We start from the raw sequence: 57,150 nt of genomic DNA on the forward strand, positions 1-57,150 counted from the left end.
AAATTGGTAGACACGCTGGACTTAAAATCCAGTGAACAGCAATGTTCGTGCGGGTTCAAGTCCCGCTCTGAGTACAAGAAGCTTCAAACAATTTGTTTGGAGCTTTTTTGTTTTACATCGGGTTGATTGTTTGTTTGTTAACAAATTTGAATATAGGAGGTCTAGTATAAATAGTTAAAGATTGGATCAACACGAAAACTTGTGGGGAGTAAAAATTAGGCATAAATATTAGTTAGTCTAAAAAGGGAATATTCCACATTCCTAACACCTCTAAATTTTGATCTAAATGCTTTTATTTTTGCATTGAATGATTCCGCTGAAGCATTAGTACTCCTGTTATCAAAATAGTTTAATATAGTTTGATAATGATTAATAATTGTTCGAGATATAGTGCCAAAAGATTTAAAATCGGATTGATTTACTTTTTCATGCCATTTGGTTAGTTTGGCAAAAGCAATAACTTTATCGGTTGTATTCTCAAAGATACTGCGAAGTTCCTGAGTCAGATTGTATGCTTTTTGAAGATTAGGATACAGTTCAAATAGTAAAGCAGCACGTTCTGTTTGACTTTCAGTCCACTTTGATTTGTTTTTATATAAAAAGTAGCGACTTCTTAGCAGTAATTGCTTTAGTGTATCCCCATTAGAAAGTGTTTTAGGTTCGAAAGTTGTTTTTGATTTCTTAGCTTTTTCTATAGCGTCATTTTCCTGATCTATGGCTTGCCAACGATACTTGATTCTGATTTCTTGTAGCGCTTCTATAGCAAGCTTTTGAACATGGAATCGGTCCGTAACGCGAGTTGCATTAGGAAAACACTTCTTAGCGATCAATCCCATATTTCTGGCCATATCCAAAGTAATTTCCTTGACTAGGTATCGTTGTTTAAGAGGAATTTTTTCAATAACTGAAATAACTGTTTCTGCTTTAGTTCCAGCAATCATAGCCACTATAGTACCTTTTCTTCCTTTACTAGATTTATTAGTCAGGATAGTGTAGAGTTCGCCATTGGAGAGGGACGTTTCGTCTATCGATAAGTGTTTTCCAATATTCTTAGCAAAGAGAAGCCATTTTTTAGCATGTGATATCTGATCCCAGGCTTTAAAATCACTAAGAAAATCCTTGTACTGAGATTGTAAATTTCGGCCAGTAACTCCATAAAAGGAAGCTATGGTATTACAATCATTTGGACTGGAATCTATTGATCTCTTTTAAAAAAGACGCAAACTCCTGTGTTACACGAGTTCCGTCTGCTACTAAATTCCAATCTCTAAAGACTACTTTACCGGTATCTTCGTTAAGCCATCTTCTGCGAGTGATATGAAGATATACTTGGTGTCCTCGAATAGGGAAATCCTGAACAGTGATCTCATCAAAGAATCCTTTTGATGTCAATTTGTTCCCTCGGTATTCTTTTGGAATAGAATAAATCTCTTTTAGGTACAAATGAAGTACCTCTTCTTCTTTTTTGTATGAAGTAAGTTCAAAGTAGTCTACGATGATCTCAGGCAATAATAACTTAAGGATGTCGATAAAAGAATCTTGCATTCGAGTGTATTTTGAAAATACAAATATCTAGTTTTAATATTTCCCCACAACAATATGTCTTGATCCTAAAGATTTTTATAATACTCGCAAGCCTCATTAATCGGGCATATCTCGCATTTAGGTTTTGGCCTGCAAGTTTCTCTGCCTAAAAAAGAGATGGCCATGCCAATTTCTCCCCAAATGGTTTTAGGAAGAATTTGCATCAGTTGTTTTTCAATTTTGTTGCCGTCTGTGATTTCTGTTACTAATCCTATTCTTGGAGCAACACGAATTACGTGTAAATCAGCTATAATTCCTTCGGAAGGAACTCCTGCTTCCTGCATAATGACGTTGGCTGATTTTCGTCCGATCCCTTTTAGGGCTGTTAAGCCTTTAATAGTAAGCGGAATGTTTTTGTCTTCTTGAATAGTTTGAGCGATTTCGATTAGCCAACGGGATTTATTATTAAAATTTCGAACTTTAGAAATATAAGGAATTAAATTTTCTGTATTTGATGCTGCCAAGCTCTGAAAATTTGGAAATGCTTTGAATAGAGTTGGTGAAATTGAATTAATGTTTGCATCCGAATCTTGAGCTGAAAGAACTACCATTATCATTAATTGATACAGATTATGATATTCTAAAGGATGTTTTCGATTTTTGTATTTGTCTAGAATTGGATTTAATTTGTTTTCCCAATTATTTATAACTTCAAATAAATCCATTTGTATGTGTTGATTTCGACTGTTATTTTTCTACATCTTTTATAAATTCATCATATTCCAAATAGAACATTTCTAATGCATTCATTTTTTCATAGAAAAAATCAAATATTTCATCCCAAAATTTTCTATTGCTTACACTTACTCCTAGTTTTTCAACCCAAACACGACTTATGGTTTTTCCATTTTCGAGAGTGTAATTTTTTTCAAAAACTAAATCTTTAATAAATTCTTCTTCAAGTATATTTTTTAACGCAATTAATTTTTCAAAATATTGCATACGTAATTCAGTATTGCGCATTTCAATATCGATATGAACTTGAGCTTTTTTATTTTCGACATAAAATTTAAATGAAAAATCTTTGATTTTGGTGTCATAAAGAACCCATTTTCTTGGATATTTTTGAGCAAATTCAACCCAAAATTCGTGTTTTAGTTTTTGATTTTCTTCTTTACTATACATAATTATTGGGTTTTAATGTTTAAAATTTGTTAGACTCTTTTTTCTAAAGTATATTTAAATACTATTTTATTGCAAAAATAACTTTTGATTATGGATTTTCAATATTTTTTACAAATAGTTCTTCATTTGGATTCTGTAAAGGTTTCTGGTGAAGAAGCACATAAGATTATGGCACCTGAGGAGCGTATAAAAATTATGGAGAATCTTGCTAGTGAAGAATTAAATCCAAAAAATGCAGGAGTCCTAATGTTGTTATATCCTAAAGGAGGAATAATGCATTTGGTTTTGATCGTTAGGAATTCGTATGAAGGTGTTCATTCCTCTCAAATTGCTTTCCCAGGGGGTAAATATGAAGAAGGTGATAAGGATTTTGAACAAACTGCATTGAGAGAAACTTTTGAAGAAATTGGTATATTATCTGATAAAATTGAAATAATAAAATCTTTTACCCATTTGTATATTCCACCAAGTAATTTTATGGTTTATCCTTATTTGGGGATATGCAAAGAGGAAGTTGATTTTTATCCAGATGCTATTGAGGTAGCAGAAATTATTGAACTCCCCTTAGCTATTTTACTTAGCGACTCTATTGTTACTGATGTGAAAATTAATACTTCATATTCAAAATCGGTTTCAGTTCCAGTTTTTAAAATAGATGAACATATTGTTTGGGGAGCAACCGCTATGATGTTAAGTGAATTGAAAATGGTTTTGATTGCTGCAATGACAGAACTTGAGCTATAAGTTTGTTTTTTGTTAAATGGACTAATCATTTAATATTTAAAAACGAAAAAAAATAGTAATATTGCAGTCCCAAATCTAAAAACAAATAAAAAATCTTATGGGATTATTTAAACGAAATCCTTTTGGACATATACTATTTATAAAAAAATGGTTGATTCGAATCTTTGGATTTATTAGCCACAGGCGTTATCGTGGTTTTAATGAATTGCAAATTGAAGGTTCAGAAATTATACGAAACTTACCTGATAAAAATGTTCTTTTCATTTCCAATCACCAAACTTATTTTGCAGATGTTACTGCAATGTTTCATGTTTTTAATGCTAGTTTGAGTGGCCGTGATGATTCTATAAAAAATGTTTTTTATATGTGGAATCCAAAGTTGAATATTTATTATGTTGCTGCAAAAGAGACCATGAATGCTGGTTTGTTACCCAGAATAATGGCTTATGCAGGAGCTGTTTCGGTAGAGAGAACTTGGCGTTCGAAAGGGGAAGATGTTGCGGAAAAAAAGGATGTCAACCCAAATGATACTGAAAATATCAAAATTGCTTTGAATGATGGATGGGTGATTACTTTTCCTCAAGGAACTACCAAATCGTTTAAGCCTGTTCGAAAAGGAACTGCTCATATAATCAAGCAGCATAAACCGATTGTTGTGCCTATTGTAATTGATGGTTTTAGACGTTCCTTTTGTAAAAAAGGATTACGTATGAAAAAGAAAGGAATTCTTCAATCTATGATTATCAAAGAACCTTTGAAAATTGATTATGAAAATGATTCTATTGATGAAATTGTTGAACAAGTTGAATACGCTATAGAACAACACCCTTCTTTTCTTAAAGTAATTCCTGCAGAGGTATTAAAAGAGCAAGAAGAATTAAATAAAACCAGACAGTGGAATTATTAAAGGTTAAAAAAGAGGCTTTTGCCTCTTTTTTTATAAGTCTATTTTCTTTAATTCTTCGAAGTTATTTTGTAAACGTTTTAATAACATTCCATAGATTAATTTGTAAATTAACCAAAAAGCAAATGTAAATATCGCCGTTGCCAAAATCAAAACTACAAATGATATCAAAGCAATATTTAGTGGCATTTCGGGATTAGTAATGCCATTTCTTGATACTCCTTCTAGATAGCCTTCATAAAATAAATACCCTCCAAAAGCGATAAAAAATACAGCAAAAAATGACAAGTTAAATGCAATGTATTGTTTGACTACTTTTCGGGTTTTTAATATAGTCGAAATCAGTTTTTTAGTATTGTCATCAACTGCAATTTTGCGATACATCGTATAAAATTTAAAAATAAAGTATAATACAACTGCATAAAATAAAACCGTAGTTACTATATAATAGTCATAAACATCTAAATGTTTGATTAACTCAATGTTTTTTTCATCGTATTTTGTAAAAGACAATACAATACCGGATACTAATCCCAGTGTAAGCTCAATTATGCTCACCAAAAAAATCCACTTCACAATTGAAGACGACTTTTTATGGATCATTTTGTAGATCTCACTTTCTGAAATTTGTCTAAAAGAATCTGAACTCTTTTGCCAATCTTTTTTTAATAAATCCAACTCTTTCATGCACCTAATGGATTTAATATTTTTTTTAATTTTCCTTTTATTCTATTCATTTTTACCCTTGCATTCACTTCACTTATTCCTAAAGTTTCTGATATTTCGGTGTAATCTTTGTCTTCTAAGTACATAAAAACCAAGGCTTTTTCGATATCGTTTAGCTGATAAACAGCTTTATACATGAGTCTTAGTTGTTCTTCCTCTTCATAATTGTATTCAATATCTTGGGTAAAATGTTGCTTTCCTTCGTATTCAACTGTAGCTATATTTCGTTTGTTTTTTCGGTACAAAGTGATGGCGGTATTCAGGGCGACTCGGTACGCCCAAGTAGAAAATTTACTCTCTCCTCTAAATTTTGGAAAAGCTTTCCAAAGTTGAATCGTAATTTCCTGAAACAAATCCTTGTGTTCATCCTCGCCAGAAGTATATAATCTACAAATTTTGTGGACAATATTCTGGTTCTCTTGTAGTTGCTGAACAAATGATGATTCTAGGTTTTGACTCATAACCAATTAGTAGAACTGTTAAACATTTTGTTACACTAGACTTTTGATTTTTTGATTTAGTATCGAAAACTGAAAAAAACTAAAAAAATCATTTAACTCTTATTTTAAATCTGCGTATTAAAAATTTTTCTTGCAGATTCGGCAGATTTAGCAGATTTTGGGTTAAAAATGCTCAGTGCATCTCTGCGAAATAACTAAAAATTCCTTCCTTTATAATAATTCACCATCAAGTTTACAAATTTACTATAACTGTCCATTCCGTCTTTTTGTTGGTTGATTTTTAAAAAACGATCGTAAAAAGCATGGAATACTTCTTCAATTGGAGTTTCATATTGTTTCCAAAAGTCTTTACTTTCTTGATAGTTTTTTAAAACACCAGGGTTAACAGTACTTAGCAATTGTTTGAGTGTTTTTTCATTTCGTACTTGCCAATTTCCTAGGCAATAACGTAAAGCAATACTATATCCAGAATATTGAATGTATAAATCTTCATTTTTGGTACAAGATAAAAAACCAATGAAATTGCATTCGCTTTCGCTGGCATAACCCATTTGATGTGCCATTTCGTGATTGGTAGTCATCGGGAAACTGTACATTGGGCCTAAATAATTTACTTGAGCTTCATTGGTAAACGGATTCAGATACCCCCCAAATCCCATATAAGTCAAAGGTAAACTAAAAAGTGATTTTTTAATACTCTTGTGTGAATAGGTAAAGAAAGAGTATTCCTTAGAGAGATTTTGATATCCATTTTGATTCATATCAAAAACCTGATTTTGTGAATAAGGAAATACGACTTTTAAACTATCATTTTGGGTAATTTGTGTTTGAACAGCATTTGTTTTAGCAATTAATTTTTGGGTAAAGGTTAGTAAATCAGCATCTGTATAATCCCTTTTGATGTTCATTTTTTCGAATAATGGCACTCGATAATAATTTAATGCCCAAAGAAGATGGAAACAAAAATAAAACACAGATAGACAACTTAGAATTGATAAAATATTATTTTTCCATTCCAACTTCCAAGTGCCTCTTCTTTTCCAAAACCATCTAATAAGAAAGAGAATCAAAATAAAATAAATGCAATCACCTACTGAAAAAGGAATAATACCTAAAATGATTCGCAACGATTTTGAAATATATTGGTAGAGTGAGTTACAGTAAAAAGCCTCAATATATTCGGGAAAAAACCGAAGAATTTTTAAGATTATAATTTGAATCAGGAGGAATATTGGTAGTAAGTGTATTCGTTTCATTTTTTGCAATTGTATTGTAAAGAAACAAATTTCGATCAATTTTAAGAATTATTTCTATTAAAATAAATGAGAACTTTTATGAAACTAGCTTTAGGAGTTTGTAACTTTGAAACGAAAAAATGTTAAACATCAAACATAAAATAAATGAGTCAGGAGATTAGAAATCTGGAACCAAAAGCAGTTTGGAATAAATTTGCCGATTTAAATGCAGTGCCTAGAGCTTCAAAAAAAGAAGAGCGTGTAATAGAATTTATGAAAGATTTCGGAGCCAATTTGGGATTGGAAACGTTTGAAGATGAAATCCGAAACGTAATTATTCGTAAACCAGCTACTGCTGGAATGGAAAACAGAAAAACTGTAGTATTGCAAGGGCATTTGGATATGGTACATCAAAAAAATGCTGATACGGTTTTTGATTTTGACACCCAAGGAATCGATATGTATGTTGATGGAGATTGGGTTCGTGCCAAAGGAACTACATTGGGAGCAGATAATGGTCTTGGAGTAGCTACGATTATGGCTATTTTAGAAAGTAAAGACATTGAACATCCTGCTATCGAAGCTTTGTTTACTATAGATGAAGAAACTGGAATGACTGGTGCTTTGAATTTACAAGGCGGAATTCTAACTGGTGATATTTTACTGAATCTAGATACGGAAGAGGATGACGAAATTGGGATAGGCTGTGCAGGTGGAATCGATGTAACGGCTACTGCCGAATATGATGAAGAAGCTACTCCAGAAGGATCTGTTGCGTATTCTATAAAAGTAAAGGGATTAAACGGAGGCCATTCAGGAATGGATATTCATAAAGGTTTAGGAAATGCCAACAAAATTATGAACCGTTTGTTGTTTGATGGTTTTGATAATTTCGGATTGCAAATAGCCGAAATAAACGGAGGAAGTCTTCGTAATGCAATTCCGCGTGAAAGTACTGCAAAAGTAATTATTGCGGAAGTTTATGATGAAGCTTTTGTGTTTGATATGCAACAAATTGTTAATGAAATAAAAGCCGAATATCAAACAACTGAACCGAATTTGGAAGTTGTTTTTGAAAAATTAGACACACTACCAGAAAATGTAATGCCTCCAATGGCACAGTTTTATTTTGTTCGTGCCATGTACACAGCACATAATGGAGTTTACAGAATGAGTGCCGATTTTGAAAACTTGGTCGAAACTTCCAATAACATTGCAAAAGTTGAAGTAGGAGGAGGGAAGTTTTTGGTGCAATGTTTAACACGTTCTTCAGTGGAATCGTCCAAATTTGATTTAGCAAATGCCTTGCGTTCTGCATTTGAATTGATGGGATGTGAAGTCGAATTCTCAGGAGCCTATCCTGGCTGGACACCAAATCCTAATTCTGAAATATTAAAAGTTTTGGTTTCTATTTACGAAAAACAAAATGATGCTAAACCTAATGTAGCGGCTTGTCATGCTGGATTAGAATGTGGAATTCTAGGCACTAATTATCCAGATATGGATATGATTTCTTTTGGACCAACGATTCATGGAGCACATTCGCCAGACGAAAGAGCAAGTATTTCTTCGACTCAAAAATTTTGGAAATTTGTCTTGGAAATTTTAAAGAATATCCCACTGAAATAGTGGTCAGTAATCAGTTTTTAAAAGTGTTCAGTTTTTTTCTGAACACTTTTTTTATTTCTAGAATATAGCATTCTTAAGTCTTCTACGAATTGCCATTTTATAATCTTTGGGATATGTTCGCAATCCCATGAAAACATCCGTCATCGCATCGGATAAATGTTGGCCATATTTTTTGATAAAAATATTGCGTAAAACTTTTTTCTCATAAAATAATTTGGCCAAAACAATTCCAGTTTTGATTTCAGGTAAAATGGTTTGTTCTAGTTTTTCCTGATATAATTCAGCAGTTTTACTTGGGTCAAGATTACTTTCGATTATAGATTGAGCAGCCAAAATCCCGCTTAATATAGAGTTTGAGATTCCTTCGGCTACAATTGGATCAGCTAATCCCGCTGCATCGCCAATTAATAAAACATTTTTTTGAACAAACTTGTCTGTTCTCGGAGAAACAGGAATAACAAATCCATGGGCTTCTTCATGTGTGATTTCGGTAATTCCTAAAGTTTTCAAATATGAAGCATAGTATTTTTTTAAGTCGATGGTACTCTTTGCTTTTGTGAGGACAGCTACACCAACAGATAGATGGTTCTTCTTAGGGAAACACCAGCCATAACCGTGTGGAATAGCATCTACATCAAAACGAACATTTTGTGATAAACGATCAAAATCGGCTTGAGGTACTTTTATTTCATATTCTAATGCTGGAATTATAGTTCTGGTTTCTTTCCAGCCAGCGATTTTTGCAATCGGACTTAAGGCTCCATCGCCTGCGATGATAAATTTTGCACTTACATCTCCCTCGGATGTGTGAATAGTTTGTGTCGTTCCAAAAGTTATATCAATTACTTTATGGTTTTGCAAAAGTGTAACTCCATTTTCTTTGGCTTTTTCTACAATTAAATTGTCGAAGCTATCTCGCATCACCATGCTGATAATAGGCTGATTTTTGGCAGTAGTGAATTTTAAATTTGTATTTGAAAAGTAAGTGTCAATTGCATAAAATTCTTTTTCTATAATTGATGATATATCAAAAGGAATAAAATTTCTTCCTCGAAAAACCAAGCCCCCTCCACAAGTTTTGTATCGGGGTAAAATTTCTTTTTCTATAATAACTGTCGAAATTCCTTTCTTACTTAATTCTAATGCTGCTGAAGCTCCAGCTGGGCCACTTCCAATTATGGCTACATCAAATGATTTCATTATGGTTGTAAAATTTGAATTTATAGAAGCGCAAATAGTTGATTTGCTTTCTGTTTGAATAATTTTTGTAGTATTGTTATTGCTGTTTGTAAACTTCAACGCTGTCTTTTTCCATTCTTTGTTTTAGCCAATTGACTAATTTTTCTTTGGTTTCTGGTTTTACATTCGTTTTGCTTTTATACAATAATACTGGAATTACCTTGTCTTTGCTGCTGTATTGGGTGACTACTGTTGGGGTTATTTCGGGAAATAAAATTTTGACTTCTTTACCAATATTAACATTATTGGATTGAAAATCAATAATCTTTTTTTGTAGCCTTTGAATCAATTCATCTTTTTCAGCTTCCGTTTTTTTACCACTGTTGATGGTGTTTAGGATGTCATTTTTTAAATCAAAAGTATCTTGCTTGATTAATAATTGGGTGTTTAGTAAATCGTAATCTTTTAGTTTTTGATTGAAAGTTTTGATCTCTACTTGGTTGAATTTTTTGCCCAAAAAAGCCAATTCGATCACTTTTGGGGTGCTTCTATAATTTGTTTTTTTGTAGATAAGTGTGTAATCTTTATGAGGGAATTCTTTTGTAATGTATTCTTCTGTTCGTTGCATGTATCTTTTTTCATCAAATAATCGATAAGCAAAATATACACTTGGTATAATCATAATAAATATTAGGACTGTTATACTGCGTTTTACTTGTTTTTGATGCTTGGCATCGATGTGTTTTACTATAGGATATTTTAAATATTTGACTATAATAAATGTTGCGATGCAAATAAAAACACAATTGATGGTATATAAATACATGGCTCCTCCAAAATATAGAAAATTCCCTATTGCCAATGAATATCCGGCAGTACATAAAGGCGGCATCAAAGCGGTAGCAATGGCAACTCCTGGAATAGGGTTTCCTTTTTCGACTCTGGTAACTGCAATAACACCAACTAAACCACCAAAAAAGGCAATTAAAATATCATAAATATTAGGCGAAGTACGTGCCAAAAGTTCAGATTGTACTTCCTTGAAAGGACTGATATAAAAATAAATTGTAGAAACAATCAAGCTTACAACTGTTGCTATCACAAGGTTTTTTACTGATTTTTTCACTAATTCAAAATCGTACATCCCTAATCCAAAACCTGCTCCAACTATGGGACTCATCAAGGGAGAAATTAACATGGCACCAATAATTACGGCTGTAGAGTTAACATTGAGTCCAACAGATGCAATTACGATAGCACAAGCCAAAATCCATAAATTTGAACCTCGGAAAGAAATATTACTGACAATATTTTCTAACACTTTTTTTTTGTCTTCCTCTCCTTTATGAAGATCAATAAAGTTGATAAGTTTACTTAATGGTGTACTCATATTTTTGGTTTAAGAAAGAATCAGGATTTTTAATTTTTTCAATATGAAGTAAATTTAAGTAATTAAAAATTATTTTTTTTGGTTAAAATAAGAAGAATAAAAAATCCCTTTCTATAAAATTAAGAAAGGGATTTAAAAATATTTAGGTTAATTGTTTTTTTTGAGAAATAAAACCAATCCTAGAATGCTAACAATTAATACTGTTAATGCTGTCAAAACCATTGATAAATCCCGGATGTTTTTTCCAGCCCAATCCATAAACAAAAATTTATGGAAAATCGCAAAAGAATATCCTTCTCTAACATCTGAATTTTCGATAACTGCCGCCAATCTTGAAGTAGCGGTTTCTATAAAGTAAGTTGTTTTTAGAGAGAGAAAGAGTTCACGAAATTACTGATCTTACTATAGATTAGTTTTTTTACGGTTTAGTAAAATTGGTTTCAGTTAATGTTTTCATGAATGCAATAAGATTGTTTTTTTCTTCTTCGCTAAGCGGAATTTTATTGCTATTATTCTTAAAAATCGGATCAAGATTATCAGCTTCTAAAACACCATTGTCGAAATAATCTAAAACAGATCTCAGTGTTTCGAATTGTCCGAAGCTTCCATACGGAGCAGTCAATTCGATATTTCTCAAAGAAGGAACACGGAATTTCATATAATCTTCCATATTTCCAGTAACTCTTGCTCGTCCCGCTTCATTAGAATCAGTGTTTACTGGAAAACCAATATTTCTGAAACTCTGATCGGTAAACAATTCTGTGCTATGACAGCTGGCACATTTTTGCTGAAAAGTTTGATATCCCTTTGTTTCATTTTCTGCAAAAGTTATGCCTTCATTTCGTTTTACTTTATCGTATTTGCTGTTGGCAGAAATCAATGTGTATTCGAACTGGGCTATGCTTTTATAGATTCGTTCTGGTGTAATGCTTTCATCACCAAAGGTTTTCTGAAATAAAGCTTTATATTCGGTATCGTCTTGAATTTTTCCTATGACTTCCAAAATCGAAGAATCCATTTCTTCATGTGTGATAATGGGTACTAAAGGTTGGTTCTCCAGCTGCAGTTTGCTTCCATCCCAGTTGTAGAACTTCATAAAAGCCAGATTTTGAAGTGAAGGAGTGTTTCTTAGTCCAATCCTGCTTTCAATACCGACTGCCTGCTGCTTTTGATCGGTAAATGCATTTTCCTGAATATGACAACTAGAACACGAAATGGTATTATCTGTACTGAATCGTTTATCTGAAAACAGTTTTTCACCCAATACTACCCCATATTTAGTGGGTTTGTTGGCACTTACAAACGAATTTAATTCCGGAAAACCAAAAGGAATATTCATGTCAATTTCTGGATTTTCGATAGTAATCATATCAGCATCGTCGCTGTTACAAGATGTAAATAACAACGCAAATAATACGAAACCAAATATTCTTTTCATTTCAGATGAATTTAAAACAGAGCCGTTTTGTTTTTAATTCAAACGGCTCTGTAGCTATGATTTTAGTTTTCTACAGCAGTAACTGAAAACATTCCAGTAATATCACTAGAACCATTTCCGCCCAAATTATCTACAAACAGCACCATATTGGCAGCTGTATGAATGCTTGGAGTTGCATTAGCGTTCATACCAGTTGAACTTAATGTAATTGTATTCGCTTTCCCGCTTAATAATTTGTCAAAATCGGCTTTGATTTTGATTTTAGGAGCAGCATTTCCAACAACTGCATTTGTAGTAAGATTTAATGTAATATCTCTGTAAGCATCTACACCTTGTGTATAAGCGCCTTCAGTTCCTTCAATTGTGCTTCCGGTATGGATGGATAATTGTTTGTTATCGGTATCATAAAAACCTTCAATTTTTGTAAAACGATACCCTGTTCCCCATTCCCACATCATTTCAGTATCATTGGCTCCTGCAGCGGCATAAAAAATTGGGAATTTTGCCTGATCGAGCGTATTTAAATCAGTTCGGACTCCTAAACCAAATTTAATTTGTTTGTAAGTAGCCGATGGAATATTGCTTAAAACATAACTTAATGTTGCTGCTTTTGATTGATCGATAACGGTTGCTCCTTTGTCTAAATCATTGATGTTATATGGGATTTCGTCTCCATTATCTTTTACAAGGCGAATGTTACTGATTACATATTTCAATTCTGAAAAATGATGTACCTGACTAGAAGCCGATGTATTAGCAGTTGCTGCTGTCGAAGTAGCTTCACCAAGAACAATTGTTGTGTTTTTGAAAGTATTGTTAAATTCTAAAGTAACATTGTTTGCAACTGGGGTGTCATCATCATTAGAACATGATACTAATGCTACAACTGCAGCTGCTGATAAAAGATATTTTTTTAAATTTTTCATTTTTGTATTTTAATTTATTTGTATTTCTATTTTAATAAATAAGTCTGATTAAATAAGAATTACAATAATTAGGAGGCGGCACAAAAACTTTAAGAAATGGATCTAATCGTTCCTTTTCTTTGTAAAAAACGTTACTATTCGAATTGATTTTTTTATCTGTTTTGAGTTTAAAATCGATATTCGAAGTCAAAACAAGATCAATTTTTTTTTCTAAATTTTTAAGTGCTAAATTGGAGTTTTCTGAATTTTCCAGATCTTTTTTCAAATGACATTTTCCGTGACATTGTAGTTCAGGTTTGGATTTGTTGATACAGAACTCCTGCTCAATTCTTTGTTGATTAAGTTTAAAGTGTACAATAATCAATGCCTGCTGGAAAGAAACCAACAGGAACAAGATTATCATTGTGATACTAAAAACTTTTTTCATTTCAGTAAAGATTTAATTTTAAAGAAGCAAAAATATTACGTCCCATTCTAGGAATGTTTCCCCAGTCAGCATAAGTGCTGTAATATTTGTTTAAAATGTTCTCTGCTCCAATTTGTATCACGCTCTCTATTTTATTGATGTTGAATGTGTAATCCGCTGAAAGATTCCAAATAAAGTAAGCGTCAGTCTGGTCTTCACCATACTCTGGACTGTAATTAATTTGCTCTAAATCGCCATTTATAGAAGTTTGAATTCCGAAATTTTTGTGCATAAAATGAAGCGAAGTAAGATAACTTAACGGACGAATAAAAGGCAAATTTCCTTGTTTATTATCCATTCCTCTTGCATAAGTTAAAGTCCCATTCCAATGCAAATGTTCTAAAATATCGTAACTCACATTCATCGAACCATTAAAAAGTGTAGCATAATCTAACGAGGTATAGCCTTTTACACCAACAGACTGATAATTCATCGGACTTCCCATGCTTAGGATTCTACCAATAATATAGTTTTCTATATAGAAATAATTTATTTTCCCCTGAATACTGAATCTTTCATTGCTAAAACCTGCTGAGACATTCCCTTCATACGAAATTTCATTTTTCAAATCAGGATCACCAATATAATCGTAACGATCAAAACTATTATAAATGTAATACCCATATCCTTCTGAAACTGAAGGCGCTCTGTGACCATAACCAGTTCCTACCGAAAAATTAAAATGTTCTAAATCGAGATTATATCCTGCGTGTAAACTTGGTAAAAATCTTGTTTTTTCTTGTGGAGCTCCTGGATGAAAAATCCAGTTGAACTCTACGTATTTGGAGTAATTGTAATTTACTCCTAAAGAACCACCTAAATTCAGTTGACTTTTTTCCGAAATGTCCCAGTTGTTATTCATCGAAAGTCCGCCGTATCGAGTCGTAACCCATGGCCAGCTATAGGCAAACATTGTTCTTTCGCTGCGATCCTGCGGATACATTCGCATTTCGGCAATAGAAAGATTGTCGTAAGCATTCAATTGAATTTCTGATGAATAATTGTTTTTTCTTAGGTTGGCTTTAGAAACCAAACCATAGGTAGTACTCCAGCCTGGCATATCCATATGGACAAGGTTTTCTGGCCGTGTTGTGTCATCCATATAATGTTCGATCGTATTGAAATAGATTTTTGTATCTATCACTCGTATCAGTCCATCTTCAAATAATTGTTTGTAGGAGGCTGAGGTAATCAAGGCACGTGAAAGCCACAAATCCATTGGCAAAGCAGGATAGCCAACATCTTTTGCCATATCAAAAATTGCATCTACTCTAACTGCAGATAAATCACTTGTTTTATATGCTAAACCTAATGAGGTATTGAATTTTTTGTATTGCGAATGTTTTACTTCATCATTATTTCCATCAAAATAATCATCAGCTTTCCGATAGGAAATACTTCCGTCTGCTACAAATTTTTCTCCAGAATAGGATATGTTTCCAAGATTGAAAAATTGTTTGTTGTTGAATTCAAATCCGCTTTGGTATGTTCCGTGCCATTTTTGTTCAAGACCAAATGAGGTGCTTTTTCTTTTTAAATCAATGCTTCCAGCTATGGTCGAACCGTGTAAACCTCCTTCTTGCCCTGACTTAATATCAATTGTTGATAGATTATTGCTTTCTACATAAGAAGTGATAGGATCCATTTTGTCGGTACAGGCTCCAAAAATGTGCATCCCATCAATTGTTACTGTCGAACGTTCCGTACTCATATTATTCAGCAAAGGCTCCCAAGCATAAGCACCACGTTTGATAAAACTGATATTATCGGCAGAAGACAAAAACTCATCTATAGAAACAGCCATCTTCATTTCGGTTTCAATTTTCTTCTTAGTTGTATTTTTTACTTTTACTTCTTCTAAGTTTTTAATAGTATCGTTACGCTCTAAAGAGTTTTGAGCAAATAACGACATTCCTAAAAAAAGAAACATTATAATATATTTCATGCTATTAGAATAAAGTGTCAATAAATAGTTCACTCTTTGCTCCCTCGACTCCTGGTGTAAAATCAGTTGGGACCACTGTTCCTTTTATAATCAATCCGTTTTGATTGAGCATAATCAGATTCAAAGTCCAATTACCAGTCATTGTATAATTGACCACTCCATGATACAAACCATCGTCTTCTTGTGTCAAATCTTTATTGTTTGGAGAAGAGTGATTTCCCATAGAAGGCTCTGGCATTCTTGGATCTAATTTTAAGGTATAATTATCAACTTCTGAATAAGAATATTGTGTTGGGTCAGGAAAAGTTCCCGCCACAGAAGTTGGTTTATTGTATTTGTATATACCTGCAACCAAAGGATTTTCTGAAACTGTTGGTTTTTGTGGAGAAATTAGCGCTATTACATATTCTTCGTTATCTTTTCCTGTAAAAGTGGTCATGTTTAGATTTTTATTGCTCTGCTTTTCGACCAAAACAGCTGCATTTGCATCGTATTTCTGATTCTCGACTTTAAAACTTATATACAACTTCCAGTTATTGGAAGAAGCGGTTTCATGGGTAAAAACACTATAACCAGCAAAATATTTATTAGTTGCATCATAAATCAAATTGTACTCGTGAGGACAAGAACTGGTAATTTCATCTTCACTCATTATGGGTAAAAATGTTACTTCGGTAGCATTAACATTTTGATTGTTCTGCGTATTTATGACTTTTAGGCGAAGTTCATTATACCCTTTGTAAAAAGATCCATTTAACGTCTCAATACTAATTTTATAATTGCCACTAGTTAATGAAACTGCTTCTTTAAACTCATTATATTCTGGTACTTGTGAATCAATTTCGGCTTCATAATCTGTTTTGTCAATTGTACAGGAAGTAATCACAAAAAGGATTGTGAATACTAAAAAATTAAAAGATTTCATTTGCAATGAATGTTGTATTGATGATTTAAAATACAGTATGTTAAGCTGAATTTGTAAATCAAAAAATAATTAAACTACTCTGGAATTTTGAGAAAATGAGATATACAATAAATGTATTTTCAAGTGCGAAGAAAAGATTAATGATTTTTGAATCTATTTTGAAATAAATTCACTTAACCCTAAAACAAAACCATATCGAAACTTTGATATCATTACTAAGTAATTGTAATGACAACAAATTTCTATACGTTTCAGAAATAAAACATTAATCTTGTTTTTATGCTAGGGGAGGATGGAAAATAAGATTTGAAGCTCCTATCGGTTTCTTTTCGAATAAAACTGAAGTGTTTTCTTTGGATTCGATTACAGGAATTGCATTGATGACTATTTCAGTAGTATTTGAAACATATACCAATTCAAGTTTGTCTTTTAAAACATCCTGCATCTTTTTTTCGTTATCCGAATATTTTTTAATACTTTTTTGAAGTTCGCATCGACCATTACAACTGTTAAAAACAGCTTTGCGTTGTACGCAAATGGTTTGAGCTATTTCTTTCTGATTTAATTTGAATGAGATGAAAACAAAGAAACTGCCAAAAGTAGGAACTAATAGCATAGAGGAAAGAAATATGATGAAAAGTCGTTTCAAAATGTATTTTTCGCTGTTTCTGAAGGCAAAAATACGTTTTAATAATTATTTAAAAGAATGATTTTTATCATTTTCTAAAAAAAACAGCTGCAGTTTCGTTTTGCAGCTGTTCTAAATGATTGAAAAAAGTAAAGAACTTTTTGAAATTTATTCGTTCACCAAAACCCAAGTTCCGGTTGCTAAAAGGCTTTCTGCTTTTTTGTATTTCATAGTTTCTGTTTTACCAGTTGCAATTTCCTGAACTGTTACAGTATCGTTGCGATTGATTTTTGGCATATCGCGAACGATAGTTTCGGTAACTTGACGTTGTTGAGTTTCTCCTGCTTCACGATTTGCACTTTCGCTATTTGGAATTTCATCTTTACTCAATTGATAATCTTCTACAGGACGCTCATAAACAGCTTCTTCAATTACAGGAGCTTGTTGTTGAGGTAAATCGCCTTTAAATAAGAATGAAATCACTTCTTTGTTGATACCATTCAGCATTTTATTGAACAAATTGAAAGCTTCAAATTTGTAGATAAGTAAAGGATCTTTTTGTTCGTGAACTGCCAATTGAACAGATTGTTTCAATTCGTCCATTTTGCGTAAGTGTTTTTTCCAAGCTTCATCAACAATAGATAATGTGATGTTTTTTTCAAAATCAACTACTAATTGGTTTCCTTCTGTTTCGTATGCTTTCTTTAAATCCGTTACAACGTTAAATACTTTTAATCCATCAGTAAAAGGAACAACGATACGCTCAAAATGATTGTTTTTATCTTCGTAAACATTCTTGATGATTGGGAAAGCTTCTCTAGCACTTCTTTCGGTTTTTTGAGTATAAAATTCAAGGGCAGCTTTGTATAATTTGCTAGTGATTTCTATTTCGGTTAATTTCGAGAATTCCTCTTGAGAAATTGGTGAAGTGAATGAGAAATAACGAATGATTTCAAATTCAAAATCTTTGAAATTATTTGTAGCTTTTGTGTTACCAACGATTAATTCGCAAGAATCGTAAAGCATATTGGCAATATCTAGTTTTAAACGCTCACCAAATAATGCGTGACGACGACGTTTGTACACTACTTCACGTTGAGCGTTCATAACATCATCATATTCTAATAAACGTTTACGAACACCAAAGTTGTTTTCTTCTACTTTTTTCTGAGCACGCTCGATAGATTTGGTCATCATCGAATGTTGAATCACTTCACCCTCTTGTAATCCCATTCTATCCATTACTTTGGCTACTCTTTCAGAACCAAATAAACGCATTAAGTTGTCTTCCAACGAAACATAAAATTGTGAACTTCCTGGGTCTCCTTGACGTCCTGAACGACCACGTAACTGACGGTCCACACGGCGAGAGTCATGACGCTCAGTACCAACAATTGCTAATCCTCCAGCAGCTTTTACTTCAGGTGATAATTTGATGTCGGTACCACGACCGGCCATATTAGTTGCAATAGTAACTACACCTGCTTTTCCAGCTTCTTCCACAATTTGAGCTTCTTGTTTGTGCATTTTTGCATTCAAAACATTATGAGTAACTCCTCTCATTTTAAGCATACGGCTTAATAGTTCTGAAATTTCGACAGATGTTGTTCCAATCAAAACAGGTCTTCCAGCTTTTGATAATTCTGTTACATCTTCGATTACCGCATTGAATTTTTCACGGGTAGTTTTGTAGATAAAATCTTCTTTGTCAATACGAGCAATTCCTCGGTTGGTTGGGATTTCAACAACGTCTAGTTTGTAAATTTCCCAAAGCTCACCTGCTTCTGTAACAGCAGTTCCAGTCATACCTCCTAATTTGTTGTACATTCTGAAATAGTTTTGCAAAGTAACGGTTGCAAAAGTTTGTGTAGCAGCTTCGATTTTTACATTTTCTTTGGCTTCGATGGCTTGGTGTAAACCGTCAGAATAACGACGACCATCCATGATACGACCAGTTTGCTCATCTACAATCATGATTTTGTTATCCATGATTACATATTCTACATCTTTTTCAAAAAGGGTATAGGCTTTTAAGAGCTGTGTCAAGGTGTGAATACGCTCGCTTTTTACTCCAAAATCTTGGAACAATCTTTCTTTAGCTTCGGCTTCAGCATCTTTGTCTAATTTTTGTTTTTCGATAGAAGCGATTTCGGTTCCGATGTCTGGAAGTACAAAAAAATCTGAATCAGTATCTCCTGATAAGGCTTTGATACCATTATCGGTTAAACTGACTTGGTTGTTTTTCTCTTCGATTACAAAATACAATGCTTCGTCCACTTTTGGCATTTCGCGATTATTATCTTGCATGTATTGATTTTCGGTTTTTTGAAGTAATTGTTTTACTCCTTCTTCACTCAAAAATTTAATTAAGGCTTTGTTTTTAGGTAAACTACGGTATGCTCTTAATAATTGGAAACCACCATCTTTTGCGTTTCCTTCTTTTATTAATTTTTTGGCTTCAGCCAAAAAACCATTTGCCAGTTGGCGTTGTAAGGCAACTAAACTTTCAATTTTTGGTTTCAATTCGATAAATTCGTGACGATCTCCTTGCGGAACAGGACCAGAAATGATAAGCGGTGTACGAGCGTCATCAATCAAAACTGAATCGACCTCATCGACAATAGCGAAATTGTGTTTTCTTTGAACTAAATCTTCTGGCGAATGTGCCATATTATCTCTTAGGTAGTCAAAACCGAATTCGTTGTTGGTACCATAAGTAATGTCTGCGTTGTAGGCATTTCTTCTTCCTTCGGTACTAGGTTGGTGGTTGTCTATACAATCAACCGTTAATCCATGAAATTCGAATAAAGGTGCTTTCCAGGTACTATCACGTTTTGCCAAGTAGTCGTTTACTGTTACTAAGTGTACCCCGTTCCCTGTCAGGGCATTAAGGTATAATGGTAATGTTGCGACCAAGGTTTTTCCTTCTCCTGTTTGCATTTCGGCAACTTTTCCTTCGTGCAAAACCATTCCACCAATTAATTGAACATCATAGTGAATCATGTCCCAAGTAATTTCTTTTCCAGCGGCATTCCAAGTATTTGCCCAAACTGCTTTGTCACCTTCTAAAGTAATGTATGGTTTTGAAGCCGAAAGTTCTCTGTCTTTGGCAGTAGCGGTAACCGTGATTCCTGTATTTTCTTTGAAACGTCTTGCAGTTTCTTTTACTACAGAAAAAGCTTCAGGAAGAATTTCCATCAAAGTTTTTTCAGAGATATCGTAAGCTTCTTTTTCAAGAGCATCGATAGTATTATAAATGTCTTCGCGTTTGTCTATATCTTCAATCGTTTCAACTTCTGATTTTAATGAAGCAATTTTAGCGTCTTTATCGGCGCGTGCTTGTTTTATTTTCTCTTTAAAAAAAGCGGTTCTTCCTCTTAACTCGTCGTGAGTTAAAGATTGTAAAGTGCTTTCAAAAGTTTTGATTTTATTTAAATACGGTTGTAATGCTTTGATATCTTTCTCGGATTTGTCTCCAACAAAGATTTTAATAATACTATTTATGAAACTCATGATCTGTTTTTATTTCTATTTTTAATTATATCTGTTTAAATTCAAGCAAAAAAAAAGCCTCTTTTGAGACTTTTTCTTGATTTATTTTTTTAATATTCATCCTCATTCCAAAGGTAATCTTCGTCTGTTGGATAATCAGGCCATATTTCTTCCATTGATTCATATATCTCTCCTTCATCTTCAATGGATTGAAGGTTCTCTACCACTTCTAATGGAGCACCAGCTCTAATAGCGTAGTCAATAAGTTCGTCTTTGTTAGCAGGCCACGGTGCATCGCTTAAATATGATGCTAATTCTAATGTCCAATACATATTTATCGATTTAGTTTTGTGCAAAAATAATTTTTTTACTGAAAAAGACAAGTAAAAAATGATTTATTTTTTTTAAAGTTAAGAACGTGTTTTCAGACAGCAGATTAAAGGTGAAAAATTTCAGATTATAAACGGAAAATCTTATCTAAAATACTGCAAACTGCAAACTGTTTTCTAGAAACTGGATTCTACTTTCGGGGTATCCATTTTACTTCTTCAGCGTTTAAATCTATAGACAACTTTCGTGCCAATACAAAAAGATAGTCAGAAAGGCGGTTTAAGTATTTAATAACTATTTCGGCAACTGGTTCAGTATGACTCAAATGCACCGCTAAACGTTCGGCACGGCGACATATACATCTTGTGATATGACAATATGACACTGTTTGGTGTCCGCCAGGTAAAACAAAATGAGTCATTGGAGGAAGCGATTCTTCCATCTGATCTATTTCATTTTCTAATAATGTGATATCGGTTTCGGTTATTCCTAGATTTTTTAAACGTAGCTCTCCGTTTTTCATTATTTCTTTTTCAGGAGGGGTGGCTAAGATGGCTCCAACGGTAAATAATCGATCTTGGATTTCAATCAAGATTTCCTTGTAATGATTGTGAATTTCTTGATCTCGAACAAGTCCGATGTATGAGTTTAATTCATCGACGGTACCGTAACTTTCTATTCGGATATGATCTTTAGGCACTCTAGTTCCTCCAAAAAGAGCTGTTGTTCCTTTGTCTCCTGTTTTGGTATATACTTTCATTTTAAATAAGAAGTTAGATGCGAAGTTAAGAGGTTTGCAATATTGATTTTTGTTCTAATTTCCAACGTATTCACTCCGGAATTATTTTGAAGTATCACTTTCTATTATACCATCTCTCAACCGAATTACTCTATGTGCATAGGCAGCAATATCTTCTTCATGGGTTACAAGTATAACAGTGTTTCCTTGTGAATGGATTTCGCCAAAAAGTTTCATGATTTCGACAGAAGTTTTACTGTCTAAGTTTCCAGTTGGTTCATCGGCCAAAATGATCGAAGGTTTGTTGACCAATGCTCTTGCAACCGCTACACGCTGTCGCTGTCCTCCAGAAAGTTGGTTGGGTTGATGGTCCATCCTATTGGCTAGATTTACTTGGGTTAAGACTTCAGTAGCGCGTTTTACACGTTCTGTCTTAGAATAACCTGCATAAATCATAGGCAAGGCTACATTGTCTAGAGCCGTTGTTCTGGGCAAAAGATTAAAGGTTTGAAACACAAAGCCGATTTCTTTATTTCTGATTTCGGCTAATTCATCATCTTTCATTTGACTTACATTTTTTCCATTCAAAACATAAGTTCCAGATGTTGGGGTATCCAAACAGCCTAATAAATTCATTAATGTTGATTTCCCAGATCCCGAAGGTCCCATTAAGGCAACATATTCCCCTTTGTTTATCACCAAATCAATGCCTTTGAGTACATGTACGATTTCGTTACCTAGAGTGAAATCTCGTTTTATTTTGCTGATTTTTATTAGTGGTTCTTTCATCAGAATATAGGATTGCTATAGTTGTTTTTAAAAGTACAAAAACACTTTTAATTTGTGATAAGTAGTTGTAATTGGTTTTTTGTTACAAAATATTCTGAGGTTGGTTAATGAGAATCAATTTAGAAATGATTTCGCCTTAAATTTTATTTTAACATTTAAATTCTGTAATCTTTAACTTGCAATAAGTGTATAATTGTGTATTTCATCGATTTAATTAAATTTTTAACGATTTTTTTATACCCACTTTGAAATTAATGAATTAAGTTTGTCCTGTAAAAGTTTCTATTTTTTTTATAGTTAGTTAATAAGATAAAAAACCTTTTACATTAAATATAGTTTTCAGTTTGTTTTTTGTTGAAAGCATTAAATCTTAATATAAGGATTAAGGTTTGGTTATTTAGAATTAAAAAGGCAGTCATGGGGGTGACTGCCTTTTTTGTTTTTTTCTAGTTTGATATTTTGTAAATCTTTGTGATGTCTTTTAAGATGTTTTCAAAATCAATATTTAAGTTGATTAATTCTCCACTGTGAATATCAAAAACCCATCCGTGAACTTTTAAATTTCTCTCGTTGATTGCTTTTTGGACTTCGGCAGTTTTGATAACGTTGATGCATTGTTCTTGTACGTTCAATTCAACTAGTTTTTTGTATTTTTCTTGATCGTTAGGGATAAGATCAAGTGTTTTTTGATGCAATCGATAAACATCGCGAATGTTTCGCAACCAAGGATTTAATATTCCTAAATCCGATTGTTGCATAGCTGCCAGTACGCCACCACAGCCGTAATGTCCGCAGACTACGACATGATTTACTTTTAAATGTACGACAGCATAGTTTATAACCGACATCGAATTTAGGTCGGTATTCGGCACCATATTGGCAATGTTGCGATGTACAAAAACTTTTCCTGGTTCTAAACCCATAAGTTCCTCTGCCGAAACGCGACTATCCGAACAACCAATATAAAGAAAATCGGGTGATTGTCCTTGTCCTAGTTTTTCAAAATAATCTGGATCGATATTGAGTTGTTTGCTAATCCAATTTTGGTTATTGTTAAAAATTCGTTTAATATCCATAGTGTTGTTTTTATGATTAGTATTGGTTTTAAATTTTATGCACGAATTATAAAATGTTGTTTGGGTTGTTCGTATCTAAAAAAGACTAGTCCCCATTGAAAAGTATCTATACTTACAGTTACTTTAGGATGGTTTGTTATGATTTTCCAAGCGGCTTCCATATCTGGTGACCAATGAATATCGTCTAATATCCATACGGTTTCATTGGTAATGGTGGGTAATAATAAATGAAAGTAGTTTAAAGTAGCTTCTTTAGAATGATTTCCATCAAAATAAATAAGTTGATAATTTCGGTTTGATAATGAGGCGTTTTTGAGATAATCGCTAAATTCGGTTGTGATACAATTGACATTGCTAATATTAAATTTTTGCAGTTGCTGCTGGCATTGTTTCATTGTATTTGGGCAACCTTCTAAAGTTGTAATGAAAGCTTTTGGGTTTCCTAGTGCTAGGGCAGAAGTGGCTAATCCTAATGAAGTTCCAATTTCGAGTATCGTTTCGGGTTGTAAGTAATTAGTAATTCTGTATAATAGTTGAGCTCGTTTTGCAGAGATACCAGCCGTTTTGGCAATTTGAGCAATTATTCTTGTATTTGATTTAAAAACTCTCGAACCAGCTCCAAAATCGGTTATTTCGATGGTGTTTTTATTTTGTAAAAGTTCGGTACGGTATTCTTTCAAATTGCTATAATCTGTTTTGATTTTTTTGTCATAAAAACATTTTGTTAGTAAACTAAAAACAAACGGAGAATGCACGGCGTGTTCGTTCTTAGAAAGCCAAAGGAAATTTAAGTATGATTTAATTTGAAAAAGCATATGAGGTAATTACGCAAAGATTTGCAAAGTAAAATTCACAAAGATACATAGAGATTTTTTAAAAACTAAAACAAAACTTCGTATGTCTCTTCGTTTCCTTTGTGATATAAGCCAAAATTTACAACTATATTTACACCCTCGGAATTTAATCTTAAAACAAGCAATAAATTTTTATTATGATAAAGGAAGTTATTGAAAATAAAAGAACAATAACATTGGAGGAAGTAAACCAATGCATTGCTATTTTGACAGAATTGAATACTGATACCCAGCAGATTTTTGAAATACCAAAAGAAGAGCGAATTGCTTTAATCAAAGCGGCAGGGCAATTTTCTCGCCCTGACAGAGATGAGTTTGCTAAGCGTAAAAAAGACGGAAAAGCGGTTGCCAAACGCAAACAAGAAAAGAAAGATAGGACGGCTCGTAAAGAAACCGGAATTCGTTCGGCCAGAGAGGCAAGTGTCTTTGTTGCGCCAAAATTACTGGCAATGTCTGATTTGGCAAACAAGGAACAGTTAGAATTAGAAACTCCTAGAAAATGCTATGTCTGTAAAACAGAATTTACCAAAATGCATCATTTTTACGATTCGATGTGTACAGATTGTGGTGATTATAATTATGCCAAGCGTTTTCAAACTGCCGATGTAAATGGTCAAATAGCTGTAATTACGGGTTCTCGTCTAAAAATTGGTTATCATATTACTTTGATGCTTTTGCGCGGTGGGGCTACAGTTATCGCTACAACACGTTTTCCTGTAGATTCGGCTTTACGTTTTTCTAAAGAAGAAGATTTTATGGAATGGGGACACCGGCTTAAAATTCATGGATTGGATTTGAGGCACATTCCTAGTGTCGAAATTTTTTGCAATTTCATTGAACAAAAATACGGGCGATTGGACATTTTAATAAATAATGCTGCTCAAACCGTGAGACGCCCAGCCGGATTTTATACTCATTTGATGGAAAATGAAGAAAAACCTATCACTGATTTACCTCAATTGGCTCAAGATTTGTTGCAAGATCACACTAATTGTTTGGCCGAATTAAAAATGTTAACTGTAGGTGCTTCTTCCAATCAAAATATGCCTGTGACTTGGCATGGACCTGAACCTGGCATTGGTTTAAGGGCTTCGGCCAAATTATCTCAGATTCCATATTCTTTTGATAATGCTTTGGTGTCGCAGGAGGTTTTTCCAGAAGGGGAACTCGATGCTGATTTGCAACAAGTAGATTTGCGAAAAGTAAACAGTTGGCGATTGAAGTTAGGTCAAATAGAAACTACCGAAATGATCGAAGTACAGTTGGTCAATTCGGTTGCTCCTTTCGTGTTGTGTAATCGTCTTTCGGAATTAATGAAGAAAGATACTACTGAAAAAAAACACATCATCAATGTTTCGGCAATGGAAGGGAAGTTTTATCGTGATTTTAAGGAAGATCGTCATCCGCATACCAATATGGCAAAAGCAGCTTTGAATATGTTGACACATACTGCTGCTGGTACTTTAGCAAAAGACGGAATATTTATGAATGCAGTTGATACGGGTTGGGTAACAGACGAAGATCCAGCGGAATTATCCAAAAGAAAACAGGAAGAGCAAGATTTTCAGCCACCATTAGATATTGTTGATGGAGCGGCTCGTGTAATGGATCCTTTGTTTGATGGTATTAATACGGGAAAACACTGGAGCGGAAAATTTTTAAAAGATTACAGACCAATTGCATGGTAGCTTAAATATTGGGTAACAAAATTTCCACTCGGTGTTTTCTGTCAACGAAGTTTTTTTAGTTTTTATAAATCGTTGTTGGAGCCGATTGGGATTTAGAATATATCGTGGCATCAGCAATAGTTACTCTATCAGGAACGTTGATTGCATAAAATATAAAATCAGCAATATCTTCTGGTAATAAAGGTTCGTAACCTTCGTACACTTTTTGAGCTTTTTCTTTGTCGCCTTTAAAGCGAACCTCAGAGAATTCAGTAGCTACAGCACCTGGAGCGATATTGGTAATTTTAATTCCGTGTTGGGTTAGGTCAAGGCGCATCCCTTCGCTTATGGCTTCTACAGCTTTTTTTGAAGCACAATATACAGCACCATTAGCATAGGTTTGTTTTCCTGCGACAGAACTCAAATTGATAATGTGACCTTTTTTTCTTTCTACCATTTGCGGAATGACAGCTTTAGAAACATACAGTAATCCTTTTACGTTTCCGTCAATCATGGCATCCCAGTCGTCAATGTCGCCATTGTCAATAGAAGAAAGCCCGTGTGCATTACCTGCATTGTTGATTAAAACATCAATGTTTTTCCATTCATTTGGTAAAGAATGCAATTGCGACTCAACTTCGTTTCTATCCCTAACATCAAATGTCAAGGTGTGAATTTTTACCGTTTCGGATAATAGTTCCTTTAACTCTTCCAATTTTTTAGTACGGCGACCGCAGAGTATTAAATTAAAACCATTTTCGGCAAATTTAATTGCAGTTGCTTTCCCAATTCCCGAAGTTGCACCTGTTATCAAAGCAATTCTTTTCATTCTTTTATTTCTTTATTTATTTATTTATTGTAAGTGATGATGTGTTTCAATCTTAATTAACGATGCAAACGTTTCGCTAGATTGATAGCAAAATTAAGATTTTTAATTAGAGTTTAGATAGTATGATTGTTTCTGTCAAAATAACATTGGCTCTTTTAATTAAAAGCAGCCCTAAATTTTATCGGAGTCAATTTGGTTTTATTTTTAAACAATTTACTAAATGATTGCGAATGCTCGAAACCTAATTCATAGGCAATTTCACTAACGGATAAATTAGTGGTAGAAAGTTTTTCTTTGGCTTTTTCGATGAGTTTGTTGTGAATGTGTTGTTGCGTGCTTTGTCCTGTAAGTACTTTGAGCAAACCACTTAAATAACTCGTCGAAATATTTAATGATTCAGCAACGAAATGAACTGTTGGTAATCCTTCGGTAATGATTGTTTCACTTTCAAAATAGTTAGAGAGCAGTTTCTCCAAACGGTCAAGGATTTGATGGTTGTTTATTTTTCGGGTAATAAATTGTCTTTGATAAAAACGATCTGCATAATTGAGCAGTGTTTCAATTTGAGAAATAATAATGCTCTGACTGAATTTATCAATATTAGAATGATATTCTTGTTTAATATTGTGAATGATTCCGTTTAAAGTTGCTTCTTCTTTTTCAGAAAGAAACAAAGCTTCATTAACCGAATAATCAAAGTATTCGTATTTTTTTATGCCATTTGCCAATGCAGTATTCCAAAGAAAATCGGGATGGAAAAGCAGTAATCAGCCCGAAGGTTTTTCGTTTGGATTTGTTGCTGAACTCGTTTGTAAAATTTGTCCAGGAGCTAAAAAATACATCACACCTTCATCAAAATCATATTCCTGTTGACCATAACGCATTTTTGAATGAAGGCCACGTTTGACAGAAATGCAATAATAACCAAGAGCAATAGCTCCCAAGGGTTGTTCTGGTCGGGAGGCTACTACATCGGCATAATCTACGATACTAATAAGCGGATGGTCAGGTGGAGTTAAATTTGAAACTCTGTGAAACTCGCTGATGCTTTTTACTTGTAATGGTATCATAGCGCTAAGTTAGCTAATTATATAGACTGTCCACCAGAAACTTCTAGGCGTTGTCCGTTAATCCAATAGGCTTCATCGGTGCAAAGAAAAGCGACCACTCCGCCGATATCGTCTGGTAAACCAACTCTTCCCAAAGCAGTTAATGAAGCAATAAAAGAGTTGATTTCTTTGTTGTCTCTAGTTCTACCGCCACCAAAATCGGTTTCGATAGCACCTGGAGCAACTACATTTACTCTGATTTTTCTTGCTCCTAATTCTTTTGCCTGATAGCGAGTTAGTGTTTCAACAGCGGTTTTCATTGAGGCATAAGCAGAAGAGCCAGGTATTGTAATTCGTGTTAATCCAGATGAAATATTGATAATACCGCCACCATCATTCATTGTTGGAAGTAATTTTTGAGTCAAGAAATACACCCCTTTAAAATGAATATCGAACATGGCATTTACTTGTTCTTCGGTGGTTTCGGTAATTGGCGAATAAAACCCCGTTCCAGCATTGTTGATTAAAAAATCAATGTTTTCGGAACCGTTTTGTTCTTTTAGATATGAAGTCAATTCTTTCGAAAACCCTTCAAATTGTTTGGTATCACTTGTGTCCAATTGAAAAGCTGTCGCTTTTTGACCTAATGCTTGAACTGCCGCTACCACTTCTTCAGCCGCTTGTTTATTGGTGTGATAAGTAATGACTACATCTATTCCTTTTTTGGCAATTGCCAAAGCCATATTTTTTCCTAAACCTCGGCTTCCGCCAGTGATTAAAGCTATTTTTGTTGTGCTCATTGTTTTTATGTACGGATTAAAATTATCTAGAATGTGAATCTTTTTTGATTTGACAAAGTTAAATAGTCATTGAATGAACAAAGTAGCCAAATCTACTTTTGTTGTAGCCAAAAATGTTGAAGCAAATCTGATTTATTGTTGCCTTGGTAAGTTTATATGTTTGGTAATAAGTAAATAACCATGAGTATGCTACCAATCAAAATTGAGATAGTAACTAGAGATATTAGCCAGTTTGAAGGAGAGTAGGTATTGGTATTCAGTAGGCGTTGAATATTTTTATATCTAAAATAGGCAAGCATAAGCATAACAGAACCTAGCGCAACCATTATAACACCAATAATTGCTGAGTTTCCTTTACTGGGTATTTTGTTTTCTTCTCCTAAAACAATAGAGATTTGTTTTAAAAACAATGCAAATTTTACAATAACAAAACCAAAACCCATTAGTGCAATACTGGTTCGAACCCAAGCAAGAAATGTTCGCTCATTGGCTAGATGATCTGAAAGGTTGGGAGATTTTTTATTGTTATCCATTGTTGTTTTGTATAATTACAGCTGTGTTTTTATGTTATTTATTCCGTTGGAATTTTGGAAATATCCATATAAAAAAATTCTAAAGTGTTACCGTCTGGATCTTCTATGGTTCGTTGTTGCATAAAACCGTAATCACGCATTTCGTTAGGTTCAATCCCACCCGCTTTTAGCCCGTTATCCATTATTTTATTGACCTCTTCGATACTGCTGGTTGACATTGAAAAAATTCCTGCTACACTTGACTTGGTATCTGCAATGGGTTTGGTAATGAAACTTGAAAATTTTTCATGCGAGAGCAGCATTACAAAAATGGTTTCGCTCCAAACCATGCATTTTCCAGTTTCGTCTGAGAATTGAGGGTTATTTTCAAAACCTAAAGCCGTATAAAAAGCCATTGACTTTTGAAGGTCTTTAACTGCAAAATTGATAAAAATTTGTTTTGTCATTTTTTAAATTTTTTAATTGATTTTGTTAAGCGTCTGGAATATTAGGTTCAATCAATCGTTTTAATTTGTCTAGTGATTCTTGCCAGCCTAGATAGCACATTTCTACTGGAATCGCATCTGGAATTCCTTCTTGAGTAGCAAAAAGTTCCGTGCCGCAAACTGCTTTTCGCAATTCGATAGTCGTAATCATTTGACCTAGTAAATTAGGATCATCAAATACATCTGTATATTGTAATCGTTCATTTGGAATTATTTCTAAGTATTCACCCCAAAGGAATGGCTACTGCCTGTAGAAAAATTGGTAAACGACATTTTATATTTACCGCCAATTTTTACATTCATGCTATGAACTTTACAAGTAAAACCATAAGGAGGTAACCAAGAAGCGATAGCGTCGGGAGTTGTAAATGCCCTAAAAACTTTTTCGGGACTGGCCGAAAAAACTCTGTGAAGCGAGACTTTATTTTTGTTCATGGTGTTATGGTGTTGTTTTTTAGATTGTTAAGTTATGAAAAAAACGGTTCTTGATTTTAGATTATACGTTAAAAATTTGCAACTGTTGTAAAATAAAAAACTCCAATGCTTTGGTTGTAAAAGCATTGGAGTTGTGTTTTGATTTGTCTAACAGGATTACCCTTCCATTTTAGCACTTAGTTCAAACCATCTCTCTTCTTTAGTTTCTATTTTTTGGATGAGGTTTTCGAGTTCCTTGGCTTTCTTTTCAATATCGGCATCGGAGACTTTTCCATCTGAAAAAAGTTGTTCTATTTTGGCTTTTTCAAGTTCTAAATCCTTGATTTCTCGCTCTATCTTTTGATATTCTTTTTGCTCGTTAAAAGTTAAATTGCTGGAGCTGTTGTTTTGTTTCCAATCTTTTTTATCTGTTTTGATTTCTTCTTTAGGAGCAATTTCAACACTATCTTCATAGGCTCTAAAATCGGAGTAATTTCCTGGGAAAGTTTCTATTTCGCCCTGACCTCTAAAAACAAATAACTGATCTACAATTTTGTCCATAAAATAACGATCGTGCGAAACAACCATTAAACAGCCTGGATAATCCAGCAGGAAACTTTCTAAAACATTAAGCGTTACAATATCCAAGTCGTTTGTAGGCTCATCGAGAATCAAAAAGTTTGGGTTTTGAATTAAAACGGTACACAAATACAGACGTTTTAATTCACCACCACTTAGTTTTTCTACATAATCGTATTGTTTTTTGGCATCAAAAAGAAAACGCTCCAGCAATTGCGAAGCTGAAATCATTCGGCCTTTTGCCAAAGGAATAAACTCCCCAAATTCCTTGATAATATCAATCACACGCTGTCCCGGTTTTGGGTCGATTCCGCTTTGGGTATAATAACCAATTTTGATCGTGTCTCCAACGACTACTTTTCCGTTATCTAACGGAATTGTTCCAGTCAATAGGTTTAAGAAAGTAGATTTTCCAGTTCCGTTTTTACCAATTATTCCGATGCGCTCCCCACGCTGAAAATCATAACTGAAATTATCCAGAATAATGTGATCCTTGAATTTTTTGGAGATTTTGTGAAGCTCAATAATCTTGCTTCCCATGCGTTCCATATTGATTTCGAGCTCGACTTTGTTTTCTTTTCGACGACTTTGTGCTTTTTCTTTAATTACATAAAAATCATCCTGACGCGATTTTGATTTAGTCGTTCGCGCTTTTGGCTGACGGCGCATCCATTCTAATTCTTTTACAAATAAATTTTGCGCCTTATCGATACTCGCATTTTCTGAGGCGATTCGCTCTTCCTTTTTCTCTAAATAATAAGAGTAGTTTCCTTTATATTGGTAAATTTTTCCGTTGTCCAATTCGATGATTTCGTTACAAACACGTTCCAAGAAAAAACGGTCGTGCGTTACCATGAATAGCGTAATATTTTCTTTAGCAAAATAACTTTCGAGCCATTCAATCATTTCAAGATCAAGATGGTTGGTAGGCTCATCTAGAATCAACAAATCTGGACGATTGATAAGGATAATGGCCAATGACAAACGCTTTTTTTGTCCACCCGAAAGGTTTTTGACTTTCAATTTAAAATCTTCCAGTTTCAGTTTGAAGAGAATTTGCTTGTATTGCGTTTCAAAATCCCAAGCATTGTGTCTATCCATATTATCAAAAGCTTTTTGATAAGCTTCTTCGTCTTCAGGATTTTCTAATGCTTTCTCGTATGCTTCAATAACTTTTAGAGTTTCATTATCCGAAGCAAAAATACTTTCTTCAATCGTCAATTCATCTTGCAAATTATTGTCTTGAGATAAAAATGCCATACGAATACTCTTGCGAAGCACCACTTGACCTGTATCGGGTTCGTCAAAACCGTTTAGGATGTTCATAAGAGTTGTTTTTCCGGAACCATTTTTGGCTATAAAAGCAATTTTTTGGTCTTTGTTGATGCCAAAGGAAATGTCTTTGAAAAGGGTGCGTTCTCCAAAGGATTTGGATATATTTTCGACAGAAAGGTAGTTCATTGAATTTTAGTATTGAAAAATCAATTGATTATGATTTTGTTTTGCAATAAGTCTCTAGTTTCAAAGAGATTTTTGATTGTGCAAAGATATTCTTTTGTTATAAAGAAACGAATATTGTTTAGTTCTTCTTTTTTGTATTGTAAACACCTGATTGATTAGCTTGAACGATAATCAATAACAAGCGATAGTTGCGCAAACGAATTTTAGCGTTTGGGTTACGAACCAGGTATTCGGTTTTTATTATTTAGCTGTAGGTGCGATTTTGAATAATAAAAATGAGAGAAGAAAAATAAGTTTTAGTGTATAGAATTGTTTCCAATATAAGCCTGAAATTTACTTTTATACTGTTCGGCAACTGTAATTCGTTTTTTATTAATGATAACCTGATTGCGTTCTATCTCTTCTATTTTGTCTAAAGCAACAATAAAAGAACGGTGTATTCTCATAAATTTTGATTCGGGTAATTCTTCTTCTAAGGATTTTAAACTCATTAAAGTTAAGATGGCTTTTGGTTGGTTGACAAGCCATATTTTGATGTAATCTTTTAATCCTTCGAAATACAAAATCTCATCAAAATTGATTTTCAGTTGTTTGTATTCGGATTTTACGAATATAAAATTATTGTTTTGAGAGGGCTCTTTGCTTTCTTTTCGAACCAATCCAAACCATTCTTTTGCTTTTAACGCAGCATTGTAAAATTCGTCAAAATTAAAAGGCTTCATTAAATAATCGAGAGCATCGACTTTGAAACCGTCAAGGGCATACTCGCTAAAAGCAGTGGTGAAAATTATTCGAGTTTGTTTGGATATGGTTTTAGAAAGTTCTAAACCTGATAATTCAGGCATTTGTATATCAAGGAAAACCAAATCTATCGTTTCGTTATTTAGTAAACGTAATGCATCAAAGGCATTGCTGCATTTTCCTTTTAATTCTAAAAAAGGGGTTTTTGATACGTAATTCTGAATCAATTCTAATGCAAATGGTTCATCATCTACTATAATACAGCTGATTGAGTTTTCGTGCATAAACTTTATTTTTGAGTATCGATTATCAATTGAGTTACAAATTGTTCTTCGGTTTGCTGTATTTCAAAACTAGATTTTTCGGGATACAACAACTGAAGTCTTTTTTGGATGTTTTTTAAGCCAATTCCAGAACCGCTCTTGTCGGAGTTGTTTTTTTTGATGTTGTTATTTTTGGTGCTGAATATAATTTTGGAACCTTCAATATGCATTGAAAAATAAATAGTAGAAGTGTTTACTGCCGAAACACCATGTTTGAAAGCGTTTTCAATTAATGAAATGAAAAGAAGCGGAGCAACCTGTAAATCTTCGGTAAAATTTTGAAAATCGGTTGTAACAATTGTGTTCTCCGAAGTCCTCATTTTCATCAGTTTTATATAGCGTTCTATAAATTCGATTTCTTTTTTTAAGCTGACTTTTTCAATATTAGATTCGTACAAAAGATATCGCATTAAGGAACTTAGGTTATGTATTGTTTCTTTGGCTTTTTCAGGAGAAATATCAACCAACGAATAGATGTTGTTGAGAGAGTTAAAGAAAAAATGCGGCTGGAGTTGGTATTTTAAATGCTGTAATTCAGATTCTAATTGTCTGCTTTTTGATTCGTTTTTTTCGACTTCGGTTTTGACCCAGCGTTCAAAAATGCGAAGCGTAATCGAAAAAATAAGCGGAACTATTAGCGAAAGAGAATCGATATAGACAAAAAATAATACAGGAGGTCTTTTTAGATGATTCATCTCGGGCTGATTGGCTACGAAATATTCTCTCAGCTGAAAATTGAGCCAAATAAAAAATGCAATAACTACTGCATTCAAAACAAAATAGATGACTGCTTTTCTTTTGAATAAAAAAACATTTATCAAAATGAGATAATTGAGATAAAATATAAAAGCGTAGATAGAAAGCGGTACCCAGAAATGCTCAATTATTCGTTGTAATTCGACAGATTGTCCAGAAGATAAAAGATAAGGAAGACTAAATAAAACCGCCCAAACCAAAACGTGAATCATTGTGGCATATAGGCGGTTGTTCTTGATAAAATTATTCATAACGTAAAGCGTTTATCGGATCTAATGCAGCTGCTTTTCGAGCCGGATACCATCCGAAGAATATTCCAGTTATAGCACACACGGCAAATGAAACTATTATAGAATACAGAGTAACACTTGTGGGCCAGTTTAAGATATTCGCAATAAAAACAGTCGAAATTAAGCCTAAAGTTACTCCAATTATTCCACCTGTGATACTAATTATTACAGCTTCTGTTAAAAATTGGAATAAAATATTTTTTTCAGTTCCTCCAACTGCCATTCTCAGACCAATTTCTCGGGTTCTTTCTTTTACCGAAACATACATGATATTCATGATTCCGATTCCACCAATCAATAAAGAAATTCCAGCAATAGCGACCAAAAGCACTGTCATCATTTCGCTGGTTGAACTAAACATCGAAATTAATTCCTGTTGTGAGAATACATTAAAATCATCTTCGGCATTGTCGAGTTTGTGATTTTCTCTCAAGATTTGAGAGACTTCTTCGACAGCTGCAGTTGCGCCTTCTTCGCTTTTTGAGGAGGTTACAATAGACTGGAGATAAGTTGTTGCCAAGACTCTTTTTTGGACCGATGTAAATGGGGCTAAAATAATATCATCCTGATCTTGTCCAAATGTGCTTTCGCCTTTTTCTGAAAGAACTCCAATGACTTTAAACGGAATTTTATTGAAACGAATTGTTGCTCCGATTGGGTTTTCGTTTGCGGCAAATAAATTTTCGACAATGGTTTGACCAATAACGACAACTTTAGCCGAAGTTTTGATGTCTTCTTCGGTAAATATAGTGCCCTCTTTTACGTCTAATACTCTAACTTTTAGATATTCTGGTGTAACACCATAAAGTGAAGTTGGCCAGTTTTTGGCGCCTTTAATGGCTTGCCCGTTTCCGTTTACAACTGGTGAGGTGTTCTCGATTAATTTAGCATTTTTTTTCAGTGATTCTAAATCGTTCAATGTCAAAGTCTGCATGGCACTTACATCCATTCGCACACCGCCCTGCATTCCGGCTCCAGGTCTAATGGTAATCATATTAGAACCCATGCTCGAGATTTGAGATTTGATGCTCTCTTTAGATCCTTCGCCAATGGCAAGCATAGCAATTACAGATGCAACACCAATAATAATTCCGAGCATAGTCAGGAAAGCTCTCATTTTGTTGATTTGAAGAGCTTTGAGTGCTATTTTTAATAAGTTTGAAAGATTCATATTAGTATATATTAGTACTGTTATTCGTTTTCGTTACCTAAATTTTTTAATGCTTCAGCAGCGTTCTGGACATTTTCGTTTTTGTAGTCCTTAATAATATGTCCGTCTTTTAATACAATTGTTCGACTGCTAAATAATGCGATATCGGGTTCGTGTGTTACAAAAACGATGGTTTTACCTTCGGCATTGAGTTTTTGAAACAAGACCATGATCTCATACGAAGTTCTTGTGTCGAGATTTCCAGTTGCCTCATCGGCTAGGATGACAACAGGATCATTTACTAACGATCTTGCTATGGCTACACGTTGCTGTTGACCACCAGAGAGCTGACTTGGTGTGTGATCCATTCGTTTTGATAAACCAACTAGTTTCAAAGAATCTATTGCTCTTTTGCGTCTTTCTTCTGCTGATATTTTTTTGTTGTATAACAAAGGAAGCTCGGCATTTTCGATAGATGTTGTTCTGGGGAGCAAATTATAGGCCTGAAAAATAAAGCCTATTTTTTCATTTCTAATTTTGGCCAGCTGGTTTTTATTTAAATTCTTTACTGGAGTATTGTCTATTTCATAAAGTCCTGATGACGATTGGTCTAGACATCCTAATATGTTTAGTAAAGTTGATTTTCCAGAACCTGATGATCCCATTATGGTAACAAATTCGCCTTCTTTGATTGTAAAAGATATTCCTTTGATGGCGCGAACAATTTCGTCTCCCATTTTAAACTCTCTTTTTAAATCTTTGATATTTATGATAGTATTTTTCATGGTTTATTTTTTTCCTGGAGGTTTTGGCATAAAGGGGCTAGAAGAACTTCCGCTTGCTTCTTTAGTACCAGTTTGTTCTTTTTTTAGTTCGATTACAACTTCATCCGTTTTTGTCAAACCACTTAAAACTTCATAGTTGATTCCGTCATTTTTTCCAACATTTACAACCTGTTCACGAATTCCATCAGCATATTTTACCCAGATTGTTTTGTCATTTTTGTCTTTTGCTAGAGTTGGTTTTGCTATATAAGGAGTTTCGCTTTTGCTTATATTGTATTCCTTTATTAGCGCTGAGTCTGGTTGAAAAGCAAAGGCTTTTGCTTCGAGAGTCAAAACGTTTTTCAATTCCATTGTATAAATTGATACCGTTGCTGTAAGCCCTGGTTTTAATTTTTCTTCGGGATTGTCGGCTTTTATAATTACGGTATAGGTCACAACATTTGATGTTACAGTCGAATTGAGACGAACTTGTTTTACGGTTCCCGAGAATTCTTCATCGGGAAATGCATCTACCGAGAAGGTTACTCTTTGTCCTTCTTTGATGCTTCCAATATCAGCCTCATCAACATCAGCTTCTACCTGCATTTGTTTTAAATCTTGTGCAATGGTAAACAGTGTTGGAGTGCTGTAACTTGCAGCTACAGTTTGTCCTTCATCTACATCTTTAGACAAAACAACTCCATCAATTGGCGAATAAATATTGGCATAACTTAAATTAGTTTGTGCTTTTCGTAAGTTTGATTTTTGTTGCAAAGCTGTTCCTTTGGCTGTATTTAAGTTAAAGAGTGCTTCTTGATAATCGGCTTTGCTTATAACATTTGCTTTGTAAAGAGCATTTTGTCTGTCAAAAATTACTTGTTTGTAATTCTGATCCTGCAAGGCAACATTATAGGCAGATCGTGCTTGTTCTAAAACTTCCTGAAGATTTTCTTTGTCTAGTTCGGCAATTAGTTGTCCCGCTTTTACAACTGAATTGTAATCTACATAAATCTTTTTTACTACTCCCGAAACCTGTGTTCCTACCTCTACTTGTTTTGTAGCCTCGATCGTTCCGGTAGCTGTTACTACATTGCTTATATTTCCGTTTTTAGGTTTAACGGTTTCAACTTTCAAAACCTCTTTTTTATTGGTCCAAGAGTAGATAATCGTTCCTATGGCTATTGCAATTAAAATAGATGCTACTGTTATTTTAATTTTTTTATTCATGACTTTTTATAATTTAAATTTGAATTTGGTTTCCTTGATAGAATTGTAGTAACTGATAGTATAGTGCTAGTGATAATTTTGACTGTAAATAGGTTTGTTCTGCATTTAAATAGGTGTTTTTGCTAACTAATAAATCCGTAGAACTCAATGCACCCAATTCGGCTTTCTTGATAGACATTTCATAAGCTAATTTTGAAGAATTTCGCAACGCTATAGCTGCTTCTGTCTGACTCTGACTCGAAACGGCATTTTGCCAAGCGCTTTCAATTTTCAAATACAATTGTTTGTTTTCGGATACTACAGAAAGTTTTGAACTTTCGATGTCTATTTTGGCATTGTCTATTTTGGCTTTATTTTGATACTTACTGAAAATAGGAATGCTTAATGACAACCCAACACTCTGATAAAAGTTTCCGTTAAGTTGATTTAAGAAATCAATGTTTTGTGTGTTGGTATACCCGGAATTTAACCCAGCTGTTAAACTTAAAGTTGGTAAATAGCCAGCCTTTGCTTTTGATAAATCTAATTCTTTTATAGTGGTTTCAAGATTAGCACTTTTTATTTCAGGTAGATTGGTCGATGCATAAGCGTAAACGGCTTTTAGTTCTGGTATATAAAATTCTTCGGTGGTAAGTTTAGTATTGGCAATATCAAATTCCTCATCGGGATTTAACTCTAAAAGCTGTTTCAAATTGATAAGTTGCTGACGGTAATTGTTTTGAGCTGTTATTAGTGTTACTTCATCATTTTTAAGTTGTGTTTCTAAATTTGCTGCATCAATTCCAGCAGCAGAACCCGCTTTTACTTTAAGATTCATTTGATTCAATTGCTCCTTCGATGAAACAATTACATTTTTAGCAACATCGATGCCTTCTTTGTAATAAAGCGCTTGCAGATAGGTCTGAGCTACGCTTAAAAGAACACTGTTTTTGGCTTCTTCTACATAAAGTTCATTTTGTTTTACCAAAAGTTCACTTTGCTTGATAGTGTTATTGATGTAATTTCCTTTGTATAAAGTCATAGATGCATTAACACCAGCACTTGTAGAATGAACTAACTGCGAAACATAATTACTGGTAATAGGGTCAATACTACTACCGTTGTTCATGTTTTGAGAAGCGTTTGCTACAACACTTGGTAGTCTTTCGTATTTGGATTGTTTGTAATTTATTTCGGCAGCATTTTGGGTAAGTGTCGCTTGTTTTACAGTTATATTATTTTCTACTGCGTAGGAAATACAATCTTGCAAACTCCATATTTTGGAAGTTTTTTCTTTTTCCTGTGCTGTTGTTATTGCAAATTGAAATAAGATCAGCATTATCAAAGCTATTTTTTTCATTTCTTTAAATTTTATGATTCAAAGGAATGAATTAGCACCGCTTTTATACGAAGGAACTAGAAGTCTGCAATGATTTTATATATTTTAAGGAAGATTTTATCGACGAGATTTTTATGTAAATTGAAAAAACAACATAGGTTTTTTTTAAAATGCAGCTTTCTGGTAGATAGTTTGTTAGTTGTTTTTTGATACAATTTAAGGACTCAATAAAATTTTTAAGGTCTTAGATAATGACTCAAATCGATGGAGTGAATCTGTTGAGGTGTATTTACAAAAGGTTTTCTTAGTGTGGCTTCGTTGGTGAGATAAAAAAGCTTACCGTCTTCGGTGGTAATGGCTTCTATTTGATGAAATGGTAAGGCAAGTTTGATTTTTCGTTTGTTGCCAGCGCAAATATCATCGTTTTGATAGTCATATAATAGGATTAGAAAGGGTTGGAGCATTTTAGAATAACCGCACAAAACAACACTTTTTTGAGAAGGCAAGGTGGTGGCACCTGTTATTAATCCATCAACATCAATTGTGATTTTTGGTTTTGCAATATGTTTTCCAGGTGTTTTGGGTAAGGAATAAATTGTTGTTTTTTCTTTTTTCCACTGTTTTGTAAACAGGTAAATATGATCGCGGACTACTACAAATGCTTCGCAATCAAAATCGGTTGAGTGAGGTTTTTTGGCAGAAAAATCTTTTTGATCTGGGTACGAAAAAGCAATGGTGTCAATGAGGGGGGAGTTGGAGTAAAAAGATTCTTTTTGAATTCTGAGTATCCTTAAATCTTTTCGGTTGCCACTATAATTGTTTCCAAAGTCTCCAATGTAAATGTAGGTGCTGTCTTGAGAAACATCTTCCCAATCTTCGCATTTTAATTTAGGAATAGTTACTTTTTTCTTGATGTTTCCTTTCTGGTCAAGTCCGTAAAATAATGGTTGAAAATGGTCATTGTGTGTCCAAAGCAAACCATCAAAAGAAAGTAAGCCCGATGTCCCTGTTATAGAATCACTTAGTTTTGCTGTAAAACTGGGTTGTATTCTTGCAGACGAGTACCAGCATTTGCAATCGTTTACTGTAGCTTTTGGATCATAATTACTGGCAAATTTATCGATGCAACCCGAAATCTGACTATAAGAATTGGTTAGGAATACGAAAAAAAATAATAAAAATTTACTCATTTCAGGAACTAATAGAAATTCATGGCAAGATATTAAACAAAATGATGATGCACTATCATTTGGTTAGAATTTAAGGTGTTGATGAAAGAGGTGACTGATCTATATAGTTTTAATTTCTTTATATTTGAAGTAAGTTAGTGATTGTTTTCATCAAATTAATGTCAATTAGAATGAGCTTTATCAAACAAAAAGCATTAGTTGTTTTGCTACTAATTTCTTCGGTTTCTATGTTTTCTCAACGAATAGATTTTCGAAGTGAAGATTTGGATATGCAACAAATCTTAAGAGGAATTTTTGTAAAAAAAGATAGCATAAAAAAAGAAAATGATCAAAAAATTGCTTTTTCATTAATTCCAGCACCTGATATGAAAAGCTCTGAAAAGGGATTGGTTGTTTCGTTTGTAACTACTTTTTATGCAGATAGCAATCACGAAAAAACCAAAATGTCCGAAGTTTATTTTACTCCCACAACAAGTTTTACAGGTCAATATTCGTTCCCGATACAATCCTACATTTATACCAAGGATAATAAATACAATTTTATAGGGGATTATAGGTTTATGATTTATCCTCAATACACGTACGGTTTAGGAGGAAATAGCTCTAAGGAACCACAATCGGAGGTGTTCTACGAACAAATTCGTTTTTATCAATTTGTGAGCCGCAAAATAAAAGGTGATTTCCGACTAGGATTAGGGTTTCAGTTTGATGCTTATGAAAATATTTCCGAAGATTCAGAAATTGAGGAGCCAACTGATTTTGAACTGTATCAAAATGGTGATTTTTCTAATGAGATTTCTTCTGGTATAGCTTTTCAGGCTTTGTATGATTCCAGAAAAAATATTTTAAATCCAGATCAAGGGTATTATTTAGAGGTTGATTATCGCATCAATTCTAAAACTTTTGGAAGCGAATCGAATTGGAATTCAATTTATATTGATGCTAGGAAGTATCATTCATTTAGCCAAACCCGTCATAAAGTTTTAGCTTCAAGGATTTTTTATTGGTCTGTTTTTAACGGCACCCCACATTATTTAGACTTACCAAGTATCGGTTGGGATCGATATGGTAAAACAGGTAGAGGATTTACTCGTAACCGATATAGAAGTAATTCGTTGTTGTATTTGGAGTCAGAATATAGAACCGATATTACTAAGAACGGCTTTTTGGGAGCTGTAGTTTATGCTAATTATTCCTCGGTATCTGATATGAATACTTATAGGTTTAATAATTGGACTCCAGCAGTTGGAGCAGGATTAAGGATAAAATGGAACCGAATGAACAATTCAAATTTGGTTTTGGATTATGGATTGAGTAAAGATGATTGGACTTTTAGAGTAGCACTTTCGGAGAATTTTTAATTTTAAAGTATATCTTTGAAAAATGCAGTTATCCGTTATCATTCTCAATTATAATGTTCGCTATTTTCTGGAGCTTTGTTTGTTAAGTGTCGAAAGCGCTTTGAAAAACATAGATTCTGAAATTATAGTAGTCGATAATAATTCGCAAGATCAGAGTTGTGAAATGGTACAAAAGCGTTTTCCAAACGTCAAACTAATTCAGAATAATCAAAATGTTGGTTTTTCAAAAGGGAATAATGTAGGAGTGACCCAAGCCAAAGGGAATTATATTTGTATCTTAAATCCCGATACTGTTGTTGCAGAAGATACTTTTGAAAAAATTTTGACATTTGCTAATACTCAAAATGATCTTGGAGTTGTTGGGGTAAAGCTTATTGATGGAACGGGTAATTTTTTGCCTGAGAGCAAAAGAGGAGTACCGACTCCTTGGGTTGCTTTTACCAAAGTTCTAGGATTGTATCGTTTTTTTTCAAAATCGACACTATTTAATCAGTATTATGCGCAACATGTTTCCGAAAATGAAACGGCCGAGGTTGAAATATTGGTTGGCGCTTTTATGTTTTTAAAGAGAGATTTATATATCGAAGTCGGAGGTTTTGATGAAGATTGTTTTATGTATTCAGACGATATCGATTTGTCTTATACTATTTTACAAAAAGGAAAGAAGAATTATTATTTTCACGAAACAACAGTTATACATTATAAAGGAGAAAGCACAATAAAAGATGGAATGTATATGAAACGTTTCCAGGAGGCAATGGAGTTTTTTTATACCAAACATTTCAAAAGATCTTTTGTGTTTTCGGTATTCATGAAGATAGGGATAGTATTTTTTTCTTTGGTCAAAAGATTTCAAGGAAAAACTCAAAAGAAAACTAAGATTGAAAAATTTTTACTGGTTTCTGCATTAGAATCCTTAACAGAAATAATAACATTGGTTGTCCAAAAAAAGGTTGATTTTCTCAATTGGGAAGCAGAAAAAAAGGTAAATTTGCCTTCGAATTCAATAAGAAATGGATTGCAAGTTATTTTAGATAATGAATTTGTTTCCTTTAAAGAGTGTATCAGTTTTCACGAAAGGTTTACAAACAATAAGGTTACATTTAGGATAAAGCCTAAAGGAACCAATTATTTCATTGGAAGTGATTCTTCTAATAATTTAGGTGAAATTGTAAAAATCAGATAAAAATTGAATTTTGAATAATTTTAATTGATATTTTTGATTAATTTCGCAAACATATAATCAAAATCACCGTTTAGGTTAATAATATGGCAAAGTTTGAATTAAAGCTTCCTAAAATGGGAGAAAGTGTTGCGGAAGCAACCATTACAAATTGGTTAAAAGAAGTTGGAGATAAGATAGAGGCTGATGAGGCTGTTTTGGAAATCGCCACCGATAAGGTAGATTCTGAAGTGCCGTCTGAGGTGTCTGGTGTGCTTGTTGAAAAATTATTTGGAAAAGACGATTTGGTTCAAGTAGGACAAACTATTGCTATTATTGAAACAGAAGGGGATAATGATGATGTAAATGAAGAAGTTCCTGAAGGGGTATCTTTGGAGGTTGTACAGGAAATCGAAAAATCGGTTGAAGTTGCAAAAGGCTTGAGTGATAGTGAACAGGCGAAGCAAACTGTTACGACACCTGTAAGTTTTTTTGAAAGTGATAAGTTTTTTTCTCCATTGGTAAGAAATATTGCAAAAGAAGAAGGGGTTTCGTTGGCTGAGTTGGATAGTATTGCAGGGTCAGGAAAAGACGGACGTGTTACAAAAGACGATATTTTAGATTATATCAAAAACAGAGGAATTCATACAGCAGCAGTTCTTAATACTCCTGTAAAAAACATTGATGAGGTAAAAGCAGTTGAAACCGTAAATGTGGTTTCGGGTGATGATAATCAGGTGCAAACTGTTTCGCCAGTTTCAGTGAATGGTGGTGACGAGATTATCGAAATGGATAGAATGCGTAAGTTGATATCTGGTTATATGATGGCGTCTGTTCAAACTTCGGCACACGTACAATCGTTTATCGAGGTTGATGTTACTAATATTGTAAAATGGAGAGATAAAGTAAAAAATGCTTTCGAAAAAAGAGAAAATGAAAAGTTAACATTTACTCCAATTTTTATGGAAGCCGTTGCAAAAGCCTTGAGAGATTTCCCAGGTATGAATATTTCTGTACAAGGAGATTTTATTATCAAAAAGAAAAATATAAACCTTGGTATGGCAGCAGCTCTACCAAATGGTAATTTGATAGTGCCAGTTATAAAAAATGCAGATCAATTAAATTTGGTAGGCATGGCAAAAGCAGTAAATGATTTAGGAAACCGTGCAAAACAAGGGAAATTAAAGCCCGATGATACTCAAGGAGGAACATATACGGTTACCAATGTGGGAACTTTTGGTAGTGTTTTTGGGACACCAATTATTAATCAGCCACAGGTAGGAATATTGGCTTTGGGAGCAATTCGCAAGGTTCCTGCGGTTATCGAGACTCCCGATGGTGATTTTATAGGTATTCGTCAAAAAATGTTCTTATCGCATAGTTATGATCACCGTGTAGTTGATGGTGCGTTGGGAGGAAGCTTTGTAAAACGTGTAGCCGAATATCTGGAAGCATTTGATATAAATAGAGATTATTAATTTGAAAATAAATAGTATGCAAACCCGACACGATTTAAGTTGTCGGGTTTTCTTTTTTAAGGCGATTTTAGAATTGGATTTTATGTATTCAAGTCCAAATATTTATATTTGCATAAATTAAATTCAAAAAATGGAACTCAAACTCAATAAACCAATTTGTTTTTTCGATCTTGAAACTACAGGAATAGACATAGGAAAAGATAGAATTGTTGAAATATCAGTTTTCAAAGTTTTTCCAAACGGTAATAAAGAGAGTAAAACATGGTTGGTAAATCCAACAATTCCAATTCCTCCACAATCCTCGGCTATTCACGGGGTAACTAATGAAAAAGTGGCCAATGAACCTACTTTTAAAGAATTAGCTCCTCAAGTATATAATATGATAAAGGATAGTGATTTGGCTGGGTTCAATTCAGATCGTTTTGATATTCCGTTATTGGCTGAAGAGTTATTGAGAGCAGGAGTCGATTTTGATATGAAAAATAGAGTTTCTGTAGATGTACAGACAATTTTTCACAAAATGGAAGAGCGTACTTTGAGTGCAGCTTTAAAATTTTATTGCGGAAAAAGTCTAGAAAATGCACATTCGGCCGAAGCAGATACTATGGCAACCTACGAAATTTTAAAAGCACAATTAGATCGTTATCCCGAATTACAAAACGATATGAAGGTGTTGTCTGAATTTACAACTCGCAAAAAAATAGCTGATTTTGCAGGAATGATCGCTTTTGATGATGATGGTGAGGAAATATTTACTTTTGGAAAGCATAAAGGAGCTAAAGTTGATAAGGTTTTAGAATCAGAGCCAGGTTATTTTAGTTGGATTCAAAATGCTGATTTTCCTTTGTATACCAAAAAAGTTTTGACAGCAATTAAATTAAGAAAGTTAAATACAAAATAATAAGTAGTTAGTGATTGGTAATTAGTGAATGGTCTAAAAGATTCCGTGTTAATTACCAATCACAAATTACTAATTACTTAAAATATGAAAATAATCTGTGTAGGCAGGAATTATGCCAGTCATATAGAAGAATTAAAAAACGAACGCCCTTCAGAACCAGTGGTTTTTATGAAGCCTGACTCAGCTGTATTGTTGAAACAGCATCCCTTTGTAATTCCTGAATTTTCAGAAGATATTCATCATGAAATAGAATTGATAGTAAAAATCAATAAAGTTGGTAAGTATATCGAACCTAAATTTGCTCATAAATATTATGATGAAATTAGTGTTGGGATCGATTTTACAGCTAGAGATTTGCAAACTAAATTGAAAGAGAAAGGACTTCCGTGGGAAAAGGCCAAAGCGTTTGATGGTTCGGCAGTTATTGGAGATTTTTTGCCTAAAACTCAATTTGTTTCATTGGAAAGCATTACTTTTGAGCTGAAAAATAATAATGTCACTGTACAAGAAGGGAATTCTAATAGGATGTTGTGGAGTATTGATGAGCTGATTTCTTATGTTTCTCAGTTTTTTACTTTGAAAATTGGGGATATTATTTTTACGGGAACACCAGCAGGAGTGGCTGCTGTAAAACCTAATGATGTTTTAGAAGGATTTTTAGAAGGACAAAAACTATTTAGAATACAAGTTAAATAATGGCTATAAAATATAACCTAGCAAAAGTGTATGCACTTTCGGATAGTGATCCAGCTTTTGTGAATGAAATTTTGAATTTGTTTGTTACCGAAGTTCCTGAGGATTTGGCTCTTGTAGGAGAGGGTATAAAGAAAAAAGATTACAAACAGGCTTATGCGTATGCTCATAAATTGAAGCCAACTCTAGATTTGCTTGGGTTAAATGTAGCTTTCGAAGAAATTCTTCAAATTGAAGCTTGGACAAAAACCGAAGGGAAAAAGAAAGAAATCATAGAAACGTATAAAAGTGTTAAAACGCAAGTTAAGGATGCTATCAAAGAGATAAAAAAGGATTTTGATCTTTAAGAGATAGTTTGAAAATAGAAAACAACCTCACAATCTAACAGTTGGATACAACAATTGTTAGATTTTTTTATTTAAGGAAAAGATTGTATGAGAGCAGCAATTGTAACAATAGGAGATGAGATTTTAATAGGCCAGATTGTAGATACAAATTCTGGATTCATAGCTAAGGCATTTGATAAAATAGGGGTCGAAATTTATGAAATGCTTTCCATAAGTGATTCCAAAGAACATATTTTAAATACTTTTTCGCTACTTCAAAACACAGTTGATATTGTTGTTGTTACAGGAGGGTTGGGGCCAACCAAAGACGATGTGACTAAGAAAACATTTTGTGAGTATTTTGAAGACGAGCTTGTTGTTGATCAGGCCGTGTTGGCTCATGTGACTGAATTGATAGAGGGGTTTTATAAACGAACAATAACTCAGATTAATAAAGATCAGGCATTGGTTCCGTCAAAATGTACAGTATTGCATAATCAAGTAGGAACAGCTCCAGGGATGTGGATGAAAAAAGAAAATACTGTTTTTATTTCGCTTCCAGGTGTTCCTTTTGAAATGAAATATTTAGTTGAAAACGAAATCATTCCTAAAATTGTTCAAGAGTACGATCGCCCTTACATTTTACATAAAACAATTGTGACGCATGGAAGAGGGGAAAGCGCAGTGGCAGAGCAGATTGAATATTGGGAGAATAATTTGCCTGATTTTGTAAAATTGGCCTATTTGCCTTCGCCTGGAAGTGTTCGATTGAGGCTTTCAACAAGAGGGACAGATAAGGAAATGTTGGAAAGAGTAATTCAGGAAAATGTAAATTCGCTAACAGAAATAATAGGGGATATTATAGTTGGTTTTGATGAAGATGAAACCTTGGAGGTGGTTTTAGGAAGAGTATTAACCAAAAATAAATTTAGTTTGGCTACAGCCGAAAGCTGTACAGGAGGAAAAATTGCTGAGTTAATTGCTTCGGTTCCGGGAGCTTCTAATTATTTTAAAGGGAGTATAGTGGCTTATTCGACAGAGGTGAAACAAAAGGTGTTGGGAATTTCTGAAAATACAATACGCCAATATTCGGTTGTAAGTGCTGAAGTTGTTAAAGCTATGGCTTTAAATGTGAAAAACTTACTGAACACTGATTATGCTATAGCTACAACGGGTAATGCGGGGCCTACCAAAGGGGATTCGGATATCGAGGTAGGGACTGTTTTTATTGCTTTAGCAACACCAGATAAGGTTCTTGTTGAGGGGTTTAACTTTGGTCAACCTCGTGAAAAAGTGATAGATAGAGCAGTGATGAAAGGGATGGAAATGTTACTAAAAGAAATTTCAAAAAAAGAATAATATTTTTTTTGGTTAATAGGTTTATTTTCCTTTACTTTGCACCCTGATTTTGAATAACGATAAAAGATAAGTATAATGTCAAGAGTTTGTGACCTTACAGGTAAAAGAGCGATGGTAGGAAATAACGTTTCTCACGCTATGAACAAAACTAAGAGAAAGTTTTCTGTAAACTTAGTTAAAAAGCGTTTTTATCTTCCAGAAGAAGATAGATGGATTACTCTTAGAGTAGCAGCATCTACGATAAAAACAATTAATAAAAATGGAATCGCTGCTGTTTTGAAAAAAGCACAGTCAGAAGGATTTATTAAATAATCTTTTCCAAAATAAATATATAGCAAGATGGCAAAGAAAGGAAATAGAATCCAGGTAATTTTAGAATGTACTGAACACAAAGCTTCTGGTGTTGCGGGTACTTCAAGATATATAACTACTAAGAACAAAAAAAATACTCCAGATAGATTAGAGATTAAAAAATTTAATCCAATCTTGAAAAGAGTTACTGTTCATAAAGAAATTAAATAATAAAAATTTTTACTTAAAGTAAAAGTTTTAAAAAACATTAATCATGGCAAAGAAAACCGTAGCATCGTTACAAACATCTTCTAAGAGATTATCAAAAGCCATCAAAATGGTAAAATCTCCAGTAACTGGCGCATATACATTCGTAGAATCGATTATGGCTCCTGAAGAAGTTGATGAATTCTTGAAAAAGAAATAATCCTATTACAATTTATAGATAAGCTACTTTCTTTCGAAAGTAGCTTTTTTATTTTTTATATTTACATAAAATTTAAACAATCTTTGATGAGACTCTCTATTGGTTAGAAAATAGTTAGGTTTTAATAGATTTTTCAGGTTTAAGTTGATAATTGTAAAAATCCAAATCATAAAAACCCATTTTAAATGAGCTTTTTTAAAAAAATATTTTCTTCAGAGAAAAAAGATTCTGGGCTTAGTGAACAAGCTAAACAATCATTAGATAAAGGTCTAGAGAAAACAAAAACTTCTTTCTTTACCAAACTGACTAAAGCAGTTGCTGGGAAATCGAAAGTCGATGACGATGTTTTGGATAATCTGGAAGAGGTACTAGTTGCTTCGGATGTTGGGGTAAATACAACTCTAAAAATTATCAACCGAATTGAAAAACGTGTAGAGGCTGATAAATATCTGGGAACTGATGAATTAAATCAGATTTTAAGAGATGAAATCGCTGGACTTTTATCCGAAACAAATACAGGTGTTGCGACAGAATTTGTAATTCCAGTCGATACCAAGCCCTATGTTTTGATGGTGGTTGGAGTGAATGGTGTTGGTAAAACTACTACAATTGGTAAGTTGGCTTATCAATTTAAAAAAGCAGGTCATAAAGTAGTATTAGGGGCAGCGGATACTTTTCGTGCTGCTGCTATTGATCAGTTACAAATTTGGGCAGATAGAGTAGGTGTGCCAATAGTTAGACAAGAGATGGGGAGTGATCCTGCATCTGTAGCTTTTGATACACTTCAATCTGCAGTAGCTCAAAATGCAGATGTTGTTATAATTGACACAGCTGGACGTTTGCATAATAAAATTAACTTGATGAACGAACTTTCAAAAGTGAAGCGTGTAATGCAAAAAGTTGTTGGAGATGCTCCACATGATGTTATGTTGGTTTTAGATGGTTCTACTGGTCAAAATGCTTTTGAACAAGCGAAACAATTTACCGCTGCTACTGAAGTTTCTTGTTTGGCCGTTACTAAATTAGATGGTACTGCTAAAGGTGGTGTTGTTATTGGTATTTCAGATCAGTTTCAGATTCCCGTAAAATATATTGGTGTTGGAGAAGGGATTGAGGATTTGCAAGTCTTCAATAAGTATGAATTTGTTGATAGTTTCTTTAAATAATAATTATGATTTTTTCATTTTTTAAAAATGCCAGCCCAATATTTTTTTATTTTTTAAGTGTTGTGGCTTTTGTCTTGGCAAATGTTCTTAAAGAAACTACCATTACCTTGTATTATGTGTTGTTGATTGTTGGTTTGGTTTTATTCTTTTTAGGAATGTTGAGAAGAATTAAGCAAAGACCTAAATAAATTCAAAATGTATAAAATATGTAAAGCTCTATTATGGAGCTTTTTTTATTTTGTGCCTATAAATTATCTAAAAAGATTGATTTTTAAAGGGTTATGGTTGTTGGTTTTTGATAAGTTTATAGATAGAAAAAATAGTTTAGTTAGAAGTCTGTTTTTTTATTTCCTTTGGATTTTTTTAAGTTTAACTTTGTTGAATAAACTAATGGTATTGGTAAGGAGAAAGCCTAGTCCTGATAGAAGCGGCATCTCCCGATTTAGCAAAATAAGGCTTTTTTTGCCGTAGTTTTGCTAAATCGGGAATATAGCGGATAGCAGGATGAAGCTCCAAAAAATTAAAATAATATAGTATGAAAAAAATTATTAGTGTTTTACTGATAGCACTTTTGTTGGTGAGTTGTAAACAGAAAATTACTTCAGAAGATGTTGCTAAAATAAATGGATATTGGGAGATTGAAAAGGTAGTTTTTAAAGATGGTGAGACCAAAGAATACGGGATGAACGAATCGTTTGATTATTTTCAGGTTGGAAAAAATAATTCGGGAGTTCGAAAAAAAGTGATGCCACAATTGGATGGGACTTTCTTGGTTAACAATACATTTGAAAATGTTAAAATGCGATTTGTTGGAGACCAAACGTTTTTGGATTATAGTACCCCTTATATGAAATGGAGTGAGGAAGTATTGACTTTGACAGCTACCGAAATGGTGGTTTTAAATAAAGAAGAAAAAGAGTATCATTATAAAAAAGCAGAGCCTGTAAAGCTTGATGATTATGGCAAAAAGACTAAATAATCAAAGTAGTGTTGGAGATATTTTGAAGCAAATTATTGAGGTAAATAAACTTCAAGCAGGAATGGATGATATAGATGTGCGTGAGGCTTGGCGCAATTTGATGGGCAATGGAGTTAATAGTTATACCCAAAATGTAGTTCTGAAAGGCTCGACATTGTATGTTCAGTTAACATCGGCGGTTTTGCGTGAAGAATTAAGTCACGGAAAATCTAAAATCATCAAAATGATTAATGAAGAATTGCGTAGAGATGTGGTAAGGGATGTGGTACTTCGTTAATTGTTAGTTGTAATTATGGATTCTAAATTTAAATTTTTACCAATTGTTCTAATTTCATATTTAACGGTATTGCCAGTTTTGGTGATTTATCTTAGTTATACATCGCCAAAGGCAGGTATGGTTTTGCCTATTTTATTTTTGTTATTTGTTATCTCATTTTGGTTAACAGCAATTAGAACGAGGGCTTATAAAGTAAAGATTGATAATGAAGGTATAATTGTTAATCGTTATTTTGGTTTTGGTAAATCTAAAATGTACGATTTTAAAGAAATTGATAATTTTGTGAATTTATTTGAATCTGGAAAATTGGGAGTGTCTGAGTCAATTTTTATTATTAAAAATGAAAGAAGAATAGCGAGTATTTCTAGTTTTTATCATAGTAATTTTGAATTGTTAAAGAAAATTTTAGAGACTAAATTGGTTTATGGAGGTGAAATAAAAAACAATTTTAAAGAGGAAATCTCTGAAATAATCAAATAAAACAAAATCCCATTCAAGTGAATGGGATCTTTGTGAATTTGAGTTAACTTTTTTTAGTTTTTTACTGATTACTAAAAAGGGAAAACTGCTAACTTATTAAAATTGCTCTCTTCCAGCAAAGTGGAAAGCACTTTCGATAGCAGCGTTTTCGTCACTGTCTGAACCGTGAACGGCATTTTCTCCGATAGAAGTTGCGTAAGCTTTACGGATAGTTCCTTCAGCAGCTTCAGCAGGGTTGGTAGCTCCGATTAAAGTTCTGAAATCTTCAACTGCATTTTCTTTTTCTAAAATTGCAGCAACGATAGGTCCTCTTGACATAAATTCTACTAATTCTCCGTAGAATGGTCTTGCAGCATGAACAGCATAAAAAGCTTTGGCATCTGCTACTGTCAATTGTGTTAATTTCAAAGAAACGATTTTGAATCCACCGTTTGTAATCATTGCTAATATATTTCCGATGTGTCCGTTTGCAACAGCATCAGGTTTAATCATTGTAAAAGTTCTATTTGTAGCCATTTGTATATGTTTTAAAATTTTATGCAAAAATATACTTTTTTTACCGAATAAAATTAGAGAATTATCAGATTCATAATCAAAAACAATAGATTTTGGTATGTTGTTAGACTTTGAAGTACATTTTCTTTTTGTAGAAATAAGCTAAAACAAACGACCATAAGCCTACATATATAAGTGCAAATGTTAATGAAGAAGTCATAGGATTGCTAAAAAATGGCTTTACTCCAGCAACATATAGATAGTCTAAAAGATTAGTTTGGTGGTTTGGTATTTCTGGATTAGGAATCGAAATCATTGCCAAAGCTTGAGGGATAATTTGAGATAAGAAAAAGACAATCATCGGATTTACACCCCAAATTAGAAATAGTTTTGTTCCTTTCTTACAATCAAATATATCAATACAGTAATACAGAATAGACAATGTTACTGTAGCCAATCCCGCTGTGTATAACACGTAGGAACTTGTCCAAAGTGATTTGTTGATAGGGAAAGTAAAATTCCAAATTTGACCTAAACAAATAAGAATGATTCCGATAAGGAGCATTTTTTTTGCTTTTTCAGTTTTCAAAGCAGCACTATTGAGTAATTGTCCTATCAACAATCCAATTATTCCAGTAGCAATTGATGGAATAGTACTTAAAATCCCCTCAGGATCCCAGGTTTTAGAAGCTTCCCACATATGTCCGTTCAAGAAAAGATTGTCAAACCAAGCAGCTAGATTGGTTCCTTTTTCTAGGTTTGTAATTTCAAAACCAGGTGTAGGAACCAAAGTCATAAGTCCCCAATAACATAACAAAATTGTAATAGCAACTATAAGTTGGTTTTTTTGTGTTGTTTTTAGATATAAAAGGGAGGTGACAAAATAGACAATCCCAATACGTTGTAAAACACCTGGTAAACGAACGTTTTGATAGGCTTCGATTCCGCTGTAGGCGAGAATTATATAAATTACGAATATTGATATCGCCAAATATGTTTTTAACTTTGGATTAAAATTTCCCATGAGAGCATATCCGATTAAGGCTGTAATTGTTAATCGTCCGATTACCAATGGGATTCCTTCTAATCCGAAGAGTTGTATGTTTCCAAAAAAATTAAAAAATATCCCCAAACAAATCATACGCAATGAGCGCGTAAAAATTTTGTTGAAAGTCGAATTGTCATAAGTTTTGTTTGGCATTGCAAATGAGATAGCAACTCCCATAATAAAGACAAAAAAAGGAAAAACTAAGTCAGTTGGAGTGCATCCGTGCCATTCGGCATGCTGTAAAGGAGGGTAAATTGTAGCCCAGCTTCCTGGGTTGTTTACAATGGTCATTAACATAATAGTTAATCCTCTAAATACATCTAGAGAAATTAAGCGGTCTTTGGTCATGGGTTTTGGTTTTATAGTGGTTAATCATTTAGTACAATTCAATAATATTAAAGTTGTTAGCTAAAGGATTGAGTTGGTTCATTAATGTAGGGATTAATTGTTCTCCATTTTCTAAGTAAAATTCTGAGAAATTGACTTGACGCTCTTGTAAACTTTGGTTAGGGAACAATTCGTTTTGCAAGTCGATAACACGCTGTAACTCGTCATGGAATTTTCTTTTTTGAGCAATAAGTAGTCTTTTTTCAAGGTTTTCTAATCCCTTGATTTGTTTTACTTCTTGCGCTTTTACGGCACCCAAAAAAGATTTGTCAGTATGATTTGCAAGTTCTAACAATGTGTCAAATTGTTTTCGTAGAGCTGTTTTTTGTTCTTCAAAATCGATTGGATAATCGGATAATCGATTGGTGATTTGATTGATCAAATTGGCTTGTTTAGAGAACAAGTCGGCCCAGCTTAGATTTAAATTGTCAGCTTTTTTGTTGAATTTTTTGGTGGTTAGCAGAACAGAATTTCGTACTAATAACATTGGAAAAGTAACATTTACAGCATCAAAAAAGGATTTTAATTCTAGCCAGTATGCTATTTCTCCACCACCTCCGATGTAGCATAAATTGGGTAAAATTACTTCCTGATATAACGGACGCATTATCACGTTTGGGCTGAATTTTTCTGGATTACTTTCTAATAAAGATAGAATTTCAGCTTCGGTAAATTGAATTTGAGTATGATTGACTTTGTAAATTTCTCCCTGATTACTATCGGGATCCAAGATGATTCTTTTTCGTAAATTATCTTCGATATAAAATAAATTAATCTCTCTTGGATTTACTTGAACGCTATAGTCTTTTAGGTTTTTAATGGTTTCGGTTACAGATTTAAAAGAAGTTTGTCGAAGTAATTCATCTTTCAAATAAGGAATAAAAATACGCTTCAAATCTTTGTTATCTGCATCAATAATGACCAAGCCATATTCTCCAAAAAGAGAATTGGCTAGATGTCGAGTGGCATCGGTAAGATTGTTGTGTTTGATATATGAATCTTCAAACAGCTTTTTGATGGTTTCGGCATTGGTACTGTGACCGATTTCTTGAGTGAAAATTTTCAGAAAATCATCCAATCCATCCGTTGATAATCGTCCAACGGGACCAGCACTTTCTTTGTTCCAGTGGAATTTTTTTCCTTTAAAACTAAAATAATTGATTTCCTCAAAGTCATGGTCTTCGGTCGCCATCCAATATACAGGAACAAAGTTATATTCTGGGTATTTGGACTTTAATTCATTGGAAAGATTGATGGTCGAAATGATTTTGTATAAAAAATACAATGGTCCACTAAACAGGTTTAATTGATGTCCAGTTGTAACTGTAAAAGTGTTTGGACTGTTTAATTGTTTAATGTTGTTTAATGTTTCAGGAGAAACGTTTAAGTTCGAATACTGCTGCTCTAAAACAGAAACTAGAATTTGTCTTTTGTTGGTAGTGTTAAAATTTGCCTTTTTCTCTTCGATTTGTGCTTCAAAGTTTTCGAGAGAGGGAAATCGATTGTATAGAGAGGTTAATTCGTTTTTTTGATTCAAATAATCGTTCATCAATGAAGTGAAATATCCTGAGTTTTGATAGCTAATACAGTCGGTTGGCATAATTTTTTTATTTGGTAGCTGTAAATTTAATGAAAATATATAGTTTAAAAAGCTTTTAACGATAGCTTAAGATTTGTTTTTATTTTATGTCTTAATAGTATTAAAGTTGTTTTTTTGATAGTCCAAGTTGTAACGAAATTTTAAAATATGTTTTTGTTTAATTTGTTAAAAATATAAAAGGTATTGAAACTAATTTTTCTAAGAGTGCATTTTTAACAACGAAAGTTTATTTTTGCAATCAAAAAAAAGAATAGTTATTTTATGGAAAATAATCAAAAACCAAAGAACTCGTTAAAACATGTTCTTTTTGGGAGCTTAATTGGTACCACAATCGAATTTTTTGACTTTTATATTTATGCCAATGCAGCAGTATTGGTGTTCCCACAATTGTTTTTTCCAGGTGCCGATAAAACAATGGCAACTTTAGAATCTTTAGCAACATTTTCGATAGCTTTTTTATCGCGTCCATTGGGTTCGGCCTTTTTTGGACATTATGGAGATAAAATTGGTCGAAAGTTTACGTTGGTTGCAGCCTTATTAACAATGGGGATTTCAACAGTTGCTATAGGTTTTTTACCGAGTTATGCTAGTATCGGAGTTTTAGCACCTATGTTATTGATGTTATGCCGATTTGGACAAGGTGTTGGACTTGGAGGCGAGTGGGGAGGAGCGGTTTTGCTCGCTATCGAGAATGCACCACCACACAAACGCGCTTGGTACGGAATGTTTCCGCAGTTGGGAGCACCGATAGGATTACTACTTTCTGGAGGGACATTTTTGATATTGACCGATTCTATGAGTTCGGATGATTTTATGAATTACGGTTGGCGAATTCCATTTATTGCTAGTTCTCTTTTGGTTATAGTAGGGTTTTATATTCGAACAAAAATAGGCGAAACACCTTCCTTTGAAAATTCGAAAAAAGAACATGAAGAAGTAAAAGTCCCTTTTTTAACTTTGATAAAATCGTATAAAAACCAATTAGTTTTTGGTACTCTGGCAGCGATTACAACTTTCTTGGTTTTTTATCTAATGACCGTTTTTATGCTGAATTGGAATACCAAAAATTCAGGTTTTTCTAATCGTGATGCACTTTTAATCCAATTGTTTTCGGTTTTGTTTTTTGCCATTTTTATTCCAATATCAGCTTTGGCAGCCGATAAAATTGGGCGTCGTAAAATGTTGCTTTACACTACAATCGTAATAGCCGTTTTTGGTTTTTCGTTTCCGTTCTTTTTGGGTTCAGGAAACACATTTCTAATAACAGCTTTTATGTGTCTTGGAATGTCGTTAATGGGATTTATTTACGGACCTTTAGGAACTTTTCTTTCAGAGTTGTTCCCAACGGCAGTTCGTTACTCTGGTGCTTCTTTAACTTTTAATATGGCAGGGATATTGGGTGCTGCATTTGCACCAATGGCGGCAATTTGGCTAGCCGATAAGTACGGTATTGGAGCTGTAGGAATGTATCTTACGATTGCCGCTTTTATTTCGTTAATTTCTCTGCTGGTAATCAACAAGCAGGAGCATAAGTTTTAAGTCTTTCACAAACTTTATAAAATGGATATCAATGAAAATTGTTATCCATTTTTTTTGCAAATTTAAAAAGTATTTAGATATTTGTCTAAATATATAAATGTTTTAAAAAATGAATGCTGTATTTAAAGCATTGAACGATGCTACAAGAAGGGAAATTCTGGAGCTTTTAAAACAAAAAGATTTAACTGCTGGAGAAATTGCTGATGCTTTTCATATCTCGAAGCCAAGTATCTCGCATCATTTGGATCTTTTGAAACGAGCTGATTTGATTACTTCCGAGAAAAAAGGGCAATTTATCACTTACTCTATAAATACGACCATTATGGAAGATGTCTTGCAATGGATACTAACCTTTAAAAAATAAAAAATGAATTTTGAATTAAAAAAAGAACTTCCTTTAGTTGGAATAATTTTATTGCCTTTTATTTATTTAGCTTTTATTTGGAATACTTTACCAGAAAAAGTTCCCACTCACTGGAGTATCAAAGGCGATATTGACCATTGGGGAGACAAGACATTTTTGATCGGAGTACCTTTTATGTTTCCTGTTTTTGTATATGTTCTGTTTTTGATTATTCCAAAAATTGACCCTAAAAAGAGAATTGCATTGATGGGAAGGAAGTTTGATCAAATCAAGTTTATAGTCGTTTTGTTTGCTTCTGTGCTGGCATTGTTTGTTATTTATTGTTCTAAAAGTTTATCTTTTTCGAGTCCCAATTTTGTTTTTGTTTTAATCGGAATATTGTTTATCGCAATGGGAAATTATTTCAAAGTGATTCAGCCTAATTATTTTTTAGGTATTCGTACACCTTGGACTTTAGAGAATAATGAAGTATGGAAATTAACGCATGTTTTTGCTGGAAAACTTTGGCTTATAGGTGGATCACTTATCGTATTAGGAGCATTGTTATTCGAAGCTGAATTTCTAGGGACAGTCTTTATAGTGTTTGTTACTATTTTGGCTTTTATTCCGATGGTGTATTCCTATATTGTATTTAAGGAGATAGAAAAAAGAGATAA

The 57,150-nt window shown here is 33.5% G+C and carries 61 protein-coding genes and 1 pseudogene (1 of these 62 only partly in view); 23 read left to right on the top strand and 39 right to left on the bottom strand.

Translation table 11 applies throughout. The features are described from left to right. Positions 1-215 precede the first annotated feature (215 nt). From ABEB18_RS15915 to ABEB18_RS15930, 4 genes are all read right to left on the bottom strand, one after another. Positions 216-1,199 carry an ISAon1 family transposase gene (locus tag ABEB18_RS15915; protein ID WP_438861455.1) on the bottom strand — a complete coding sequence of 328 codons (984 nt, stop codon included), beginning with the start codon at positions 1,197-1,199 and terminating at the stop codon, positions 216-218. Then, a complete protein-coding gene (locus tag ABEB18_RS15920; protein WP_348800328.1) occupies positions 1,180-1,545 on the bottom strand; it encodes an ISAon1 family transposase N-terminal region protein in 366 nt (121 codons plus the stop codon). Before ABEB18_RS15920 ends, ABEB18_RS15915 begins: the two co-directional genes overlap by 20 nt. A 65-nt stretch (positions 1,546-1,610) precedes the next feature. Then, positions 1,611-2,249 (bottom strand): endonuclease III domain-containing protein, encoded by a 639-nt coding sequence (locus tag ABEB18_RS15925; RefSeq protein ID WP_348800329.1) that lies wholly within the window; start codon positions 2,247-2,249, stop codon positions 1,611-1,613. Positions 2,250-2,271: 22 nt separating this feature from the next. Next, positions 2,272-2,709, bottom strand: coding sequence for a DUF4268 domain-containing protein (locus tag ABEB18_RS15930; RefSeq protein ID WP_348800330.1), 438 nt, complete (start codon positions 2,707-2,709; stop codon positions 2,272-2,274). A 90-nt stretch (positions 2,710-2,799) separates the two neighbouring features. Here ABEB18_RS15930 and ABEB18_RS15935 point away from each other — a divergent pair, with 90 nt between their 5' ends. Next, positions 2,800-3,453 (top strand): NUDIX hydrolase, encoded by a 654-nt coding sequence (locus tag ABEB18_RS15935; protein WP_348800331.1) that lies wholly within the window; start codon positions 2,800-2,802, stop codon positions 3,451-3,453. A gap of 97 nt (positions 3,454-3,550) precedes the next feature. Beyond that, entirely contained in the window at positions 3,551-4,360 is an 810-nt protein-coding gene (locus ABEB18_RS15940) for a lysophospholipid acyltransferase family protein (RefSeq protein ID WP_348800332.1), read from the top strand. A gap of 30 nt (positions 4,361-4,390) precedes the next feature. Here the strand turns inward: ABEB18_RS15940 and ABEB18_RS15945 are convergent, their stop codons facing one another. The 3 genes from ABEB18_RS15945 to ABEB18_RS15955 form a co-directional block, all read right to left on the bottom strand. Then, positions 4,391-5,044, bottom strand: coding sequence for a DUF8845 family protein (locus ABEB18_RS15945; protein WP_348800333.1), 654 nt, complete (start codon positions 5,042-5,044; stop codon positions 4,391-4,393). After that, entirely contained in the window at positions 5,041-5,544 is a 504-nt protein-coding gene (locus tag ABEB18_RS15950) for an RNA polymerase sigma factor (RefSeq protein WP_348800334.1), read from the bottom strand. Before ABEB18_RS15950 ends, ABEB18_RS15945 begins: the two co-directional genes overlap by 4 nt. A 194-nt stretch (positions 5,545-5,738) precedes the next feature. Beyond that, positions 5,739-6,800 carry a DUF3810 domain-containing protein gene (locus tag ABEB18_RS15955; protein WP_348800335.1) on the bottom strand — a complete coding sequence of 354 codons (1,062 nt, stop codon included), beginning with the start codon at positions 6,798-6,800 and terminating at the stop codon, positions 5,739-5,741. A 144-nt stretch (positions 6,801-6,944) separates the two neighbouring features. On the opposite strand from ABEB18_RS15955, the gene ABEB18_RS15960 reads away from it, so the two are divergent. Beyond that, positions 6,945-8,408 (top strand): aminoacyl-histidine dipeptidase, encoded by a 1,464-nt coding sequence (locus ABEB18_RS15960; protein ID WP_348800336.1) that lies wholly within the window; start codon positions 6,945-6,947, stop codon positions 8,406-8,408. Positions 8,409-8,465: 57 nt separating this feature from the next. On the opposite strand, the gene ABEB18_RS15965 is transcribed toward ABEB18_RS15960, so the two are convergent. Continuing rightward, positions 8,466-9,608 carry a geranylgeranyl reductase family protein gene (locus tag ABEB18_RS15965; protein ID WP_348800337.1) on the bottom strand — a complete coding sequence of 381 codons (1,143 nt, stop codon included), beginning with the start codon at positions 9,606-9,608 and terminating at the stop codon, positions 8,466-8,468. 76 nt (positions 9,609-9,684) lie between these two features. Next, positions 9,685-10,977, bottom strand: coding sequence for a DUF389 domain-containing protein (locus tag ABEB18_RS15970; protein WP_348800338.1), 1,293 nt, complete (start codon positions 10,975-10,977; stop codon positions 9,685-9,687). 184 nt (positions 10,978-11,161) lie between these two features. Here ABEB18_RS15970 and ABEB18_RS15975 point away from each other — a divergent pair, with 184 nt between their 5' ends. Next, a complete protein-coding gene (locus tag ABEB18_RS15975) occupies positions 11,162-11,335 on the top strand; it encodes a hypothetical protein (RefSeq protein ID WP_348800339.1) in 174 nt (57 codons plus the stop codon). 60 nt (positions 11,336-11,395) lie between these two features. Here ABEB18_RS15975 and ABEB18_RS15980 read toward each other — a convergent pair whose 3' ends face one another. The 12 genes from ABEB18_RS15980 to ABEB18_RS16035 all read right to left on the bottom strand — a co-directional run bounded on the left by ABEB18_RS15980 (position 11,396) and on the right by ABEB18_RS16035 (position 24,546). Beyond that, entirely contained in the window at positions 11,396-12,415 is a 1,020-nt protein-coding gene (locus tag ABEB18_RS15980) for a cytochrome-c peroxidase (protein ID WP_348800340.1), read from the bottom strand. 62 nt (positions 12,416-12,477) lie between these two features. After that, on the bottom strand, positions 12,478-13,341 hold the full coding sequence (locus ABEB18_RS15985) for an MbnP family protein (RefSeq protein WP_348800341.1): 864 nt from the start codon (positions 13,339-13,341) through the stop codon (positions 12,478-12,480). A gap of 31 nt (positions 13,342-13,372) precedes the next feature. Further along, positions 13,373-13,768: a hypothetical protein gene (locus tag ABEB18_RS15990; RefSeq protein ID WP_348800342.1), complete on the bottom strand. Its 396-nt coding sequence runs from the start codon at positions 13,766-13,768 to the stop codon at positions 13,373-13,375. A gap of 1 nt (position 13,769) precedes the next feature. Continuing rightward, positions 13,770-15,752, bottom strand: coding sequence for a TonB-dependent receptor plug domain-containing protein (locus ABEB18_RS15995; RefSeq protein ID WP_348800343.1), 1,983 nt, complete (start codon positions 15,750-15,752; stop codon positions 13,770-13,772). 4 nt (positions 15,753-15,756) lie between these two features. Continuing rightward, positions 15,757-16,677 carry a hypothetical protein gene (locus ABEB18_RS16000; RefSeq protein ID WP_348800344.1) on the bottom strand — a complete coding sequence of 307 codons (921 nt, stop codon included), beginning with the start codon at positions 16,675-16,677 and terminating at the stop codon, positions 15,757-15,759. A gap of 277 nt (positions 16,678-16,954) precedes the next feature. Then, entirely contained in the window at positions 16,955-17,293 is a 339-nt protein-coding gene (locus ABEB18_RS16005) for a hypothetical protein (protein ID WP_348800345.1), read from the bottom strand. Between the two features lie 180 nt (positions 17,294-17,473). Beyond that, on the bottom strand, positions 17,474-20,818 hold the full coding sequence (gene secA / locus ABEB18_RS16010) for a preprotein translocase subunit SecA (protein WP_348800346.1): 3,345 nt from the start codon (positions 20,816-20,818) through the stop codon (positions 17,474-17,476). A gap of 89 nt (positions 20,819-20,907) precedes the next feature. Then, positions 20,908-21,129: a DUF2795 domain-containing protein gene (locus ABEB18_RS16015; RefSeq protein WP_007138072.1), complete on the bottom strand. Its 222-nt coding sequence runs from the start codon at positions 21,127-21,129 to the stop codon at positions 20,908-20,910. A 188-nt stretch (positions 21,130-21,317) separates the two neighbouring features. Beyond that, positions 21,318-21,887 (bottom strand): cob(I)yrinic acid a,c-diamide adenosyltransferase, encoded by a 570-nt coding sequence (locus ABEB18_RS16020; protein WP_348800347.1) that lies wholly within the window; start codon positions 21,885-21,887, stop codon positions 21,318-21,320. A gap of 81 nt (positions 21,888-21,968) precedes the next feature. Further along, positions 21,969-22,655, bottom strand: a complete 687-nt coding sequence (locus tag ABEB18_RS16025; protein ID WP_348800348.1) for an ABC transporter ATP-binding protein — start codon at positions 22,653-22,655, stop codon at positions 21,969-21,971. 446 nt (positions 22,656-23,101) lie between these two features. Then, positions 23,102-23,731, bottom strand: coding sequence for a carbonic anhydrase (locus ABEB18_RS16030; RefSeq protein WP_348800349.1), 630 nt, complete (start codon positions 23,729-23,731; stop codon positions 23,102-23,104). A 35-nt stretch (positions 23,732-23,766) separates the two neighbouring features. Next, entirely contained in the window at positions 23,767-24,546 is a 780-nt protein-coding gene (locus ABEB18_RS16035) for an O-methyltransferase (protein WP_348800350.1), read from the bottom strand. A gap of 176 nt (positions 24,547-24,722) precedes the next feature. Here ABEB18_RS16035 and ABEB18_RS16040 point away from each other — a divergent pair, with 176 nt between their 5' ends. Then, positions 24,723-26,273: an SDR family NAD(P)-dependent oxidoreductase gene (locus tag ABEB18_RS16040; protein ID WP_348800351.1), complete on the top strand. Its 1,551-nt coding sequence runs from the start codon at positions 24,723-24,725 to the stop codon at positions 26,271-26,273. A gap of 55 nt (positions 26,274-26,328) precedes the next feature. On the opposite strand, the gene ABEB18_RS16045 is transcribed toward ABEB18_RS16040, so the two are convergent. The 15 genes and pseudogenes from ABEB18_RS16045 to ABEB18_RS16110 all read right to left on the bottom strand — a co-directional run bounded on the left by ABEB18_RS16045 (position 26,329) and on the right by ABEB18_RS16110 (position 40,161). Beyond that, positions 26,329-27,081, bottom strand: coding sequence for an SDR family NAD(P)-dependent oxidoreductase (locus ABEB18_RS16045; protein ID WP_348800352.1), 753 nt, complete (start codon positions 27,079-27,081; stop codon positions 26,329-26,331). A gap of 155 nt (positions 27,082-27,236) precedes the next feature. After that, positions 27,237-28,151: pseudogene (locus tag ABEB18_RS16050) on the bottom strand (helix-turn-helix domain-containing protein). A 17-nt stretch (positions 28,152-28,168) separates the two neighbouring features. Then, positions 28,169-28,930 (bottom strand): SDR family NAD(P)-dependent oxidoreductase, encoded by a 762-nt coding sequence (locus ABEB18_RS16055; RefSeq protein ID WP_348800353.1) that lies wholly within the window; start codon positions 28,928-28,930, stop codon positions 28,169-28,171. 152 nt (positions 28,931-29,082) lie between these two features. Continuing rightward, entirely contained in the window at positions 29,083-29,463 is a 381-nt protein-coding gene (locus ABEB18_RS16060; protein ID WP_348800354.1) for a YidH family protein, read from the bottom strand. A gap of 38 nt (positions 29,464-29,501) precedes the next feature. Continuing rightward, complete coding sequence (locus ABEB18_RS16065; RefSeq protein WP_348800355.1) at positions 29,502-29,909, bottom strand: VOC family protein; 408 nt, start codon at positions 29,907-29,909, stop codon at positions 29,502-29,504. Between the two features lie 25 nt (positions 29,910-29,934). Then, positions 29,935-30,162, bottom strand: a complete 228-nt coding sequence (locus ABEB18_RS17520; RefSeq protein ID WP_498371375.1) for an SRPBCC domain-containing protein — start codon at positions 30,160-30,162, stop codon at positions 29,935-29,937. A gap of 2 nt (positions 30,163-30,164) precedes the next feature. Continuing rightward, complete coding sequence (locus ABEB18_RS17525; protein ID WP_498371374.1) at positions 30,165-30,383, bottom strand: SRPBCC domain-containing protein; 219 nt, start codon at positions 30,381-30,383, stop codon at positions 30,165-30,167. Between the two features lie 156 nt (positions 30,384-30,539). Beyond that, positions 30,540-32,402 carry an ABC-F family ATP-binding cassette domain-containing protein gene (locus ABEB18_RS16075; RefSeq protein ID WP_348800356.1) on the bottom strand — a complete coding sequence of 621 codons (1,863 nt, stop codon included), beginning with the start codon at positions 32,400-32,402 and terminating at the stop codon, positions 30,540-30,542. Between the two features lie 296 nt (positions 32,403-32,698). Continuing rightward, on the bottom strand, positions 32,699-33,427 hold the full coding sequence (locus tag ABEB18_RS16080) for a LytR/AlgR family response regulator transcription factor (RefSeq protein WP_348800357.1): 729 nt from the start codon (positions 33,425-33,427) through the stop codon (positions 32,699-32,701). A 5-nt stretch (positions 33,428-33,432) separates the two neighbouring features. Beyond that, positions 33,433-34,473, bottom strand: coding sequence for a sensor histidine kinase (locus ABEB18_RS16085; protein ID WP_348800358.1), 1,041 nt, complete (start codon positions 34,471-34,473; stop codon positions 33,433-33,435). Next, complete coding sequence (locus tag ABEB18_RS16090; RefSeq protein WP_348800359.1) at positions 34,466-35,683, bottom strand: ABC transporter permease; 1,218 nt, start codon at positions 35,681-35,683, stop codon at positions 34,466-34,468. The genes ABEB18_RS16085 and ABEB18_RS16090 overlap by 8 nt, the downstream gene beginning before the upstream one ends. A 20-nt stretch (positions 35,684-35,703) precedes the next feature. Then, positions 35,704-36,447 (bottom strand): ABC transporter ATP-binding protein, encoded by a 744-nt coding sequence (locus ABEB18_RS16095; protein ID WP_348800360.1) that lies wholly within the window; start codon positions 36,445-36,447, stop codon positions 35,704-35,706. A gap of 3 nt (positions 36,448-36,450) precedes the next feature. After that, positions 36,451-37,653, bottom strand: a complete 1,203-nt coding sequence (locus tag ABEB18_RS16100; protein ID WP_348800361.1) for an efflux RND transporter periplasmic adaptor subunit — start codon at positions 37,651-37,653, stop codon at positions 36,451-36,453. Between the two features lie 13 nt (positions 37,654-37,666). After that, the gene (locus ABEB18_RS16105; RefSeq protein ID WP_348800362.1) at positions 37,667-38,992 is read right to left on the bottom strand and encodes a TolC family protein; all 1,326 of its coding nucleotides are present in this window, start codon (positions 38,990-38,992) and stop codon (positions 37,667-37,669) included. 215 nt (positions 38,993-39,207) lie between these two features. Beyond that, positions 39,208-40,161 carry a T9SS C-terminal target domain-containing protein gene (locus ABEB18_RS16110; protein ID WP_348800363.1) on the bottom strand — a complete coding sequence of 318 codons (954 nt, stop codon included), beginning with the start codon at positions 40,159-40,161 and terminating at the stop codon, positions 39,208-39,210. 170 nt (positions 40,162-40,331) lie between these two features. Between ABEB18_RS16110 and ABEB18_RS16115 the strand changes: the two genes are divergently transcribed. The 15 genes from ABEB18_RS16115 to ABEB18_RS16185 all read left to right on the top strand — a co-directional run bounded on the left by ABEB18_RS16115 (position 40,332) and on the right by ABEB18_RS16185 (position 51,061). Then, positions 40,332-41,522, top strand: a complete 1,191-nt coding sequence (locus ABEB18_RS16115; RefSeq protein WP_348800364.1) for a BamA/TamA family outer membrane protein — start codon at positions 40,332-40,334, stop codon at positions 41,520-41,522. Positions 41,523-41,544: 22 nt separating this feature from the next. Then, a complete protein-coding gene (locus ABEB18_RS16120; RefSeq protein WP_348800365.1) occupies positions 41,545-42,708 on the top strand; it encodes a glycosyltransferase family 2 protein in 1,164 nt (387 codons plus the stop codon). A gap of 83 nt (positions 42,709-42,791) precedes the next feature. Next, positions 42,792-44,162, top strand: a complete 1,371-nt coding sequence (locus ABEB18_RS16125; protein WP_348800366.1) for a dihydrolipoamide acetyltransferase family protein — start codon at positions 42,792-42,794, stop codon at positions 44,160-44,162. Between the two features lie 130 nt (positions 44,163-44,292). Then, on the top strand, positions 44,293-45,063 hold the full coding sequence (locus ABEB18_RS16130) for an exonuclease domain-containing protein (RefSeq protein WP_348800367.1): 771 nt from the start codon (positions 44,293-44,295) through the stop codon (positions 45,061-45,063). 84 nt (positions 45,064-45,147) lie between these two features. Further along, complete coding sequence (locus ABEB18_RS16135) at positions 45,148-45,759, top strand: fumarylacetoacetate hydrolase family protein (protein WP_348800369.1); 612 nt, start codon at positions 45,148-45,150, stop codon at positions 45,757-45,759. Then, a complete protein-coding gene (locus ABEB18_RS16140) occupies positions 45,759-46,103 on the top strand; it encodes an Hpt domain-containing protein (protein ID WP_348800370.1) in 345 nt (114 codons plus the stop codon). The genes ABEB18_RS16135 and ABEB18_RS16140 overlap by 1 nt, the downstream gene beginning before the upstream one ends. A gap of 87 nt (positions 46,104-46,190) precedes the next feature. Continuing rightward, a complete protein-coding gene (locus ABEB18_RS16145; protein WP_348800371.1) occupies positions 46,191-47,441 on the top strand; it encodes a CinA family nicotinamide mononucleotide deamidase-related protein in 1,251 nt (416 codons plus the stop codon). A 75-nt stretch (positions 47,442-47,516) separates the two neighbouring features. After that, a complete protein-coding gene (gene rpmB / locus ABEB18_RS16150; protein ID WP_024980263.1) occupies positions 47,517-47,753 on the top strand; it encodes a 50S ribosomal protein L28 in 237 nt (78 codons plus the stop codon). A 27-nt stretch (positions 47,754-47,780) separates the two neighbouring features. Further along, positions 47,781-47,963, top strand: a complete 183-nt coding sequence (rpmG, locus tag ABEB18_RS16155) for a 50S ribosomal protein L33 (protein ID WP_035640032.1) — start codon at positions 47,781-47,783, stop codon at positions 47,961-47,963. 43 nt (positions 47,964-48,006) lie between these two features. Beyond that, positions 48,007-48,159 carry a DUF4295 domain-containing protein gene (locus ABEB18_RS16160; RefSeq protein ID WP_100429907.1) on the top strand — a complete coding sequence of 51 codons (153 nt, stop codon included), beginning with the start codon at positions 48,007-48,009 and terminating at the stop codon, positions 48,157-48,159. Positions 48,160-48,344: 185 nt separating this feature from the next. Then, on the top strand, positions 48,345-49,325 hold the full coding sequence (ftsY, locus tag ABEB18_RS16165; protein ID WP_348800372.1) for a signal recognition particle-docking protein FtsY: 981 nt from the start codon (positions 48,345-48,347) through the stop codon (positions 49,323-49,325). 5 nt (positions 49,326-49,330) lie between these two features. Continuing rightward, positions 49,331-49,513, top strand: coding sequence for a hypothetical protein (locus ABEB18_RS16170; RefSeq protein ID WP_348800373.1), 183 nt, complete (start codon positions 49,331-49,333; stop codon positions 49,511-49,513). Positions 49,514-49,860: 347 nt separating this feature from the next. Next, positions 49,861-50,304 carry a hypothetical protein gene (locus ABEB18_RS16175; protein WP_348800374.1) on the top strand — a complete coding sequence of 148 codons (444 nt, stop codon included), beginning with the start codon at positions 49,861-49,863 and terminating at the stop codon, positions 50,302-50,304. Continuing rightward, positions 50,285-50,581, top strand: coding sequence for a DciA family protein (locus ABEB18_RS16180; RefSeq protein WP_348800375.1), 297 nt, complete (start codon positions 50,285-50,287; stop codon positions 50,579-50,581). The genes ABEB18_RS16175 and ABEB18_RS16180 overlap by 20 nt, the downstream gene beginning before the upstream one ends. A 15-nt stretch (positions 50,582-50,596) precedes the next feature. Further along, on the top strand, positions 50,597-51,061 hold the full coding sequence (locus tag ABEB18_RS16185; protein WP_348800376.1) for a hypothetical protein: 465 nt from the start codon (positions 50,597-50,599) through the stop codon (positions 51,059-51,061). A gap of 96 nt (positions 51,062-51,157) precedes the next feature. On the opposite strand, the gene ABEB18_RS16190 is transcribed toward ABEB18_RS16185, so the two are convergent. The 3 genes from ABEB18_RS16190 to bshC all read right to left on the bottom strand — a co-directional run bounded on the left by ABEB18_RS16190 (position 51,158) and on the right by bshC (position 54,591). Continuing rightward, the gene (locus ABEB18_RS16190) at positions 51,158-51,577 is read right to left on the bottom strand and encodes a nucleoside-diphosphate kinase (RefSeq protein WP_348800377.1); all 420 of its coding nucleotides are present in this window, start codon (positions 51,575-51,577) and stop codon (positions 51,158-51,160) included. Between the two features lie 103 nt (positions 51,578-51,680). Next, the gene (locus tag ABEB18_RS16195) at positions 51,681-52,952 is read right to left on the bottom strand and encodes an acyltransferase family protein (protein ID WP_348800378.1); all 1,272 of its coding nucleotides are present in this window, start codon (positions 52,950-52,952) and stop codon (positions 51,681-51,683) included. A gap of 28 nt (positions 52,953-52,980) precedes the next feature. After that, positions 52,981-54,591, bottom strand: coding sequence for a bacillithiol biosynthesis cysteine-adding enzyme BshC (bshC, locus tag ABEB18_RS16200; protein ID WP_348800379.1), 1,611 nt, complete (start codon positions 54,589-54,591; stop codon positions 52,981-52,983). Positions 54,592-54,852: 261 nt separating this feature from the next. Here bshC and ABEB18_RS16205 point away from each other — a divergent pair, with 261 nt between their 5' ends. From ABEB18_RS16205 to ABEB18_RS16215, 3 genes are all read left to right on the top strand, one after another. Then, positions 54,853-56,130 carry an MFS transporter gene (locus tag ABEB18_RS16205; protein WP_348800380.1) on the top strand — a complete coding sequence of 426 codons (1,278 nt, stop codon included), beginning with the start codon at positions 54,853-54,855 and terminating at the stop codon, positions 56,128-56,130. A gap of 109 nt (positions 56,131-56,239) precedes the next feature. Next, positions 56,240-56,494 carry an autorepressor SdpR family transcription factor gene (locus ABEB18_RS16210; RefSeq protein WP_348800381.1) on the top strand — a complete coding sequence of 85 codons (255 nt, stop codon included), beginning with the start codon at positions 56,240-56,242 and terminating at the stop codon, positions 56,492-56,494. Positions 56,495-56,497: 3 nt separating this feature from the next. Then, positions 56,498-57,150 carry the 5' portion of an SdpI family protein gene (locus tag ABEB18_RS16215; protein WP_348800382.1) on the top strand. 13 nt of this gene lie beyond the right edge of the window, so the window shows 653 of its 666 coding nt (coding positions 1-653); its start codon is at positions 56,498-56,500; the stop codon falls past the right edge of the window.

The sequence above is a fragment of the Flavobacterium adhaerens genome, from assembly GCF_040045115.1.
In the GTDB taxonomy this organism is placed as follows: domain Bacteria; phylum Bacteroidota; class Bacteroidia; order Flavobacteriales; family Flavobacteriaceae; genus Flavobacterium; species Flavobacterium adhaerens.

Excerpts from the sequence above, each read along its gene's own strand:
- ABEB18_RS15995 (WP_348800343.1), bottom strand. The coding sequence starts at position 15,752 with ATGAAATATATTATAATGTTTCTTTTTTTAGGAATGTCGTTATTTGCT.
- ABEB18_RS16005 (WP_348800345.1), bottom strand. The coding sequence starts at position 17,293 with ATGCTATTAGTTCCTACTTTTGGCAGTTTCTTTGTTTTCATCTCATTC.
- ABEB18_RS16120 (WP_348800365.1), top strand. The coding sequence starts at position 41,545 with ATGCAGTTATCCGTTATCATTCTCAATTATAATGTTCGCTATTTTCTG.
- ABEB18_RS15920 (WP_348800328.1), bottom strand. The coding sequence starts at position 1,545 with ATGCAAGATTCTTTTATCGACATCCTTAAGTTATTATTGCCTGAGATC.
- ABEB18_RS16085 (WP_348800358.1), bottom strand. The coding sequence starts at position 34,473 with ATGAATAATTTTATCAAGAACAACCGCCTATATGCCACAATGATTCAC.
- ABEB18_RS15955 (WP_348800335.1), bottom strand. The coding sequence starts at position 6,800 with ATGAAACGAATACACTTACTACCAATATTCCTCCTGATTCAAATTATA.
- ABEB18_RS16030 (WP_348800349.1), bottom strand. The coding sequence starts at position 23,731 with ATGGATATTAAACGAATTTTTAACAATAACCAAAATTGGATTAGCAAA.
- ABEB18_RS16105 (WP_348800362.1), bottom strand. The coding sequence starts at position 38,992 with ATGAAAAAAATAGCTTTGATAATGCTGATCTTATTTCAATTTGCAATA.
- ABEB18_RS16040 (WP_348800351.1), top strand. The coding sequence starts at position 24,723 with ATGATAAAGGAAGTTATTGAAAATAAAAGAACAATAACATTGGAGGAA.
- ABEB18_RS16185 (WP_348800376.1), top strand. The coding sequence starts at position 50,597 with ATGGATTCTAAATTTAAATTTTTACCAATTGTTCTAATTTCATATTTA.
- ABEB18_RS17525 (WP_498371374.1), bottom strand. The coding sequence starts at position 30,383 with ATGAACAAAAATAAAGTCTCGCTTCACAGAGTTTTTTCGGCCAGTCCC.
- ABEB18_RS16015 (WP_007138072.1), bottom strand. The coding sequence starts at position 21,129 with ATGTATTGGACATTAGAATTAGCATCATATTTAAGCGATGCACCGTGG.
- ABEB18_RS16170 (WP_348800373.1), top strand. The coding sequence starts at position 49,331 with ATGATTTTTTCATTTTTTAAAAATGCCAGCCCAATATTTTTTTATTTT.
- ABEB18_RS16145 (WP_348800371.1), top strand. The coding sequence starts at position 46,191 with ATGAGAGCAGCAATTGTAACAATAGGAGATGAGATTTTAATAGGCCAG.
- ABEB18_RS16035 (WP_348800350.1), bottom strand. The coding sequence starts at position 24,546 with ATGCTTTTTCAAATTAAATCATACTTAAATTTCCTTTGGCTTTCTAAG.
- ABEB18_RS16075 (WP_348800356.1), bottom strand. The coding sequence starts at position 32,402 with ATGAACTACCTTTCTGTCGAAAATATATCCAAATCCTTTGGAGAACGC.
- ABEB18_RS16055 (WP_348800353.1), bottom strand. The coding sequence starts at position 28,930 with ATGAGCACAACAAAAATAGCTTTAATCACTGGCGGAAGCCGAGGTTTA.
- ABEB18_RS15990 (WP_348800342.1), bottom strand. The coding sequence starts at position 13,768 with ATGAAAAAAGTTTTTAGTATCACAATGATAATCTTGTTCCTGTTGGTT.
- rpmG (WP_035640032.1), top strand. The coding sequence starts at position 47,781 with ATGGCAAAGAAAGGAAATAGAATCCAGGTAATTTTAGAATGTACTGAA.
- ABEB18_RS15950 (WP_348800334.1), bottom strand. The coding sequence starts at position 5,544 with ATGAGTCAAAACCTAGAATCATCATTTGTTCAGCAACTACAAGAGAAC.
- ABEB18_RS15935 (WP_348800331.1), top strand. The coding sequence starts at position 2,800 with ATGGATTTTCAATATTTTTTACAAATAGTTCTTCATTTGGATTCTGTA.
- ABEB18_RS16130 (WP_348800367.1), top strand. The coding sequence starts at position 44,293 with ATGGAACTCAAACTCAATAAACCAATTTGTTTTTTCGATCTTGAAACT.
- ABEB18_RS16020 (WP_348800347.1), bottom strand. The coding sequence starts at position 21,887 with ATGAAAGTATATACCAAAACAGGAGACAAAGGAACAACAGCTCTTTTT.
- ABEB18_RS15930 (WP_348800330.1), bottom strand. The coding sequence starts at position 2,709 with ATGTATAGTAAAGAAGAAAATCAAAAACTAAAACACGAATTTTGGGTT.
- ABEB18_RS16160 (WP_100429907.1), top strand. The coding sequence starts at position 48,007 with ATGGCAAAGAAAACCGTAGCATCGTTACAAACATCTTCTAAGAGATTA.
- ABEB18_RS16210 (WP_348800381.1), top strand. The coding sequence starts at position 56,240 with ATGAATGCTGTATTTAAAGCATTGAACGATGCTACAAGAAGGGAAATT.
- ABEB18_RS16095 (WP_348800360.1), bottom strand. The coding sequence starts at position 36,447 with ATGAAAAATACTATCATAAATATCAAAGATTTAAAAAGAGAGTTTAAA.
- ABEB18_RS16090 (WP_348800359.1), bottom strand. The coding sequence starts at position 35,683 with ATGAATCTTTCAAACTTATTAAAAATAGCACTCAAAGCTCTTCAAATC.
- ABEB18_RS16140 (WP_348800370.1), top strand. The coding sequence starts at position 45,759 with ATGGCTATAAAATATAACCTAGCAAAAGTGTATGCACTTTCGGATAGT.
- ABEB18_RS16000 (WP_348800344.1), bottom strand. The coding sequence starts at position 16,677 with ATGAAATCTTTTAATTTTTTAGTATTCACAATCCTTTTTGTGATTACT.
- ABEB18_RS15985 (WP_348800341.1), bottom strand. The coding sequence starts at position 13,341 with ATGAAAAATTTAAAAAAATATCTTTTATCAGCAGCTGCAGTTGTAGCA.
- ABEB18_RS16115 (WP_348800364.1), top strand. The coding sequence starts at position 40,332 with ATGAGCTTTATCAAACAAAAAGCATTAGTTGTTTTGCTACTAATTTCT.
- ftsY (WP_348800372.1), top strand. The coding sequence starts at position 48,345 with ATGAGCTTTTTTAAAAAAATATTTTCTTCAGAGAAAAAAGATTCTGGG.
- ABEB18_RS15980 (WP_348800340.1), bottom strand. The coding sequence starts at position 12,415 with ATGAAAAGAATATTTGGTTTCGTATTATTTGCGTTGTTATTTACATCT.
- rpmB (WP_024980263.1), top strand. The coding sequence starts at position 47,517 with ATGTCAAGAGTTTGTGACCTTACAGGTAAAAGAGCGATGGTAGGAAAT.
- ABEB18_RS16060 (WP_348800354.1), bottom strand. The coding sequence starts at position 29,463 with ATGGATAACAATAAAAAATCTCCCAACCTTTCAGATCATCTAGCCAAT.
- secA (WP_348800346.1), bottom strand. The coding sequence starts at position 20,818 with ATGAGTTTCATAAATAGTATTATTAAAATCTTTGTTGGAGACAAATCC.
- ABEB18_RS16180 (WP_348800375.1), top strand. The coding sequence starts at position 50,285 with ATGGCAAAAAGACTAAATAATCAAAGTAGTGTTGGAGATATTTTGAAG.
- ABEB18_RS16125 (WP_348800366.1), top strand. The coding sequence starts at position 42,792 with ATGGCAAAGTTTGAATTAAAGCTTCCTAAAATGGGAGAAAGTGTTGCG.
- ABEB18_RS15975 (WP_348800339.1), top strand. The coding sequence starts at position 11,162 with ATGCTAACAATTAATACTGTTAATGCTGTCAAAACCATTGATAAATCC.
- ABEB18_RS16045 (WP_348800352.1), bottom strand. The coding sequence starts at position 27,081 with ATGAAAAGAATTGCTTTGATAACAGGTGCAACTTCGGGAATTGGGAAA.
- ABEB18_RS15970 (WP_348800338.1), bottom strand. The coding sequence starts at position 10,977 with ATGAGTACACCATTAAGTAAACTTATCAACTTTATTGATCTTCATAAA.
- ABEB18_RS16135 (WP_348800369.1), top strand. The coding sequence starts at position 45,148 with ATGAAAATAATCTGTGTAGGCAGGAATTATGCCAGTCATATAGAAGAA.
- ABEB18_RS16195 (WP_348800378.1), bottom strand. The coding sequence starts at position 52,952 with ATGACCAAAGACCGCTTAATTTCTCTAGATGTATTTAGAGGATTAACT.
- ABEB18_RS16190 (WP_348800377.1), bottom strand. The coding sequence starts at position 51,577 with ATGGCTACAAATAGAACTTTTACAATGATTAAACCTGATGCTGTTGCA.
- ABEB18_RS15965 (WP_348800337.1), bottom strand. The coding sequence starts at position 9,608 with ATGAAATCATTTGATGTAGCCATAATTGGAAGTGGCCCAGCTGGAGCT.
- ABEB18_RS16175 (WP_348800374.1), top strand. The coding sequence starts at position 49,861 with ATGAAAAAAATTATTAGTGTTTTACTGATAGCACTTTTGTTGGTGAGT.
- ABEB18_RS16110 (WP_348800363.1), bottom strand. The coding sequence starts at position 40,161 with ATGAGTAAATTTTTATTATTTTTTTTCGTATTCCTAACCAATTCTTAT.
- ABEB18_RS16025 (WP_348800348.1), bottom strand. The coding sequence starts at position 22,655 with ATGAAAGAACCACTAATAAAAATCAGCAAAATAAAACGAGATTTCACT.
- ABEB18_RS15940 (WP_348800332.1), top strand. The coding sequence starts at position 3,551 with ATGGGATTATTTAAACGAAATCCTTTTGGACATATACTATTTATAAAA.
- ABEB18_RS16205 (WP_348800380.1), top strand. The coding sequence starts at position 54,853 with ATGGAAAATAATCAAAAACCAAAGAACTCGTTAAAACATGTTCTTTTT.
- ABEB18_RS16080 (WP_348800357.1), bottom strand. The coding sequence starts at position 33,427 with ATGCACGAAAACTCAATCAGCTGTATTATAGTAGATGATGAACCATTT.
- bshC (WP_348800379.1), bottom strand. The coding sequence starts at position 54,591 with ATGCCAACCGACTGTATTAGCTATCAAAACTCAGGATATTTCACTTCA.
- ABEB18_RS16100 (WP_348800361.1), bottom strand. The coding sequence starts at position 37,653 with ATGAATAAAAAAATTAAAATAACAGTAGCATCTATTTTAATTGCAATA.
- ABEB18_RS16065 (WP_348800355.1), bottom strand. The coding sequence starts at position 29,909 with ATGACAAAACAAATTTTTATCAATTTTGCAGTTAAAGACCTTCAAAAG.
- ABEB18_RS15960 (WP_348800336.1), top strand. The coding sequence starts at position 6,945 with ATGAGTCAGGAGATTAGAAATCTGGAACCAAAAGCAGTTTGGAATAAA.
- ABEB18_RS15945 (WP_348800333.1), bottom strand. The coding sequence starts at position 5,044 with ATGAAAGAGTTGGATTTATTAAAAAAAGATTGGCAAAAGAGTTCAGAT.
- ABEB18_RS15925 (WP_348800329.1), bottom strand. The coding sequence starts at position 2,249 with ATGGATTTATTTGAAGTTATAAATAATTGGGAAAACAAATTAAATCCA.